The following is a 57,671-nucleotide window of genomic DNA, read 5'->3' on the forward strand; positions in this document are numbered from 1 at the left end:
TTTTTCCGTCGCAAGGGCTTCCTCTACATCCACACCCCGCTGATCAGCGCCAGCGACTGCGAGGGCGCGGGCGAGCTGTTCCATGTGAGCTCCACCAAGCAGAAAGATTTCTTCGGCCGCCAGGCCTATCTCACCGTGAGCGGCCAGCTCGAGGCGGAGCTTCTGGCCCTGGGCCTGGGCGAGGTCTACACTTTCGGGCCGACTTTCCGGGCCGAGAACTCCAACACCCCGCGCCACCTGAGCGAGTTCTGGATGGTGGAGCCCGAGATGGCGTTCTACGAGCTGGCGGACAACATGGACCTGGCCGAGGAGTTCCTCAAAGAGCTGATCCGCTACATGCTGGAGCACGACCTCGAGGACCTGGAGTTCATGCAGAAATGGTACGAGAAGGACCTTCTGGCCCAGCTCGACTCCATCCTGAGCCGGCCGTTCGTGCGGATGAGCTACACGGATGCCATCGGCGAGCTTAAGAAGAGCGGCCGCAGTTTCGAGTTCCCGGTGGACTGGGGCGTCGACCTCCAGACCGAGCACGAGCGCTGCCTGACCGAACAAGTCGCCGGTGGGCCGGTGATCCTGCACGACTACCCCTCCAGGATCAAGCCTTTTTACATGCGGCTCTCCGACGACGGTGAAACCGTGGGCGCGATGGACGTGCTGTTCCCGCGGATCGGTGAGATCATCGGCGGCAGCCAGCGCGAGGAGCGCCTGGGCGTCCTGGAGCAGCGTATGAAAAAGCTGGGCCTGAGCGAGGAGGCCTACTGGTGGTACCTCGACACCCGGCGTTTCGGCAGCGTGCCGCACAGCGGGTTCGGCCTGGGGCTGGAGCGGGCGCTGCTGTTCCTGTCGGGCATGGCCAACATCCGGGATGTTATCCCGTTCCCGCGCTGCCCCGGCAGCGCCGATTTCTGAGCCGGGCGGATGCGAGCATGAACGGACCCGAGAGCCTGGAAATACGCAATCTCGACCGCGCGGTGAGTATCGAGGAGTACTCCCGCCTGCCGCGCCTGCCGGTCACGGTGATCCTGGACCGCCTGCGCTCCAGTTTCAACGTGGGGGCGGTGTTCCGCACCTGCGAGTGCGCGCGGGTTGAGCGCCTGATCACCACCGGGATCACCTGCCACCCGCCGGATGAGAAAGTGGTGCGCACGGCGATGGGCACGGCGGAGTTCGTCCCGCACCGGCATTTTCAGGACACCCGCGAGGCGATCCTGTTCGCGCGCGAGTGCGGGCTGCCGGTCTACGCGCTCGAGACCACCTCGCACAGCGAATCGATCTACCGGGTGAGTTTCCCGCGCCCTGTCTGCCTGGTGTTCGGCAACGAGGCCCTGGGGCTGGAGCGTGATACTCTATCACTGGCCAACCGGATCGTGGAGATACCGCTGCTGGGTTACAAGAACAGCCTTAACGTCTCCGTGGCCGCCGGGATCACGCTGTTCGAGGTGCTGCGCCAGTGGGGCGAGGTGGGCGAGCCGCCCGTGCTGGGCGTGCCGATGTGAGGCTATTCTGGCATTATTCATCTTTAGAGAAAAAAAGTAGTTTAAGACGCTTATTCTGCTTTCGTTTCGGCGAAAGCAGCAAAGCCAGCGGGGGCCGCGAACTCGTCCCAACCGTGTCTCCCTTACAACCTCAAGTGTCTACGGAGTGCTGATTCCGCTGCCGCGTCGAAGCGGCGGCGCTGTCGCGAATCGCCGCCAAACCGTGGAAAATCTTCAGGCCGGGCCGTTTTACTCGCAACTTCACGCTGCCCATGCTGCAGGCTCAGACATGCGCGGCCCCCATAGGCAACTACGACGGCCTGACGGCCGTGTAATGGTTTACAAAAATCAAATTCGGAGAATACAATGCCGGTCTTTCTCTGGTTGTTTATCGGCTTGGCGCTGGGTGGGGTCATCGGCTGGCTGGCCGCGACCGCGCGCGTGCGCGGAGCATTGGCCTCCCGCATCGATGAGGCCGAGAGCCGCGCCGGTATCGCCGAGAACAACGCCGCTGCCCTGGAGGGAAAGCTCACCGAGTTGCGCGCGCAGACCCTGTCCGCGGCCGCCGATTTCGACCGGCTCCGTCTGAGGATGGAAGGCGAGCAGGCCGCGCGGGTCAAGGCCGAGACCAGCCTGGAGGAGACAGTCAAGCGGCTGGAGGAGGAAAAGAAGCTGCTGGATGAGGCCAAGACCAAGCTTACGGACACGTTCAAGGCCCTGGCCAGCGATACGCTCAAAAGCACACTCAGCAGCAGCAGCGAGGAGTTCCTGAAACTGGCCGGAGAATCTTTCGGCAAGCTGCTCTCCGAGGCCCGGGGCGACCTGGGCCAGCGCCAGGAGGCGATCCAGGGGCTGGTGGCCCCATTGTCGGAAAAATTAAAATCGTTCGATGAGCATGTGCGTGAGATCGAAAAAAACCGGGTGGATGCCTACTCCAGCCTGAGCGAGCAGATAAAGGGACTGTCGCAGGCACAGATGGCGCTGCAGAAAGAGACCGGCAATCTGTCGCAATCGCTCAAGGCGCCCAAAGTTGTCGGCTCCTGGGGCGAAAGCACGCTCGAACGGGTGGTGGAGCTGTCCGGCCTGTCCGAGTACTGCGATTTCAAGCGCGAGGTCTCGGTCAACACCGAGGAGGGCCGTCTGCGTCCGGACCTGGTGGTATACCTTCCAGGCGACAGACAGATCGTGGTGGATGCCAAGGCCACATTCGAAGCCTACCAGGAGGCGGTGTCCGCCGAGACTGAGGAAGAGCGCAGGGCGGCCCTGGAACGCCACTCCTCCCAGGTGCGTGCTCACATGCAGCGCCTGGCCGGTAAAGCCTACTGGAAGCAGTTCGAGAAAGCCCCGGAATTCGTGGTGATGTTTATCCCGCGTGAGTCGTTCTATTCCGCCACACAGGCCATCGACCCCACCCTGTACGAGGATGCGATGGCGAACCGGGTCCTGCTGGCCACCCCCACCAACCTGCTTGCCCTGCTGCGCGCAGTGGCGTTCGGTTGGCGGCAGGAACAGATCGCACGGAACGCCCAGGAGATTAGCACCCAGGGCCGTCAGCTCTACGAGCGCATGAGCACCCTGGCCGACTATATCCTGGACATCGGCAAGGGTCTGGAGCGGGCCACGCAGTCCTACAACAAGGCGGTCGGCTCGATAGAAACCCGCGTGCTGCCCGCGGCGCGGCGGTTCAAGGACCTGGGGGCCACCACGGCCGAGGAGATCGCCCCTCTCACGCCGGTCGAGACCGCCCAGCGTCAGCTATCCCTACCCGAAACCCCGGAAAACCGCTCCTGAGACAAAGAGCAGTATAAACCTGCTTCCAAACACGACGGGGCACGGCATGCCGTGCCCCTACAGCAACCTCCCTAACCCATTAATCCGCCCGCCATCCGGCCTGAAACGTTCCTCAATGCATTTCCTCCGGCGGCAGGGCCTCGATCCGGAAATTGACGTTGTGCACTCCTGACGGGGCCTCCACGGTGTAGACATTCTCCTCGCCGCAGGAAGGAAAATCCCAGGTCACAGTCTGCCTGGAGCTCCCCTGGGCGAACAGGTGGCTCACCCGCAGTCCCACAGCCGGGCCGGGGTTGCGACGCACCCGCCCCGAAGCCGTCACCCGTGCCAGAAGGCCGTTCTCCACCGTCAGCCTGAGCCGAGTGTTGGCCCCGTCCAGGCTGCGCCCCTTGAGCACATGATTGAACCACATCCCGCCCAGATCGTGCTCCGGCTCCGGGCTGAATGCGGCCAGATCCTGCCAGGTGTTGCCGCCGTTCTCTGACAGCGACAGCGTCACTTTCGGGCTGCCACCTTTTTCCAGGCGGCGGGCCTCGATTGCCAGACGCAGCTCGTCGATCAGGCCTTTCTCGCCTGTGCTGAAAATCAGGCTGCCCGGCTTGGACAGGTCAACAGGCCCCAGGATATCGCTCTCCCCTTCCAGGCCCAGGTTCTCCAGGCGCTCATCCGGAAGGTCGCCCTGGCGGCAGGCGTGACGGTCGAGCAGGAACACCTCGTGCGTGCCCGCGCTCAGGTGAAACTCGTTCTGGCCCGGCTCCAGGTGCGGAAGGGCCATGGGTGAAAGCTCGGTCCAGGTCTCCAGGGACAGGCCCTCCAGGCCGGTCTTGCCCTCCCCGGTCCGGTCCAGCCATTCGAATTTCACCCGATAGCCGTAGCCGCCGTCAACCAGCGAGGTCAGGTCCACGGCAAAGGGGACCGCGCCCAGATGGTTGTTCTCCCAGACGGTTTCCCACGTCCGGCCGCAGTCCGTGCTCAACGAAATCCGGTTCTCGTCCTGCTTGCCGCTGCGCCAGAACCAGCCTCGCGCCACCGCCGCCCCGGTGTTGTCCTTGAAATTTATCAGATCGTTCTGGCTCCCGGTGATAACCCAGGGGGTCTTGACCTCGAGCACCAGGCTGGACAGCTTGCCCCTGGCCTGAGAGACCAGCTCGGGCAGGGCCTTGCCGCTCTGCTGAAGCACATTCGTCTGCTCGGGGTTTTCGAGCCGGAACGCCTCGGAGCGCAGGTCGGGAGTGTACTCGAAACAGCCGTTGCCGTAGGCGGCGGGCACCGTGTCGGTCCAGGCCAGCGAACCCAGGCGCACCGGACCGTCCAGCCAGTAATCGCGGTACTGGGTGGTGAGGCTCTCCTCCAGACCCTGGGGATCGAGGTAGTAGAACCCGCGCTCGCGGGGACGGTACCAGCAGGTGACTGCCTCGTGGGTGCGCAGGCTGAGGCCGAAGCTGTGTCCCAAAGAATAGGGATGATAATCGTGCCAGCCCTCGGGCTGGATGAAGGCCTTTTTCATCGCCTCCGGCGGGTCCCAGGGGAAAAACGGCACCGGCCGTCGCGCCCCAGCCCGGGTCCAGAGATCGGGGTCGGCGATCAGCTCATCCACTGAGGCGAGGTGCTGCTTGTCATCCAGATATACGTAGCCGAACATGTCGGTGTCGATGTAGTTCCACTTGCCCTCGAACCAGACCTCGGGGACCACGTGCCCCACCAGGCCGCGGCGTCGGGCCTTGAGCCCGGCCAGGTTGTACAGGGCGCACATGGCCGAGCTGTTGTTGCCGCAGAGGTCGCAGCCGTAGACATTCAGCAGCTTGAGGGCGTCCACCACCAGCTCGCCGTCCTCGAACGGCCCGGCGAAATGTATCTGGTGTTTCATGCCGAACTCGTGCAGGGCCAGGGCTTTCTCACGCTCGGAGGCCAACCCGGCGGTAACCCCGGAGACTATCTCCTCCAGGCTCCAGCACGGTTGCTGGCCCGCCACCCGCAGACGGATGTCGCGCTGGCCGGCCCGGAGCAGGGATGTGGCCAGAAGCGCCGCGGCAAGAAAACAACCGATTCTCGTGACAGATCGCATCAAAATACCTCCGGAACAGGGCGTTACACTGCACTGGTTTAATTTTTCTTTTGCAGGCTGGATCTGGCCGGGCAACCCGCCGCCGCCTTAGGGTTCAAAATACGCTCTGCTTACTTGCCGGAAAAGAAAAAATCCCGCCGCGCCGGATGAACCTTTTTGCGCTCTCCGCGGTATCAGGTTGTATGCAGACAGTCCGGAGCCTGAGGATTCAACTTTTCATCCCCCATCCGCGCAACGCATTATATGGTTTTTGACTTATTTTTTTCTTGAAATTGTTGCGTAAAATAATTAGGTTAGAGCGTTCCAGATCAGACCCAGGAGCATGAAGGCAGTCTCTACAAAGAGATAAAGGAGCGGAAGAATGAAAATCCGCAAGGCCGTGATCCCGGCCGCAGGTTTGGGCACACGTTTTCTGCCTGCCACCAAGGCTCTCCCCAAAGAGATGATCCCGATAGTCGACAAGCCGGCCATTCAGTACATCATCGAGGAGATTGTCGACAGCGGGATCGAGGATATCCTGATCATCACCGGGCGCGGCAAGCGCGCCATCGTGGAGCATTTTGACAAGTCGATCGAGCTGAACGAGACCCTGAAGAACAAGGGCCAGGAATCGGTGCTGCGCACGCTCGAAAAAATCGAGCAACTGGCCGACATCCACTACCTGCAGCAGAAAGAGGCCCTGGGTACCGGGCATGCCGTGCTCAAGGCGGCCAACCATATCTCCGGCGAGCCGTTCGCCGTGCTGTTCGGCGATGACCTGATCCAGGGCAAGGAGCCGGCGCTCAAGGAGCTGATCAACACATTCGAGAAATACAACAGCACGGTGCTGGGCGTGTCGGAGGTCTCGGAGGAGAAAGTCTCGCAGTACGGCATAATCAAGGGCAAGCCGATAAACGGGGAGTACATTGTCGAGGACCTGGTGGAAAAGCCCGACGCCGGCAAGGCTCCCAGCCGCATGGCGCTGCTGGGACGGATGATTTTCACCCCGGACATTTTCGACTACCTGCGCGAGACCAAGGTGGACCCGAAGCACCAGGAGATACTGCTCACGGACGCGATCCTGGCCATGGCCAAGGAGAAAGTGGTCTACGCCCATATCCTCAAGGGTAAGTGGCACACCGTGGGCGACAAGCTCTCGTTCATCAAGACCACAATCGAGTACGCCCTGGCCCATAAAGACTTGCGCCCCGGGATACAGGAATTTCTCAAGGAATTGAAAATACAGTAACCGTCTGTAGCAGTGCGCGGGGGAGAATTGGAGACAGTCTGGCAGACGGTGCTGGAAGCTCTGCGTCACACCTGGGCCGTGGTCCTGCCCGCGCTGCGGGCCACGGCCGGCCAGTCTCTTCCCCTGCTTGTCCCCCTGCTCTGCCTGGGCTGGCTGATCCACCTGGCCGCCTCGCTGATCGAGGTCGACGCCGTGCGCCTTCTGGGCGTGCGCGGGTTCCTCTATGTGCTGGGCTGGCCCGGGACTCTGGTCCACGAGTTGGGCCACGCTCTTTTCTGCCCCCTGTTCGGCCACAAGATCACCAAAATGCAGCTGGTCAGTTTCAACCCCAAGGGTGGCAACGCCGGGTTCGTCTCCCACACCTTCAACCGCCGCAACCCCTGGCACCAGGTAGGCAATTTCTTCATCAGCGTGGGTCCGGTGCTGCTGGGCGCGCTGACTGTCTACCTGCTGCTGCGCTACTTAGCCGGTTTCCCGCTCGAGCTTTCACGTTTCTATTCCTACGGACGGGTGATCCCGGGGCCGGAGGGCGCGATCTATGAGAGCACCACGGGCTGGGTCCGCCTGTTCTGGAAATCGCTGCTCCACCTCTGGGCCGCAGTCTCGGGCAGCCTGGACTGGCACAACTGGCGCCTGTACGTGGCCGCCTGGCTTACCCTGGGCGTGGGCAGCGGCATGGTCCTGAGCGGGGCGGACATCAAGTTGGCCTCGCAGGGCCTGGGCGTGCTGCTGGCAGTGCTGTTCCTGGTCAACGTGGTGCTGGTGCTGATGCACGCCGGCACGCCCTCCTCCCGGCCGATGATGCCGGCGGCTGTGGCGCTGTCGTTCCTGATGCTCGTGGTGCTCTGTATCTGCACGGCCGGGGCGCTGCTGTTCCGCCCCCTGAGGCTGCTTTTCCGTCGCTGAACCCCCTGAACCCCACTCTGCGCGCGACCGCCATGGCCTACCCCAAGGTACGCGACATAACCCTCGGTATATTGGAACACTGCGGGATCATCGCGCCGCCAGTGGAAATCCCGCCCCTGCTGGGCTATTTCCGGGCACGGGTGCAGGAGTCGCGTGGCCTGGCCGGCAGCGCACTTCTGCGGCGGGAGGACGGTTGGATCATCAAGGTGGGTAGCGAGTTGCGCGATGAGCGGCGCGCTTTCCGGATCGCCCACGAGCTGGGCCATATCTGGTGGTCCGACCCGGCGCACCACCTGGGCGACCCCGACCTGGGCGGCCAGATCGAGCATTATTGCTCCAAGTTCGCCTCGCTGCTGCTCTGCCCGCACCAGTGGTTCGTGCAGGACGCCCCGGAGGCGGACTTCGACCTGTTCCGGCTGAAAAAAATCTACGCCAGCCTGAGCCACGAAGGCCTGGCGATCCGGGCCAGCCACCTCACCGCCCTGGTAGTGACTATCCTCGACAACGGCAAGCTCTACCGACGCTTTGGCACGCCGGGGCTGGCTTTCCCGGCCAAGGAGCTGAAAATCGAGCGGGAGGTCTACGAGGAGTCCGACCTGTACGGCGCTTTCCGCGAATCATGCGGCGAGGTGAGCTGGGGCGGCCTGCGGCGAAAGCTCCGCGTGCGGGCTTATCCTGTATTCAGCCCCGGGTTCCGGCGAATAATCCTGCTCTCCTCGCCCTCCGGGGTGTCGCGGCACGGCGAGGCGGAGGATTTCGAGAGCGATATGCCCTACCCGTTCCCGGAGTATTGAAAAGGAAAAAGGCGAAAATCGGATTTATCCACGAAGGGACACGAAGCAAAGCATTTTTTCTTTGTACCCCTTCGTGTCCTTCGTGGATAACTATTTGTTCCTGACGGTGATTAATCTCACAGTCTCAGGAGATGCTGAGCACCGCGTGGTGAATGTTCAGGCTCTGGCCCACTTTCACTCCACCGTCCTCCGGAATGGAGGGGTTCCAGCTGCGGATGGCCTGGGTGCTGACGCCGAAACGGTTGGCGATGGAGATCAGGGTGTCGCCGCGCTGCACGGTGTACTTTTCTTTTTCGATCTGCACCTTGACCTTGGCGTTCTTGCCCGCTGGCACCGGCACGTTGATCCGCTGGCCGACCCGCAGGCCCCGGCGCTGGAGCTGGTTGTTGTTCATCGATTCCAGTTTATCCGGAGTCACCCCCAGAGCCGTGGCGATGCCGAAAATCGTATCTCCCCGTCGCACCTGGTAGACCCCCACCTCGGGCGCCATCACTGGCATCGGCTTGGGTTTGGGCTTGGGCGGCTCGGCTTTCTTGACCGGCTCGCTCTTGGCGGACGCCGGGGCCGTGCTCTGCGCGACCGTCTTCTCCGGGGCGGTACGCGCCGGGGCCGCGGCCGGGGTCTCCTGCGGCTTCGGCGCAACCGCCGCCCCGGCGACCACCGTGCGCTGGGCAACCACCTTGTAGCCGGTGGGACTCCATTGCAAATCCTTGACCATCGTGTTACCGTCGTACAGACGGCTGGAGACTGTAAGCTCGGGCAGGCTGTCGCCGTTGGCGTCCGAGATTTTCTCCAGCCTGGCCCCCACGAACTCGCGCGGGTTGTCCTGGTCGTTGACCATCGGGGTGATCTGCCAGGCCCCGTCCTGGGTGCGGTAGAACACGTCGAAATCCAGCAGCTCGCGCGGACCGAACACCAGGATCACCTCCCGCGCGCCGTCGTGGTTGAGGTCCTCGATCCGCACGTCGCGCAGGTCTTTCTCGGCCGCCATCCGTCCAGCCAGGGAGGCCAGATCGCCGCGCAGGTCCTCCTCCACTTTCGGGCCACCGCAGGCAACCAGGGACAGGACCGCGCAGGCCACGGATATGGCGGCAACAGTCTGTTTTCCAGCAGGCATGAACTTCATTCAGGCATCTCCCGTTGTGTATTCCAGGCCAGCCCTCGCCCGGCGCTCCACAGGCAAAGACGCAGAAACCTCCGGCACCTCGAGACCGTGAGCCTGTTTCCGGCTTTCAACAAAGATAAGCCGGATGTCCTTGACTGGCAAGGGTGCGCTTAAGAGGAACGAAAGGGAGACTTTCAGGATGGATACGTTTGTCGATCAGACCGTGGAGATCAAGGCCCGCTGCCCGAGTGGGCATGCCGAGTTGCGCCGGAGACTGGAGGCCTTCGCTGTGGCCTGCGCGGGCGAGTTCGAGCAGAGCGACACATTCTACAACGTTCCGCACGGACGGCTCAAGCTGCGCCGCAGCCCGGCCGGCAACCTGCTTATCGCCTACCGCCGAGCGGACCAGGCCGGGCCCAAGAACTGCCTGGTCGAGCTTCACCCCTGCGCCGATCCCGACAGCCTGGACCGCGCCCTCTCCGCCGCGCTGGAGGTGCGTCTGGTGGTGAGAAAGAAACGGACCCTTTTCAGGCAGGACAATGTCAGAATCCACCTGGACCGGGTGGAGGGCCTGGGGGAATTCGTGGAAATAGAGGTTCTGGGCGTGCGGGGACGCGACAGCGTGGAAGCCCTGGAGGCGGTCTGCTCCGTTTGGCTCGAACGCCTGGGAATACAGCGCGACTGTCTTATCGAGCGGGCCTACGCCGACCTGCTGGAGGAGATTCAGTCGGCCTGAGGCTCGCTCCCGCTCTTCGGGCTTGCAGCTTCCGCGCGCACGGAAACTTTCAGGCTGTCACGTTTCTTCCTGGCCCGGTGACGGTGCACCAGCCAGACAATGGAGAACGCGCTCAGGCAGGAATAGTTGAGGATCATAAACCAGCGCTGGCCCCACGAAATGCCGTCCACCGTGAAACGGCTGATCGGGAACAGGAACGGCGTGGGGAAAAACTCACGGCTGTGTGTGGGGATGTCGAACAGGATATGCAGCGGCCAGGCGCTGAACGGCACGGCCAGGTCGCGCTTTTTCAGCCAGAGCAGCCACCAGAGGCCGCCCACCAGGACCAGGCTGTGGGTGAAATCGTAGGAGGTATGCACCCAGGGCGGAATGGTATCCAGACTCGGCTTGCCCGGATGGAACCGCCCCTGCAGGATTCTCAGGGCCATCAGCGCGCCGAACGAGAGCAGATCGGGAGCCGTGCCGAAAAGGAACGCCAGCCCGAAACGGCGTTTCCAGCCGGCGATCATCCCGCCCCACAAACCATGCGCCAGAGTATCCATCGCCTTGCCTCCTGATGTTTACCGAATCTTCCTATCGCAATTATCCGCCGCTTACTCGCGCTGTCCCACGGCGCACATGTAGACCACGGTCTCGCTTTCCCCGTCCACTCCCAGCAGCGTGTTGACCTCCGTGTCGAAAAACGCCCCGATCAGGCAGCAGCCCAGGCCGAGACCCTCGGCAGCCAGGGCCACGTTCTGGGCGATGTGGCCGGCATCCAGGTAGACATAGCGCCAGGCCCGCTGACTGTATTTCCAGCGAGATCGCCCGATGATCGCGGTCCAGATGAACCCGAGCGCCGCATCGTGCAGCACCGGCTGCATCATCCCGGCCTGGGTCAGGCTCTCGCGCAAGTCGCCGCGGCGGATAACCTCCAGGGTGTGCTCCTGCACCCGGTAGTGGCAAAGGCCGGGCTCCTGGGCTGTCACCCGGTTCAGCACAACATAGGTTTCCACCGGGTAGAGCGCTCCGGCCGAGGGCGCGCTGCGCAGCTCGAAATCGTAGAACCGCCCGGTGATCCCCTGGCAGGCCCAGAGGAGCTGGCTCAGCACAGCCAGGTCCACCGGCTGGCCGTTGAAATCCCGGAACGTCCGCCGCGCGGCCACCGTGTCCCAGAGCGGACAGCCCCCCGCGGTGAGCGGAGCCGGCAGTTCCAGCAGCTCGGACGCCTGGTAGCGCTTGTAGGTCGGGGCCTGCTCCTCCCAGACCGGGGAGCGTGTGTGCATGGACTCGCGCTCGTACCGGGTGAGATTCTGGAAATCTTCGCCTGCCCGTTCGGTCCGATCGTTGCCGACAGTCATCGGGTCCTCCGTGGTTTGACGGTGTCAGGGCCTCATCTGCGTCGGTGCTGACGGTTATAGCCTTTCGCTAATTTTAACCTTTGAGGTCCCGGTTGTCCAGTCGGCCGCGCACAAACCGCAGGAAACGCCGGATGGGCCTCCCGTGGGCCGGCGGTCTTGCGCCGGGCCGGGCTGAAATGTATCTTTCCAGCGTACAATCCAACGACCGGAGACCAAGGCATGAATGGAAGAGAAAGAGTCCTGACCGCAGCGGCGCACCGCACTCCCGACCGGGTGCCGATCACTTTCGATGCCCAGTCCGAGGTGTACGACCTTCTTTACCGCCATTTCGGGATCAACTCGCGGGCGGCGCTCTGGGATGCCCTGCACGTGGACACCTGGCTGGAGGGCCCCGAAATCCGCGACCCACGCGACCGCGACCTGGGCAATGGCCTGCATCAGAACCGCTGGGGCTATCACACCCGCATGCAGCCGTACACGGTGGATGGCCGCACGGCGCATTACGAGGAAATGGTCTACCACCCGCTGGCCAAGCTGCAGGATGTATCCGAGCTGGACAGGCACGACTGGCCCGACCCCGACCGGCTCGAATTCGGCCATTTGAACGAGTTGCGCCGCACCCAGCCCGACCGTGCGATCATCGCGCATATCACCCACGGGGCCTATTTCAACGCCACGTTCCTGCGCGGGATGGAGCAGTTCCTGGTGGACCTGGTGCTGGATGAGCCCCTGGCCCAGGCCATTATCGAGCGCGCCGCCGACTACCTGTTCCGCTCCCTGGACCGCCTTCTGGCCCAGGCCCCGGACGGGTTCGACATATTCTACCTGGCCGATGACTACTGCATGGCCAGCGGCCCCCTGTTCTCGCCCGAGGTGTTCGACCGCCTGGTGAAGCCCTACCTGCGGCGGATCGCCGACACGCTCCACGCCCACGACAAGAAATTCCTGCTGCATGTCTGCGGCTCGGTGCGCCTTCTGCTGCCGGGGATAATCGAGTCCGGCGTGGACATGCTGGAGCCGATCCAGCGCCGGGCGGCCGGGATGGACCTCAAGGAGCTCAAGCGCGAGTTCGGCAACGACCTTTGTTTCTACGGCTCGGTGGACCTGATCGAGACCCTGAACAAGGGCACGGTCAAGGATGTGCGCAAGGAAGTGCGCCAGAACATGAAAATCCTGGGCCAGGACGGCGGCCTGGTGATCGGCCCCGGCCACACCTACATCCAGGTGGATGCCCCCCTGGAGAACATCCTGGCCATGTACGAGACCGCGTTCCAGGACGGCGGCTACTGAGGGCCGGACTGTCCGCGCGGCGTGTTATCCTTAAAGATTGGAGAGACGATGAGCCTGCTCAAGACCCGCGAGGAGTTGCGCGCCTGTGTGCTCAACGCTGCACAGACCACCCCGATCCTCGACCTTCACACCCACATCTACAGCGCCCCGTTCGGTGGTCTTCTGCTCTGGGGCGTGGATGAGTTGGTGACCTACCACTATCTGGTGGCCGAGTTCTTCCGCTACAACTACATGCGCAAAACCGAGTTTTTCGCCCTGCCCAAGCCCCGTCAGGCCGAGCTGATCTGGGAGGAGCTGTTCATCAGGCACTCCCCGGTCTCGGAGTCGAACCGCGGGGTTCTAACCAGCCTCAGCCGTCTGGGTCTGGACCTGAGCGGACGCTCCCTGGACAGCCTGCGCCGGTATTTCCGCGACACCACGGTGGATAAGCATATCGACAAGGTATTCGAGCTGGCCGGGATCGAGGCGGTGGTGATGACCAACGACCCGTTCGATGACCTGGAGCGTCCGGTCTGGGAGGCCGGTCAGGGGAGCGCCGACCCGCGGTTCCGGGCCGCCCTGCGTATCGACCCCCTGCTCAACGACTGGGACAACAGCTCGAAGCGCCTGGCCGACTGGGGCTACAAAGTGAGCCGCGCGCTCGACCCGGCCAGCCTGGCCGAGGTGCGCCGTTTCCTCGAGGACTGGATCAAGCGCATGAAACCGCTGTATCTGGCGGTCTCGCTGCCACCCACGTTCCGCTACCCCGAGGAAAGCGCCCGCGGCACTATCATCCGCGAGTGCATCATCCCGGTTACCCGCGCGGCCGGGATACCGTTCGCCATGATGATCGGGGTGAAGAAACTGGTCAACCCGGCCCTGGGCCTGGCCGGCGACAGCCTGGGCCGGGCGGATGTAGCCGCGGTGGAGGCCCTCGCCTGCACGTTCCCGGACAACCGTTTCCTGGTCACATTCCTGAGCCGCGAGAACCAGCACGAGGCCTGCATCGCGGCGCGCAAGTTCGGCAACGTGATGCTGTTCGGCTGCTGGTGGTTCATGAACAACCCCAGCCTCATCCGCGAGATCACAGCCGAGCGCCTGGAGCTTCTTGGTACGAGCATGGTCCCGCAGCATTCGGATGCCCGGGTGCTGGACCAGTTGATCTACAAGTGGAGCCATTCGCGCGAGCTGATCGGCGAGGCGCTGGTTGAAAAATACGAGGACATCCGCCGCGCCGGCTGGCCGGTGAGCACGGAGGATGTCCAGCGGGACGTGGCCAATCTGTACTCGGAGAATTTCAAGCGTTTCGTGGGCTGGAGCTGAGCCTGCGGTAATTAAAGGCTTGATTATCACCCCTGGATCGGGAATATTATCGTAGGGGAGGGTTTGAAACCCTCCCCTACATTTTTTCCGAGACGATTATTTCTCTCCGGAGGCAAGATGCCGCTCGAGCGCTGCGCCTGGCCCAGCACCGATCCGTTGATGATAGAGTACCACGACCGCGAATGGGGCGCGCCGGTGCACGCTGACCGCACGCTTTTCGAGTTCCTGGTCCTGGAGTCGGCCCAGGCGGGCCTGAGCTGGCGCACGATCCTGCACCGCCGCGATGGCTACCGCAAAGCGTTCGCCGGGTTCGACCCGGTGGCGGTGGCGCGTTTCGAGGAAGCCGAGATATCGCGCTGCCTGGCCGACCCGGGGATCATCCGCAACCGGCTCAAGGTGCGGGCCACGGTAGGCAACGCGCAGGCGTTCCTTAAGATACAGACTGAGTTCGGCTCGTTCGACCGCTATATCTGGGGTTTCACGGAGGGCAAACCGATCGTGAACCACTGGACAGAGCTGGGCCAGATACCGGCCCGCACGCCCCTGTCGGATGCCCTGAGCAAGGACATGATAAAGCGCGGGTTCAAGTTCATGGGCTCTACAATAGTGTACGCCCACATGCAGGCCACCGGGATGGTGATAGACCACACGGTGAACTGTTTTCGGCATAAGGAGTTGGCCGGGATGGCCTGACGCGCCTCTCCTGCGATCCCACCCGACAAAAAGCCCGGGAGCCTTGCGGCCCCCGGGCTGTCGGACAATCTGCGGACCATCCGAAAAAAGCTTGTTCCTGCGAGCAATGCTTACTTCTTCTTCTTGCCGGGCTTCTTGGCGGCTTTCTCGGCCGCGGCAGCCTTGAGCTGCTCCAGCTGGGCGTTGCAAGCCTGAACGGCGTTGCTCAGGTCGGCGGCCACGGAGGAGCTGTTGTACACGTCCATCACGTTGCCACTGTCCATCGAGCTCTGCATGGCAGCCACTTTGCCTTCCAGGTCGGTGCACTGCTGCTGGTACTTGGCGGCTTCCTCACCCAACAACTTGATGTTTTCCTCGGTCAGAATGCCCTTGAGAGCGGTGAGCTGCTCATTGGCGCTGGCCAGAACCTGAGCGGCGGCCTGCTTGCCGTTGGTCTCGATCGCGGCCTTGAGGGCTTCCATCTCGGTGTTGATGGAATCGGCCAGCTGGGCGGCCTTCCCGTACTTCTTCCCCTCCATCAGGGTATTGAGCTCAGCCATTTTCTGGGTCACGTTTTGATGCTCAGAGGGAGCGAAAACCTCGGCGCCCTTGCTCTCACATTCTGACAGCGCGTTCTGCAGTGCGGTTACTTTTTCGGTAGGCGGCTGAGCACATCCGGAAAGCAGGACCAGTACGGCGATAGAGAGCGCAGTGGTAACCCCGAATAGATAGCCTTTGGCATGCATAGCCTGACTCCTTTTTGTGAAAATTCAACAGCGGTCCGCAGGATTTACGATGATACAATATACTGGATTGTCGAATAAAAATCCAATATAACCTGCATACAACGCTGTTTTACGTACAAAGAGCGGCTTTTGGGGGCGTTTTTCTGTCAAGATAAAAATGCAGGAAATAAACATTTCGCTGCTGCAAATGGCCGGCCGATCCTGCCCGGCGGCCATGCGGCAGGCCTCCGCAGCTCTAACGGCAGCGCGGCTCGCCGAAACACTCGGCCTGGAAAGTCTCGGCGAAAGGGAAAGCCCGGGTCCAGGGGGAATCTATCCTCCGGCTCAGCTCATCCCAGGCGCCGCGGTTGACCTGCAGCACCCGCTCGTCGAACCCATAGCCGCGCACCTCCAGGTTGCGCTCGTGCTGCGAACGGTGTGTCTTGAGCAGCTCGGTCTTCCACTGCGAGGCGGCGATATCGAACGGCACGGCCAGGTGTTCCTCAATCCGCACCGTCTTGGCATCCCGGTTGTAGAGGCCCAGCAGCGGACGCCCCCGCCGCACGGACAGGTGCGCGGCGGCCCGGCGGAAAAAGCGGTGCACGTTGACATGCGCCACGTTCGTGTCCTCGCCGTGCGGCATGAGGACAATATCCGGGTCATGCTCGGACAGGGTCTCCGCGATTGTCAGGGCATTGGTCTCGGAGGCGGTCAGGTTGCCGCGCTCATCCTCCTCCACGGCCAGGAACTCGGGCGGCCCCTCCACGAACGCGGCCAGGCGGGCGCTCTCCAGTTGTTCGCAGCGCCGGATTTCGCTTTTATAGCTTGCCAGGTCAAGCGTGGTGAGGTCGCGCCCGTGCTGACGGGCGTGCTCCAGGGCGAAATGGTCGGTCACCCCGCCGTGGGAGGAACAGACCACCAGGTAGCGCACCGCGCAGCCGTGGTCCGCGAAATGACGCAGGGTCACGGCTACGGCGTCCGGATCATCCATGTGCGGGGCCAGCACCAGGACATTCCCGCCAGCGGGTGGATCGATCCATCGTTCGCCCGCCTCTTTCACCCCCAGCACCAGGGGCGACTGCCGCGCCGAGCGCTGGATCAGATCACGGATAAAAGGCCTCATTTCCATGCCGCACCACCTCGTGTAGTACTTTAAGATATATATTCAATATCCCTTAAAAACAAGGCTTGAATTTGTCCGATTCATCCAGCATCGCAAGGAAATTCTCCACCGGGGTCTCGGGCATGATCGCGTTCGAGGCTCCGAAAATGTGTCCCACCCCGCCTGTCTCCTCCAGGTTCTCCCGTGTGGCCTGACGGATGCCCTCTACTCCGCCGCTCAGGATCACCCCGCCGCAGTCGATGTTCCCGAACAGGGTCAATTTCGGGAACCGCCTGCGCAACTCGGCCAGGCGCATCCCGGCGCCGAAATCGACCTCTCCGGCCGCGTGCACCCCGGAGCGTCCCCAGAGCGAATCCGCCACCGGCCAGGTGACCCCGTCCGTGCGGAACACGTACTTGAGCCCCACCTGATCGCACCTGGCCGTGAGGCGCTGAAGGCGCGGCAGCACCAGGCGGTCGAAAGCCAGCGGGCTGTAGACCGGGCCGCTGTTGAGGCAGAAATCACCACCCGCGTGGGCCACATCCACCCCCAGCGTCGCGGCCAGCTCGATATCCGCCAGGCCCTGGAGAGTCTGGCGCTCCAGCTCGCCGGCCACCAGGGAGGGAGCGATCTCCAGTGCCATCAGCCAGGCCGGCTCGTACATCGGGATGCCGATCCCGCCCACGGTGGCGGCAACCGCGCGCTCCGGGCCCACCAGCTCACGGAAACGGCGCTGGGTGTCCATGCGGGCCGGGTCCAGGTCCGGGCCGCTCCAGGCGCGCTCATCATTCTCCAGGTGCACGATCAGACGGTCCACATCTCCGCCTGAGAGCCAGCCCTCCACTGGGTGCCAGTCCTGGCTTTCCGGGCTGTAGCGCCAGATCTCCCACGGCGCCTTGCGCTCGCTGTCGCCGAACAGGAAAGTAGACTCATTCAGGCGCGCGGTGGCGCGGCGGGTGTCGCGCCAGGGGACACGGGCCATGTCGTAGTCCAGCTCACGGTAGAAATCGGCCACGTCCAGCAGCATGCGCGCCTCGAACTCCTGCGCCGCCTGCGGGCCCTCCCAGTGCGCGACCACATCCTGGAAGCGAAGGCCCGCCCCTCCCACCAGCACCTCGCGCGCGAGGGCAGCCGAGGCCACGCATGAATAGATTGTCTGGTCGAAACGCGGCACCCGGTCCACTGCCGCATGCTCGAAAGCCGCGCGGATTCTCTGTCTGCCGTTCATCCTCTCTCCCTGCTCAGGATGTTCATTCAAACGCCGCCGTCCGGCCGCCGGACAGGCGGCTTGTCTTTCCGCCGGGAATCGATATATTTTGTGACAGCCTCGGTTTCAGACCCGACCGCTCCGGCCCATCCCCGCGCCGGAGCCGAGGGTTCGGCTCGTTGGACGCACATGGACCGGGAGTATGAGGACCGATGAAGCAGATCGACTGGAACAGACTGCCCCGCGGATACCGGCGCTGGCCGGTTCTGGCCGGAGTGGCCGCCGGGCTTTGGCTGCTGGTTTTTGTCTATCTGGGACGGGCGGTGTTCTATTTCTTCCAGGATGACCACCGTCTGGCCGGGTTCAGTGTCATGTGGAGCATCATCTGCCTGGGCCTGGGACAGATACTGTACATCTGGGCCAAGAACACTCCCGCCGACTGACCGCCAGTCCTCAGCGCTCCCCGATCTGCAAATTCATACGGGTGCAATGGTTGCGGTGGAACTGGAACGCCTGCAGCAGCAACTCTTTCCCGTAGCGCTGATCCGGCTGCCAGAAGTAGCAGTACGACTCGTTTTTCAGCGCCAGCTCGACCGTACTTCCCAATGCTGTGGACGGCGAAATCAGAAGGCGCGAAGTGTGGTCCTGCACGCTGGTCCACTCCAACTCCTTGGGCTCGGCGATATCGCCGCAGACCGTGACCGCGCCGTCCGGGCAGAACACTTTCGCGCGGTGCCAGGTGCCCTTGTCCAGCGGGTCGAGGCCCTGCGGCGTGCGGACCCAGATTGTCACCTCCTCGCCCGGCTCGGCGATCCCGTTGCCGTTGCCGCGCCCCTCCTCCACGGTCCGCTGATAGACCGAGCCGCCGCCCTGGTTGCCGCGCTGGCGGAACACCGGCAGGCTCAGCCCGCGGCCGTCGAACACCAGAGCCGAGTCCGGCGCGGCCAGCGGACTGGGCAGCACCCGCACATCCACACGGTAGTCCTGGCCGTACCAGCCCTTCCAAGTGACATGCACGTTAAGACGGCAGTGGGCCATGTCCCCGTCGGTGGAGACAAAGCTCTGGCTGAACCGGTCGCTCAGGTCCACAATCTGCCCCGGGGCCAGGGAATCGACCTCCACCTCAGCCCCCTCGAGGCTCACGGTCGGGTACTCGCTCGACAGGCTGAAACGCAGGCCGTGCACCGTGACCCCGCAGGTGTTGATAAAGCGCAGAGGAAGGTGCAGCGTGCGGTCGGGGAACACCACCGGCTCCTCATCCTGGCCCAGCGGCAGCAACACCGGGGCGCGCGCCTCCTGGCCGTTGAGCACGGCGATATCGTGGCCTGCCCCGTCCAACACGAAACTCAGGCGTCCCTCGCGGCTGGAGCGGACCTCGTAGAAATTCACGCTCCGGTCGCGGTGGCTGTAGTCCATGACCCGGTAGGCCTTGGCGTTGCCGTAGCTGTCGGGAGTGGCTATATGCAGGCTCTGGCCCTCCACGGCCGGGCCATCCGGGGCCCAGGCGCGGGTGAACACCCGCAGGTAGCCGAACTGGGCGTCGCGCAGGCAGACATAGCCCGGTTTCTTGCCCCCCACCTCCACATTCCAGCCCCAGAGAGAGAAGCGCGGCCAGGCGTTGTCGTGGTCGAAACTGCGCGGCAAGTCGGCCAGAGATTTGTCCGCAAAGGCCTGCATATGGAAATCCAGGGTCTCGGCCAGGCCGTTTACCCAGTGACGGTGGTACTCCTCCTGTCGGAAACAATAGTCCACCTCGGGCGTGCGGGAATAGACCTCGTTCAGCCCCAGGTGGTACTGGCTGATGTAGTCGCCGCTGTTGCGGATGAGGCGGATTTTCTGGTGGTAATTGTTCCGCACGTGGTCTTTCAGGTAATAGAGCACCCGCGACCCCGGCGCGCCGACCCAGAACTCATGGCCCGGGTTGTAGCTGCTGGCGCTGCCGACAATGTCCGGGTAGCGCCCGGCCAGGTAGAGCGACATGAACCCGCCCATCGACAGCCCACAGGTGGCGCGGTGCTGACGGTCGGCGACAGTGCGGAAAGTGCTGTCGATGTGGGCGACCAGCTCCAGGAAATAGGGGCCGAAATCCATCTCGCCGTCTTCGGGCTGGATATCGTAGGGGCTGCCGCTATAGAACGAGGAGTAGTTCTTCTCCACGTACCCGTCCCAGCGCACCGCGATCACGTCGTGGCTCTTCACGTAATCGATCATCGCCGGCAGCGACACCTGCTGCCCGTCACCGTAAGGCTCACCGCAATAGCGTGAGCTGTGGCCGTGGAAATAATAGACCACCGGGTAGCGCTTGCCGCTGGTCTCATAGCCGGCGGGCAGAATAATCCGGTAGTGGCGCCACTGCTGGAAAGTGTTGCTCCAGTGGGTCAGGTCCTGGAAATCAGCGCTCACGGCCTGAAGACGAGAGCCAGCCATAAAAAATGACAGGCAGGTCAGCCAGAGAATCAGGTTTTTTCCATGCATTCCGCTGCTCCTCAGAACTGGAAGTAGAGGAAGGGGCTTTCTTTATCCAACCAAAGCACGCACAAGACAAGCGCGAGCGCAGGTATGAAAGCGGGAATCCGGATTTTCTTGAACTCGATCTCCCAGGTGTTAGGCGCCCGCCAGACCCAGACCAGCATGAATCCCAGCATGGCGATCAGCCTAAGGCCCAACTGGTGGCGTACAAGATCGAGCGGTTCGAAACCGTTGAGCCCGGTCATGCTTTTCAGCACCTGCCAGGCCATCCCGAAACTGACCGAACGGAAAAACACCCAGCCCACAAGGACACAGACAAAGGTGAATACCCGGTTGAATGCGCGGCTACGGCTGGTCAGGCCGGCGGCGCGCATCAGATTGTGGCAGATCAGGAGCAAGCCGTGGTAAAGGCCCCATATTACGAAAGTCCAGGCTGCACCGTGCCACAGCCCGCCCAGGAACATCGTGATGGACAGGTTCCGCAGAGTTGCCAGACGCCCATGTCGGTTGCCACCCAGGGGGATGTAGAGATAATCCCGCAGCCAGTGGCTCAGGGTGATATGCCAGCGGTTCCAGAAATCGGATATGTTCTCGGCCTTGTAAGGTGAGTTGAAATTCATCGGGAAACGGAAACCCAGCATGTAGCCCAGGCCCACCGCCATATCGCTGTAGCCGGAAAAGTCGAAATAAATCTGGAAGGCGTAGCCGAGCATGGCCGACCAGGAGCCGAAAAAGCCCAGGTTCCAGTACTGGGCAAGCAGAGGATCGATCTTTTCCGCCACCATGTCGGCGAAGAATATTTTCTTGACCAGCCCACAGGCGAAAAAGTACAGCCCCAGCTTGGCGTAATCCCGGTCGAGACGTTTGGGGATGCTGCGCAACTGGGCCTCGATCTCGGAAAAGCGCACGATCGGTCCGGCAACCAGTTGCGGAAACATCGAGACAAAGCAGGCGAAAGTGAGGAAATCATCGACCGGATCGATTTCACCCCGGTAAATGTCGATTGTGTAGCTCATCGACTGGAACGTGTAGAACGAAATTCCCACCGGCAGGATGATGTTCATCAGAGAAAGAAGCGGCTCCCCCCCGGACATCACGCTGAGCGAGTTAAGGCTGCGCACCGCGAAATCGTAATATTTGAAAAAACCGAGCAGCGACAGGTTGGCGCACATCGCCGCCACAAACCAGAAGCGCCGGACCACCAGCCTGTCCCGTGCAGCGAATATCTGCCTCCCGGCGACATAGTCGATCATCGAGCTGAACAGCATCAGGAACGTGAAACGCCAGTCCCAGTAGCCATAAAATATGAAGCTGCCAACAGTCAGCAGCAGAAGACGCAGGCGGGTCTTCTCGATTGACCACCAGAAAAGCAGCACCAGAGGCAGAAAGACGAAGATGAATATGTAGCTGTTAAAAAGAATGATGCACCTCCTGCTCCATCTGCTTCAGGACATAATCGGCCATCCGGTTCGAATTCTCCGCAAACATGTGAATTTCATCATAAAATTTGTCCGGGTCGCCGCCGAAAGAGTCGATATTCTGGGCATCCACCAGAACGACTCCCTCGCTCGCCGCCAGACGGTGCATAAGGGTGTTCCACTCGGCGTTGAGACGCTCGAAATCGCTCCCCTTTAGGCTTTTGAGCAACTGGGGATGGTAAGGCAGCATGACCGCCACCAGATGGATGCCTCGCTTGCGGCACAGTGCTGCCAGTTTCCTGAAACACTCGGTCCTGAACTCTGAAATCCCGCCGAAAGATGCGAAATCATTCCGGTAGGTCCTCTCGGCCTGAACGAGTGCCACCCGAAGTTTTTCGGGTCCGGTTCTGTCGGCGGCGCTCTCCTCGGAGGCGTTATAGACCAGTGTCCCCAGGCTGTCGAACTTGTAGCTGCTTTCCCACTTCCCCCTCTCCAAATACTGTCGCACGGCTCGGACGCTCATCGCGGTCTGATGGTAAGAAAGTCCTTTGGTGAATTTGATCCAGCCTACATTCATGGAAAACAACAGCGGGTTAATCTGCTCACTTTCTATGTAATAGGACAGCTCGGGGTAATATTTGAGCAGGTTGTCGCTCTGGTAGTACCCCCGGAACGCGTGGATATCCAGTCCCACTATGACCGTACGGGGTTGAATATCGAGCTTGAGGACACAATAGCGCAGAAGGGACAGGAAATCCTCAGTCCGGGCATGGTTCACCGCGAGATTGAATCCACGCTGCCCGGTAAGGGCCTGTATTGTCTCCGGGGCCACCCGCATCATGCGAGACGATCCCAGGATTATCAGTTCAGGCTTTTCGGCACGAGAGGCCAGCAGGTCGATTTTCTCGCGCCGGTCAACCCAGATCACCGGTTTGAGAACCCTGAACGGATAGATGCCATATGGATTTATCACCATGTTCACGGTCAGGACTGCCCCGCACAGGATGACAAACCAGAGGATTATCCAGCGTACATGCTTTCCCGCGGATGCCGACTGTTCCACGTCCCCGGCACCGAGATTGTTCCCCGCCTCTGACATTGGCTCGCTCTTGTTCGTTCAGATGCCCAGTTTATGTTCAATCCGGTCGAGCTCGCGGCTCTGTTCCGGGGAAAGTTCCGGCACTCGTGTCCGTCCGATGATCGCCTCGGCCTCCAGCGCGGCCTTGTCCTGCAGGGCCAGGCCACCTTTCGACTCCCAGGTCTCGCGGCGGTCGCGGCAGAAAAGGACTGTCTCGTAGAACTCGGCCTGGAAATGCTCGAACGTGTGCTCGCTGGCCAGGTAGCTGCCGCAGGGGCCGATCCGGTCGATCAGCTCCAGGGCCAGGCTGTCCGGGTTGACCTCGATCCCGCGTACGAAACGCCGGGCCTGCCCGATTATCTCGTTGTCGATCACGGTCTGGGCGTAGCTGATGCAGAGCTCGCTCTCCAGGGTGCCCGCGCCCCAGACCAGCCCCACTCCGGCCAGGGAGTGGGTCAGAATGGACATGCATTTTTCCACCGCGCTCTGGCTGTCGGCCAGCATGCTGTCCGAGCTGGCCCAGGAGGCGGAGGGCAGGTTGTAGAAAGCGGCGAGCTGAGCCCCGGCCGCGGCGAGAAGGCAGTTCTCGGGCCCGCCGGTGACAGCGGTGCCGGTGCGCATGTCCATGATATGGGCGAACCCCAGGTTGTGGATACAGGGACGGCCCGGCTCCAGCACCTGGTTGAGCACGATTCCGGCCAGGATCTCGGCGTTGCCCACCGTGACCGCGCCGGCCAGGGTGACCGGAGCGGTGCCTCCGGCCATCGGCTCGCCGTTTATCATCACCGGGATACCGTGCCCGGCGCTGCGGTAGAACACATCCAGGGCCAGGTTGGTCCAGCGCAGCGGCCCGTGCGCGGTGAACCCCAGGCTGAACAGCGGCCGTTTTGCCAGGCTCTCACCACCCAGCAGAACCGCCGCCATCTCGACAATCGCCGCGGTGCCCTCCGGCGAAAACGAGAGGACTCGCACATGCTTGAGCGTGTTCTCGACCATGGTGCGGAACCCGGCCACATCACGGAAGCGCGGGGGGGCGTCTTTCACGCTCACCCCCACCACTCCGTCCAGGTTCGGCAGGCCCTCGACCAGACGGCTCAGGCGGGCCAGCTCGGCGCGGTCGAACTCATGCTTGCCCCGGCTGTCAAACAGGTTCATCGCCGCGGCGGTCCAGAAAGTAGAGCCCTTGCCCGGGCCGATCTCCCAGGACTTGTCGCCCCGGCCGCAGAACCGGACCGTGGAGGGGGCCAGACCCAGGCATTCCTCGACCAGGGCTCGCGGCAGGCGGACTGTCTCGCTGTCCTGTCCCGGCTGTGCCCCACGGGCCAGAAGCGCCGCGCGGATTGGCTCGTGCTCCAGCTTGACACCTGTTGTTTCGAGCACTGCCAGGGTGGCCTCGTGAATCTGTCTCAGACCGTCTTCGCTAAAAACCGTGCTTCGGATCACGCAAGCCCTCCTGAATAACAAATGCTCTTTGGGAAAATGCTGTCACCAGAGGCCGACAGCGCTCAGTATTCCAGCCAGGAACTCCTTGATCGCACCACCCCAGACCAGTGCTGCGACACTGCTCAACAGCATTAGCACGGGCAACCCCAGCCAGAGAAGATGACGGCTGAGTGTCTGCTCCAGCCGGAGCCAGCCGGCCGCAGCCAGCGGCATCAGCATCGGCTCCACCGGAAGGCGCAGACGAGGCGAGCCGTAGGTTGCCAGGCTGATCAGAAAAAAATAAAGCGTCACCCCAAGCGGAACCAGATAATCCTTCCAGCCCCGGGGACTGAACAGCCAGGGCAGGGTCAGAAGAATCAGCCAGACATACCAGGGATTGACAATCCCCTCGCCGTGGCCGAGAATTTCCCAGTCCACCGGGACCCAGAAAAAGAGCGCCTTCCTGAGCGCAATGCAAACCGATCCGGCCGGGTCCTGGCGCAACCTTTGGATGGCTATCCGACGCATCGCCCGGTCGAATTCGAGCTCCGGTAGGTCGAAAACGTACCTGTCCTCGGGCGGCAGATCCTGCGACCGCAGGTTCATCCCGAACCCGTGCCCGCCGGGCGGGAAATTGCCGATGTAAAGCACCATTCCGCTGTTGGTGCCCCCGGGCAGAAAAGCGTGGAACACTCTCCAGTTGCGTGCTGTCCAGGGGGCGAGCGCCGTGCCGAACGCGGCGCAGAAAAGGAGTGCGCTCCACAGCCGACGGCTGTCTCTTTCCCTCCAGGCCAGGACCGTGAGCCAGAGCACGACAAGCGGCGCCAGGTACAGGGTGACCGCGCGGGTCAGGCACGAAAGCCCCAGCAGCAGACCGGCCAGGGCGGCCCAGGATATTTTCCTCGTGCGCAGGTGCAGGACAAGACTGTAGCAGGCGGCCACCAGGAAGAAAACAAAGAGCGTCTCGGTCAGGATGCGGCTGGCGACCAGGGCGAGCGGCCAGTAGAGCGCCAGGATCACTCCGGCGGCCAGCCCGGCCCGCTCCCCGGCCAGACAGCGGGTCATCACGGCCAGCAGCACCGCGGTCAGGGCGCTGAGCACTATCTGTATCAGGAGAACGGCGACAACGCTGCCGTCGCAGAGCGTGTACACCGCAGCCAGAAAAAGCGGGTACAACGGCTGGACCACCGCCGTGGGATGGCCCTCGTTGAGCAGGCCCGCACCGGCGCGAAGGCCCTCGGCCATGAGCTGGTAAAGAAAGGAATCCTTGATCAGCGGCGTGCCCAGCTCCGGCAGCCTGAACCCCAGGGCGGCGAGCCGCACGAGCAGCGCCAGCAGGAACACGCTCAGCCGCGGGTGTGACAGGATTGTCTTTTTCACTGTCTGCACTGTCGGCTCGACTCCGCTCTCAAAGGTTTACAGGAAGGCCCGTGGCCCTAAGGGGAAGACTGTCGGCAGGCGCTTTCCCCTCAGCCGGAGCGCCGCTGGAGCGAAGCAGACGCACCCGGGAGGGCTGTCCCGCCACCCCGCGCTCGTTCACCGCCTGCACGCGGATCAGGTTCTCTCTCTCATGCAGCTTCCAGACAAAGGAGCCCGCCTCGCAACGGACCGGCGGCAGGCTGTCCACTCCGACCGCGAAATGCGAAAAGCCGGGGCAGAAAGTTTCCAGCGTGACAAGCAACCGGGTTGCGTCCAAAGGGTACAGGCTCAGCCTGACCTGGTCCAGCGGCCAGTAGAGGTCCTCCACGCTTTCGGTGGATTGCCGGAACGCCAGGTTGTCCCGGCTTAACTGATCGGTCCATTCCACGGCGTTCATCACGGAGTTGGACAATGGGTGCCAGTGCGGGAATCGGTTGGTGAACCAGTCGTTGCGCATGCGCACGGCGAAATCGCGGTAGAGTGAGAAGTAGAACTCCCGCTCCCTGTCGTCCATCTGACCACCGTCCACCCGCTCGATCACCGCCCGCTGACGGGCCGCCGTGTCGCGCAGGAGACGGTGTATCTCCAGCACGTTCAGCGCCTGTCCATCCAGCCACACCCGCAGACCGAAAAACGGGTCGAGCATGACCCACTTGCCCTGGCTGTCGCACCAGGCCTCCACCGTGACATGCCCGCCGGTGTCCGAGTTGAGCATCACATAGCGCCCGGTGTAACCAATGGCGGCCAGGGCCTGCACAAGAGTGGTGCTGTACTCGCTGCACCAGAATTTCTCGCCGTTCAGGGTGCGGCTGAGGATATCCAGGGCGTTGAAATTGAAATCCACCTCCGGGATCACCTGCGACACACTGTGCGGCCCGTGGAACACCCGGTATATCCACCGGTTGACCCGCCAGGGGACAGCGCAGTCCGGCGCCTCACCGCTCCGGGCCAGACTGTCCAGACCGTACAGCGTGCGCAGCGAATCCAGAAGCGGCTCGGCAGGAGGCTGGTAGCTGAAACCGAAACGGCCCTGCGGCAGGGCGCCGTTGTCGAAACCGGCCTCCAGCACGGAATCCCCGGGCAGGGTGCGGTTCAGAAAGGCGCGGAGGGAATCGGCCGAGCGAATGGGGGCAGCGCCGGGAAGGCCGGCCGGGCAGAGGCAGGGGCCTGAGGCCGCGACAACCTGACGGCCGGCGTAGGGGTCCCAGATTTTCAGGGCCAGGGCCGCGCTCTCGGCCGCCACGCGCTTGGATAGCCAGATCGCCTGCCGCTGCCAGCTCCAGGGATTGAAAGTGTCGCCGCGCAGAAACAGAAGCGCCACAGCCAGAAAAAGCGAGAGCAGCGCAGCGGCCAGCACTGAAAGCAGGACTGAGAAGCGAAGTAGCCTGTTCATCGCGGGCGCGGTTCTCCGTTGGTGTGGCAGTGTCGCGGCACGGGGTTGATTGTGTTGCTGCTGTGGGTGGTAATTTAGCCCAAGGGAGCCATAAATACAACACCGGCGCACGGAAAATGTCTGTTGCGCCGGTGACTGGCCTGTACGGGACGATCAGGCAGGGTATTTATCCGTCAGGTAGTCGCGCAGGTAATGGTTCTCGGCTGCGGCGGCCTGGTGCAGCGCCTTGACCACGTCCCCGATCGAGAGCATCCCGAGCAGGCGCTCGCCCTGGATCACCGGGATATGGCGGATACGGTTGCCGGTCATCACCTGGAGCGTATACTCCAGCCTGTCCTCGACCAGGCAGACAATCAGACGGTCCCGCCCGGTCATCACCTCGCGCACCCGCATCGCGAGGAAATCCGGGCCGTGAGTGTAGCTGCGGCGCAGAAGGTCGCGCTCGGTCATGATCCCGGCGATCCGGTGCCCGGCGTCCTGCACCACCAGCGACCCGATATTGTGCTCCACCAGGGTGGCGATCGCCTCCCCGACAGTCTTTTCCTGATAGATCGTGTACACCTGCGTGCCTTTCGATTTCAGCAGGTCCCCGACTGTCTCCACCGTTCCTCCTGGGTTTAGGTGGCACGAACATGGAAATGATTTTATATACCATTCTAATTGTTAAAGCGTGGATAGTCAACAACGGCAGGCATTTGAAAAATGTGAGGTTGACTCGAATCCGAAAAAAGCATAACTTGATTATGAAAACCGGAGTCAAAAGCCGGCCATTTCACAGGATCGAGCCTATCCCCAGCAAAAACAACAAGATGGCGCAACCCGAGGCCTCAACAATGTCGGATATTTCCAGCCGCACTCTCCGTCTGGCCCTGGAGAACGCGGCCACCGGTATTTTCGTGGTCGACCCGGACTGTCGTATCCGGTTCTGGAACCGGGCCGCCGAGGCCATCACCGGCCGCACAGCCGAGCAGATGAGCGGGCGGCGCTGCTGTGACCTCGAAAATTCGGACTGCGGGATGGGCCGCCCCGAGGAAAACGGTCACTGCTCGTTGTTCAAGGATCGGAGCGACGTGTCCCAGGAATGCCGGATCGAGCGGCCGGATGGCCGCAACGTGCGGGTGCTGCGCACCGCCAGCCCGCTCTACGACCCCGAGGGCAGGCTGCTGGGCGCGGTGGAAACGTTGACCGAGCTTTCGGCCCCGGAACACAGCCTTCCCCCGGTCCCGGAGCTGCCGCGGATCCTGGATGAGGGCTCGCCTGTGCCCGGGATGCTGGGCGGCTCCGAGGTGATGAATCAGGCCTACCGTCTGATGCGTTTCGCCGCGGACAGCGAATCCAGCGTGCTGCTGACCGGCGAGAGCGGCACCGGCAAGGAGCTGGCCGCCCGGGCCATCCACCGCCTGAGTAAGCGCTCCGCGGGCCCTTTCGTGGCTGTCAACTGCTCGGCCCTGCCCGAGTCCCTGCTGGAGAGCGAGCTTTTCGGCCACGTGCGGGGAGCTTTCACCGGGGCGGTGGCCAACAAGGTCGGCCGGATCGAGCTGGCCTCGGGCGGGGTGATTTTCCTGGACGAGATCGGTGACATCTCGCCGCTCATCCAGCTCAAGCTGCTGCGTTTCCTGCAGGAACACGAGTACCAGCGCGTGGGTGAAAGCGCCACCCGCAAGGCGGAGGTCCGGGTTATCACCGCCACTCACCGCGACCTGTACCAGCTTGTACGCCAGGGTGAGTTCCGTGAGGACCTGTTTTTCCGGCTCAAGGTCTTTCCGATCAACCTTCCTCCGCTGCGCGAGCGCAAGGGCGACATCCCGTCCCTGCTGGAGCATTTCATCCAGACTTTCAACCGCAAGACCGGCAAGCGCGTGCGGCGCGTGCACCCCGAGGCCCTGCGCCTTCTGCTCGACTACTGCTGGCCGGGCAACGTGCGCGAGCTGGAGCACGCGGTGGAATACGCGTTCGTGCTCTGCCAGGGCGAGGAGATCGGCACGTTCGAGCTGCCGCAGGAGCTCCTGCGGGCCGAATTCCGGCGCCAGTTCTGTCCGCCCGGACAGACCGGCGTGCGGCCCCCGGGCTGGCCCGCGGCCAGCAGCGCTGCGCAGGCCGTTCCCGGCGGCCCGGACCAGCGCCAGGCCTTGCTGGACGCTCTGAACCGGACCGGCTGGAACCGCAACGAGGCCGCCCGTCTGCTGGGCGTGAGCCGGGTCACACTCTGGAAACGCATGAAAAAGCTGGGACTGACCGCAGCCGGCGAGACCGGTCAGGGAGATTAGTACGCCTACGCTGCGTTAATACGGTTAACAATATTAACATAAAATTAACACAGAAACATCCTGGTTAACACGCTCCCGCAATTTCCGCAACACGGACCAAGCCTTCAAACGCTTATTATTTATAGATATAGCCGACACAGTAGCTTTCTTTGTCTCCGTGGCACTGTTCTTGTAATGCCTGACAGTCAAACTCAGGCTGCGGTTTCTTTCAATGAACAGTATTCATAAGGAGAATAAGGATGAGCGCCTTGAAGCATTACAACGACAGCAATTTTTCCACCGAGGTCGAGTCCGGTTCCGATGTTGTGCTGGTGGATTTCTACGCCGACTGGTGCGCCCCCTGCCGCATCCTGGGGCCCAGCGTGGAGGAGTTGGCCGAGGAGTACAAGGGACGGGTGAGCGTGGGCAAGCTGAACGTGGACGAAAGCCCCGGCGTGCCGATGCGCTTGGGCATCATGGGCATCCCGACCCTGCTGTTCTTCAAGCAGGGCAAGCTGGTGGACCGGGTGGTGGGACTGGTGCGCAAGACCGAGTTGAACCGCCGCCTCGACTCGCTGCTGGGTCAGGCCGGCTGAAATTTCTTGCGAATCAACAAATGATCCCCCCACAAGGAGGAAGCCATGGAAATGGAACGGATCATTCGCGCCATCGCCGGAATTTTCATCCTGGGCAGCCTGGCGCTGGGCTGGTGGGTCAGCCACTGGTGGTTTCTGCTCACCGCCTTTGTCGGGGCGAACCTTTTCCAGTCGGCTTTCACCCGCTGGTGCCTGATGGAGGACATCCTGGCCAAGCTGGGAGTGGCCGGGAAAACGGCAACCCGATGAACCTGACCTTTTCAAATCATCCAGGAGCTGGCATGAAACTCAAAGCAGGAGCCTCCCCGAGCGTGAAAGCCGCGCTGGCGGCGCTGTTTGCAGCCGCCGCCCTGCTTGCGGCGCTGCCGGGAGCGGCCGCGGCCCAGACCGACACTCTGCGGGTGACACTGGCCGAGATGCTCCAGAGCGCCGGGCAGGCGAACCCCATGCTGCGCGCGGCCCGCAACGCGGCCGAGGCTGCCGAGGGGCAGCGTCTGGCCTCGCTGGCCGGATTTCTGCCCCACCTGAGCATGTCGGAGATGTTCAGCCGGAGCAACGACCCGGTCTACGCTTTCGGCACCAAGCTGCGGCAGTCGATCTTCTCGGAGCGGGATTTCGCCATGAGCGCGCTCAATTTCCCCGCTCCGATCAGCAACTACTCCACCCGTTTCGTGCTCCAGCAGCCGATTTTCAACGGCGGCCGGGCCTGGAACGGGCGGCGCATGGCCGATTCATACAGTCAGGCGGCGCAGAAAGCCGCCGGCTATACGGCCGAGGAAACCGCTTTCCAGGTGCGCAAGGCCTACTATTCCGCGCTCCTGGCCCGCGAGAGCGTGGTCGTGCTGGATGCCGCCCTGACCGCCGCCCGCAGCCACAAGCATCAGGCCGAGCGCATGAGCGCCGAGGGCCTGGCCACCCGCGCCGATGAACTCAAAGCCTCGGTCCGCGTGGCCGAGCTGGAGCAGAAACGTATCGCCGCGGCCAACTCGGTGACAGTGGCCGGGGAATACCTCAAGCTGGCTTCCGGGGTGCATGACAACCGCCCGGTGCTGCCGCTGGACAGTCTGGATGCAGCCGCTTTCAATGCCCCGCTGGACAGCCTGATCGCGTTCGCCCTGGCCTCGCACGGCCAGCTCGCCGCCGCGGACCAGGCGGCCCAGGCCGCAGGATACGGCGCCAAAGCCGCGTTGGGCTCTCTGATCCCCAGCCTCAACGGGTTCGCCCAGTACGAGCGCGACTCGCAGGACGCTTTCGGTAAGGACGGTGACAACTGGATGGTGGGCGTGTCCCTGGACTGGAACTTCTTCGACGGTCTGGGCAGCGTGGGCAATGTCAAAAGCGCCCGCGCCATGCGCGAGAAAGCCCTGAACGAGGCCGCCATGCTCCGTCACAAGGTGGAGGTGGACGTGCGCGAGGCCTGGCTCAACCTCCAGGCCGCTGGCAAGCAGATCGAGGTGGCCCGCGGCGCGCGGGACGAGGCCGGCGAGAGCCTGCGCATCGTGGAAAACCAGTACCGCGAGGGACTCGCCTCGATCACCGACCTTCTGGACACCGAGGCCGCCGCCACCGGGGCCGGGCTCAACTATTCCGCCGCCCTCTACGAGTACAACCTCTCGCTGGCCGGCCTCCGTCTGGCCACCGGCGGATACCCGATAAACGACTGATGAACGTTTCCCGCCTCGATGCGGGACTTAAAGCCTGGAGAGACCAGATGGACAATAAGAGGACAGTCATCGCCGTGAGCGGATTATTTCTTTTTCTGCTGAGCCTGAGCCTGGCCTGCGGCTCCCCGAAGGAAGCGGTCGAACAGGGCGCGCGCGGCGAGCTGCAGGCCGCGCTCTACAAGGCCGAGCTGCGCGAGCTTCCGCTCTACACCACCGCCGTGGGCACGCTCGAGCCGTTCAACCGGGCCCAGGTTGCCACCCGGATCATGGGGCATGTCCAGCAGGTGCTGGTCCAGGAGGGCCAGAAAGTGCGGCGCGGCCAGACCTTGCTGCGCCTGGACATGCAGGCGGTCTCGGGCCAGGTGGAGCAGAGCGAGGCCATGCTGGCCGCGGCCAAGGCCCAAAGCGAGAACGCCGAGGCCTACTACAAGCGGATCAAGAACCTCTACGAGGACAAGAGTGCCACACACCAGGCCCTGGACAACGCACAGGCCCAATATCAAGGCGCCCTGGCCCAGGTGCAGGCCGCCGAGGGCGGGATCGCCGCCGCCCGCTCGAACCTGGCCTACTCTGTGCTGGCCGCGCCGTTTGACGGCTTCGTGACCGGTCGCAGCGTCGACCCGGGCGACATGGCCGCCCCGGGCATGCCCCTGGTGACAGTGGAGCAGCAGGACAGCCTGCGCATCCTCACCACACTGAACGAGCAGGACCTGGGTAAAATCTCAGCCGGCGACAGCGCCTGGATCGAGACCGACCTGGCCGGCCAGGGACGGCGCCCGGCGCGGATCGAGGCCGTGGTGCCCTCCGCCGACCCGCGCACGCGCTCGTTCCGGGTGCGGCTGGTGGTGGGCAACCGGGACGGCGCCCTGAAAAGCGGCGTGTTCACCCGGGTCTATTTCGCCACCGGCTCCGGGCAGCTCCTGGCCGTGCCGCAGGAAGCGGTGGTCCATCTGGGCCAGCTCACCGGCCTCTACGTGCTGGACAGCCGCAACCTGACCCGTCTGCGCTGGGTGCGCCTGGGCAAGGCGAGCGGCGATATGGTGGAGGTGCTTTCGGGCCTGAGCGACGGCGAGACCGTGGTCCTGGCCGGTGACCGTCAGCTCGGCGAGGGCCTGGCCGTGCGGGAGGTGAGCCGATGAGCATGCAGCTTGCCGGTAAAATCGGCCAGAGTTTCATCCAGTCCAAGATCACGCCCCTGCTGGTGATCCTGTCGCTGTTCCTGGGCGCGGTGGCCCTTATAAAGACCCCGCGCGAGGAGGAGCCGCAGATAGTGGTCCCGATGGTGGACGTGATGGCGGGGCTGCCCGGGGCCACACCCGCAGAGGTGGAGTCCCGCCTGGCCAAGCCCCTGGAGGAAATGTTCTGGGAAATACCGGGAGTGGAGTATGTCTACTCCATCTCCTCCCCCGGCGGGACGATGGTGGTGGTGCGGTTCTACGTGGGCCAGGACATCGAGCGCTCGCTGGTCAAGCTCTACAACAAGCTTTATTATAACCTGGACCGCATGCCCGCCGGTGCGACCATGCCCCTGGTCAAGAGCCGCTCCATCGACGACGTGCCGGTGCTGGGCCTGACCCTCTGGAGCAACCGCTACGACGGGTTCGAGCTGCGGCGTATCGCCACCGAGCTGGAGGAGCGGGTCAAGAAACTGGACAACGTCTCCGAAACCCAGGTGATCGGCGGCCAGCGCCGTCAACTGAGGGTCACGCTCGACCCGGACAAGCTGGCCTCGGTCAACCTGAGCCTGCTTCAGCTGGTGCCGATGATCCAGGCCGCCAACGTCGACCTGCCGGCCGGCAGTTTCGAGCAGGGCAACCGGATGTTCCTGGTCGAGACCGGCAGCTTTATCACCTCGGCCGAGGACCTGGGCCGCCTGGTGGTGGGCGCCAGCATGGGCAAGCCGGTCTACCTTCAGGATGTAGCCACGATAGAGGACGGCCCGGAGGAGGTGCGCGATCACGTGTTCTTCGGCCTGGGGCCGGCGGCTGCAGCCAAGCACCTCGCCCCGGTCGATAGCTCGCGCTTCGAGTATTCGGCTGTCACTCTGTCCGTGGCCAAGCGCAAGGGCAGCGGGGCCTCGGGTGTGGCAAAGGAAGTGGAGCAGCAGGTAGAGGAGCTCAGGGGCGTGGTCGTGCCGTCGGACGTGCAGGTCACTGTGACCCGCAACTACGGCGAAACAGCAGACGAGAAGTCGAACGAGCTGCTGTTCCACCTGGCCCTGTCGATCATCGCGGTCACGCTGATAATCGCCATGACCCTCAGCCCGCGGGGCGCGGCGATCATCTTCGTCTCCGTGCCGGTCACTTTCGCCCTGACCCTGTTCAGCTACTATGCGTTCGGCTACACGATCAACCGGGTGACCCTGTTCGCCCTGATCTTTGTCACCGGTCTGGTGGTGGATGACTCGATCATCATTGTGGAGAACATCTACCGTCACTACTCGCTGCGCATCCTGCCGCCGCTGCAGGCGGCGGTGGCCGCGATCAACGAGGTGGGCAACCCCACGGTGCTGGCCACCCTGACCGTGATCGTGTCCATTCTGCCCCTGGTCACGGTGGGCGGGCTGATGGGCCCCTACATGTCGCCCATGCCCATCGGGGCCTCGCTGGCGATGACATTCAGCCTGATGGTGGCGCTGATGATCGCCCCCTGGTTCGCCTACCGTCTGCTCAAGGGCAGCTACGGCAAGAGCCACGGCGAGGGCCTGCGCACCGAGGACACCCGCACCTACCGTCTGTACCGGCGCTACATGCTGCCGCTGCTGGAGCGCCCGCGCGTACGCTGGACCTTTGTCCTGATCGTGGTTGCGACGGTTGTGGCCTCCACCGGGCTGTTCTACATGCGCTGGGTGGAAGTGAAAATGCTGCCGTTCGACAACAAGAGCGAGCTGCAGGTGGTGATCGACATGCCCGAGGGCACGCCCCTGGAGCGCACCACCCAGCTGTCGATGGAGATCGGCGACTACCTGCGCACAGTGCCGGAGGTGACTGACTACCAGGTATACAGCGGCACCTCCGGGCCGTACAATTTCAACGGCCTGATCCGGCACTATTTCATGCGCCGGCAGCCCAACCTGGCCGACATCCAGGTGAACATGCTGCCCAAAGGCGAGCGCAAGCGCCAGAGCCACGAGATCGCGGTGGCGATCCGGGGGCCGGTCACCGCGCTGGGTGACAAGTACGGCGCGCGGATCAAGATCGCCGAGATTCCGCCCGGACCGCCGGTGATCTCGACCCTGGTGGCAGAGGTCTACGGACCCAGCTACGAGCAGCAGTTGGATGTGGCGCGGCAGGTGAAAGACGTGTTCACCAACACTCCAGGCGTGGTGGATATGGACTGGATGGTGGAGGACGACCAGGTGCGCTACGTCTACGCCGTGGACAAGGAAAAGGCCGCTCTGAACGGGATCAGCACGGCCGAGGTGGCTCGCACCCTGCGCCTGGCCCTGGCCCAGGATGGTATCGCCCTGGGGCATATGGACAGCGAGCAGGAGCCGGTGGAAATAGTGCTGCGCCTTCCCCGCGAGCGCCGTTCCAGTGTGGAGGACCTTAAAGGTCTATACCTGAGCAGCCCGGCCGGGACCCAGGTCCCGCTGGGTGAGCTGGTCACCGTGGAGCAACTCAGCCTGGACAAGACCATCTACCGCAAGAACCTGCGGCGCGTGGTCTATGTGACCGGCGATGTGGCCGGCTCCATCGAAAGCCCGGTCTATGCGATCCTGGACATGAAAGACCGGATCAGTAAAATCTCGCCTCCGGGCGGCGGGTACGAGATCCAGCAGTACTACGCCGGGCTGCCCAAGCACGACCAGAAAATAACGATGAAGTGGGACGGCGAGTGGGACATCACCCAGGAGGTTTTCCGCGACATGGGGGCCTCGTTCGCGGTGGTGATAGTGCTGATGTATTTCCTGCTCGTGGCCTGGTTCCACAGCTTCTTCACGCCGATCATCATGATGCTGCCGATCCCGCTGACCCTGGCCGGGGTGATCCCGGGCCACTGGATCATGGGGACATTCTTCTCGGCCACCTCGATGATCGGGGTGATCGCCCTGGCCGGGATCATGGTGCGAAACAGCGTCCTGCTGATCGATTTCATCGAGACCCGCCTGCACCAGGGCATGGGCCTGGTGGACGCGGTGATCGAGTCGGGGGCGGTGCGGTTCCGCCCCATCGCCCTCACCTCGGGCGCGATTATCGTGGGCGCGATCGTGATCCTGTTCGATCCGATTTTTGCCGGACTGGCGGTGTCACTGTTCTTCGGCGCGCTGGTCAGCACGGTGTTGACCCTGTTCGTGGTGCCGCTGTTCTACTACCTGTACAAGCAGCGCTGGGGCGCCGAAACACAGTCGCAGGACTGACCCGGAAAGGATGGAGGTGATGCGGATGAAAATGCTGACCATCATAGTCAGCCGGGACCTCAGCCACGAGGTCGAGGACATAATCGCCGGCCAGCATGTGGACTGCTACGCACAGTTCCCGGATGCCCTGGGGATCAGCCACAGTTGCAAGGGTATGCTGGGCGACAACCTGCCCTGGGAGGCCTCGGTGATGCTGGTCTCGGGGGAGGACGACGCGTTGGAGGCCCTGGCCGAGGCCATCCAGGCGCATGTGGCGTCCAAGCCTTTCAAGCCCTGCCTGCGGATGATGCTCAGCGCGGTGGACAAGGCCTGGGTCTGAGCATAATGCAGGACTTGTTTTTGGAACGGCCGGGTATTCACAGGAATACCCGGCCGTTTTTCTTCAGCTTTCTTACAAAACCTCAGGGAACATAATGCAGTATTACTGACCAGATCACCTCAGCCGCATAGCACTTGCCAGCCTCGCTGAAAAGAGTCCATATGATTGACCCGGCTTGCCGGAAGATACCTTCAGAACCCGCCAAGAACCTAATTATAAAGTCGTTTCCTTCCACCGGAATCCTTTCTTTTTAGACGGACTATAGCGATATTGTTTGACGTTTTCGAGCAGACAAGCCGGCAAACCCGCAAGACCGGACCGGGCCATAAATATTGGAATTGTAGTTTCAGCATTCTCCCGTTCTGTCCCTGCATCGATGCGTTGCTTTCATTTCCAGGAGGAGCCTGATCTGATGCGTAAACCAAACCTGTTTCACGTCTTTGGAGGACTCGTTGTCAGCGCAATTCTGATTAACATGCTGGCCTGCTCCGATGCCGGACAGAAAATGCGTTTCAGGGACACCAGTCTTTCGTTCGAGGAGCGGGCTACCGACCTTGTCTCCCGGATGACCCTGGATGAAAAAATCTCCCAGATGGGCCATATGGCGCCGGCGATCGAGCGCCTGGGCGTACCGTCCTACTGCTGGTGGAGCGAGGCCCTGCACGGAGTGGCCTACCTCAAGGCCGCCACGGTGTTCCCGCAGGCGATCGGGCTGGCGGCGACCTGGGACCAGCCGCTGATGCTGCGCGTGGCGACCGTTATCTCGGACGAGGGGCGGGCCAAGTACCACGAGGACCTCCGCCACGACGACCGGCGTATCTTTCACGGCATCACTTTCTGGTCCCCCAATATCAACATCTTCCGCGACCCGCGCTGGGGCCGCGGAATGGAAACCTACGGCGAGGACCCTTTCCTCACCGCCCGACTCGGCGTGCAGTTCGTGCGCGGCATGCAGGGCGATGATCCCAAATACCTGAAAACTGTGGCCACGCCCAAGCACTACGCCGTGCACAGCGGTCCGGAACCCGAGCGTCACAGGTTCAACGCTGTGGTGGGCCAGCGCGATTTCCTCGAAACCTACCTGCCGGCTTTCCGCGCCACAGTGGTCGAGGCCGGGGCTTTCAGTGTCATGGGCGCCTACAACAGTTTCCGCGACCAGCCCTGCTGCGCCAACCCTACCCTGCTCACCGACATCCTGCGAAACGAATGGGGTTTCCAGGGCTATGTGGTCTCGGACTGCGGTGCAATCCAGGATATCTACGAGGGCCATGCCAAGGTCAAGACCGGGCCCGAGGCCGCAGCTCTGGCGGTCGCGGCCGGCTGCGACCTCAACTGCGGCCTGGTGTTCCAGAACGATCTCCGTAAAGCCGTGGATACGGGTCTGCTCGGAGCGGACCAGATCGACACTGCGGTGCGTCGCCTGTTCCTGGCGCGGATGAAACTCGGCATGTTCGACCCGGACTCCCTGGTTCCCTTCGCCTCCATACCGTTCTCGGACAACGACTCCCCGGAGCATCGTGAGCTGGCTCTGGAGGCCGCGCGCAAGTCGATAGTCCTGCTCAAGAACGAGGGCGGGCTGCTCCCGCTCGACCGCACCCGCTACCGGAACGTGCTCGTGCTCGGCCCCCAGGCTTTCTCGCTCGACTGCCTGCTGGGCAACTATTACGGCATGCCCTCGGCTTACTCCACGGTGCTCGATGGCATCCGCGGCAAGCTGCCGGAGGGCGCACAGGTGACCTACCGGACCGGCTGCGCGATTGCGGAGGATTTTCCAAATTTCGAGTGCGTGCCGCCCAAGGCGTTGTTTGCCCCCGGGGGCGAAAGCGCGGGGCTGAAAGTCGAGTATTTCGCCTCTGCCGATCTGTCCGGCCAGCCAGTCAGAACCGGCTCGGAAGAGCTGATCGGTTATGAGCGCCACCATCGCCCCTGGCCGCTTATCCCGGAGCTTCAGAACACCGTGTACTCCGCGCGCTGGACCGGCCGCCTGCTCGCCCCGCAGGAGGGGACATACGGGCTGAGGGTCAATTCAAAGCAAGTGTACAGACTCTTTATCGATGGGCAGCCGGTGCTGAGTTCCGATTCTGCCGAAGTATATACGGTGAACAGCACGAGCCTGGATTTCGCGGCCGGGAGCACGCATGAACTGCGGCTCGAGATGCTCGCGGCCGAGGGCAACGACCCCTATCTCTCCCTCTACTGGAGCCTGCCTGTCCAGAGCGATGTTGATGCGCTGCTGAAAAATTCCGACCTGGTGGTGCTCTGCCTGGGGCTTTCGCCCAAGCTGGAGGGCGAGGAGATGGATGTCAAGGTGCCCGGGTTCCTGGGCGGCGACCGCACCAGCATCGACCTTCCCGCGCCCCAGGAGGCGCTGCTCGAAAAGGCCGCGGCCAGCCGCAAGCCCGTGGTCCTGGTGCTGCTGAACGGCAGCGCCCTGGCGGTCAACCGGGCGGACAAGCTTCTGCCCGCTATCGTGGAGGCCTGGTACCCGGGTGAGGAGGGCGGCCGGGCGGTGGCGGATGTGCTGTTCGGCGACTGCAACCCCGGCGGCCGTCTGCCGGTGACCTTCTTCAAGTCGACCGACCAGCTCCCGCCGTTCGAGGATTACGACATGCAGGGACGCACCTACCGCTATTTCAAAGGCGACCCGCTCTACCCGTTCGGGCACGGCCTGAGCTACACGACTTTCGCCTATTCGGGCCTGGAGGCCCCGGCCGAGATTAAGGCCGGCGATACGGTGACAGTCAGCGTGGAAGTCAAGAACACCGGTTCTCGCGCCGGGGATGAGGTGGTCCAGCTCTACCTGACCGACCTGGTGGCCTCGGCGCCGGCGCCGGTGCGCGCTCTGGTCGGGTTCCAGAGGGTGAGCCTCGCCCCGGGCGAAAGCTGCCGGGTCAAGCTGGACGTGGCTCCGGAGGCTTTCGGGATTATCAGCGACAACGGAGAGCGAGCCTACGAGCCGGGTGAGTTCGAAATCACGGCCGGGGGCAAGCAGCCTGGGTTCAAGGGCTCGGCGGACGCCGCTACCACGTCCACGCTCAGCGCGCGCCTGAAACTGCTCTGAGAGCATTGACTTGTACTGATTTGCTTGGAATCGGGCTTCCCTCCGTTTTTTATTCAGGTCTGCTGAAAAAACGCCGGCTCCCGGAGAATTCTCCGGGAGCCGGTTCGTTTGGCGGCCCATCCGACCTTCAGGCCTTTATTCTGAACGCAAAAGAGGTTATATTATCTGAGTTTGACTATCAGGCTTAATGTTGTGTTGTCGGAGGCAATGTGCTCTGGAATATTTTCAGCACTACCTGGGCTTTCAGCCGCGAGGCCGCGCCCTTTCTTCTGCTGGGTTTCGGCCTGGCCGGGCTTCTGCACGCCTTTGTCAACGAGCGCACTGTCGCCGCGCACCTGGGCGGCCCCGGGCTGGGTCCGGTGTTCAAGGCCGCCCTGATCGGCGCCCCCCTGCCGCTCTGCTCCTGCGGGGTGCTGCCCGCCGCCGCCGCGCTGCGCAAGGGCGGGGCCTCGCGCGGGGCGACCACGGCCTTTCTCATCTCCACCCCCGAGACAGGCGTGGACTCGGTGGCGGTCTCCTGGGCCATGCTCGATCCGCTGATGACAGTGGCCCGCCCGCTGGCCGCCCTGGCGACCGCCCTTGTCACCGGCGCCGCCGAGGTGCTGCTCGGCCCAAAGGAGGAGGCCCCATCCTCCCCCACTTTCAGCGCAGCGCTCCCTGAAAAGCGCGGCCTGGCCGGAAGGTTGCGCGAGGGGGGGCGCTACGGTTATTTTGTGCTGATGGCCGACCTGGGCTGGTACCTGCTCTGGGGTTTTATCCTGGCAGGGGCGATCTCGGCCTTTCTGCCGAAAGGCTTTCTGGCTGAATTACCCGGCGGGCAGTGGTCGACACTGGGGCTTATAATAGCGCTCGGGGTGCCGCTCTATATCTGCGCCACCAGCAGCACCCCCCTGGCCGCGGCCCTTATCGCCAAGGGGATCAGCCCGGGGGCGGCGCTGTTGCTGCTCCTGGTGGGCCCGGCCACCAACCTGGCCGCGCTCAGCCTGATCTGGCGCATCCAGGGTCCGCGCTCCACGCTGATCTACCTGTCCGGCGTGGTCGTGGTCGGCCTTCTCTGCGCGTTCGGCCTGGACTGGGTTTACTCGGCGTTCGGGATAACGCCCTCCGTGGCCGCCTCCGGCCTGGAGGCGGGAGCGGCCGGGGCCTGGGGCGCCGTAACCGGTGTAATCCTCTGGCTACTGATCGGCTACGGGGTGTACAAGGAGAAAATCCGCCCGCGCCTTCGACGCGCCCGGGCGGGACGATAAACCACCGGCGGGCCACCCGACAGGTGTTTGCTGTAGGAGCAGGCCCCTGTGCCTGCCCGTATTCTCTGCGGGCGGCCACTGGGGGCCGCCCCTACGGAAGGCTTACCCAAAGAGGAATTCTATCCGGAATACAACAGGATTCTTCCCGGACAGCATTGAATCCAAATCAAAAGAAGGGAGTGTGCAGATGGACGGAAAAAGCGTGCTCTACATGGGGGATGACAGCCTCAAAGGCGCCGCGGCCTACCTGGGCGGTGTGATGACCCACGCAGGGATTGCATTCGATTACGTACCGAGTTCGGTGCAGGCCCCGCTGGAGGCCTACCAGCGCGAGTCCGGCCTGTTCATAATCAGCGACTACCCGGCCTCGAACCTGGACATGGCGCGCCAGAAAGCCCTGGCCGAGAGTGTCGGCCGCGGTGCCTCGCTGCTCATGATCGGGGGCTGGGAGTCGTTCCACGGCCTGGCCGGCGAGTACAACCAGGGCCCGGTCTGCGATATCCTGCCCGTGATCCCGCTGCAGTCGGATGACCGGGTCAACTACTGCCAGGGCGCGGTGCCGGTGCTCAAGGGGGATCAGAAATGCCTGGCCGGCCTGCCCTGGGACCGCCCGCCCATTTTCTGCGGTTATAATAAGGTCACACTGAAGGACAGCCGTGGCCAGGGCCTGGCCCTGCGCCGGCTGGTGATCCGCGATGGCGCGGTGACGCTGGAGGACAAGGAGTTCCCGCTCCTGGTGTTCGGCACGCAGGGCAAGGGCCGCACCGCGGCGCTCACCACCGACCTGGCCCCGCACTGGGTCGGCGGCTGGGTCGACTGGGGCGAGCCGCGGGTCAAGGCCCAGGCCGCGGAGGGCAATGAGGTGGAGGTGGGCTGCCACTACGCCAAGTTCATCGAGCAGCTGGTGCGCTCACTGCTCTGATCCGGCCCCTCCGCGCTCCAACAGGCGTTTGAAGAAAGTGGTGGAATTGAGCACCAGGGGTAACACCCCGAACGGCATGTGCGCCCTCTTCCGGGCGTAGGAGTCTATCGCCCGGAAGAGGTCCACCGCCACGCTGATCGCGCCCACGCTGTAGAGCAGCAGCGAGGTCAGGTCGAATGTCCCGCTGAACAGCCCCGACATCCCGCCCATCCAGTGCGCCAGGTTCCCGGACGAGAAAAAGAACACCCCGGCCCAGAGGCCGAAGATGATCGAGTTGTAGCGGCTGAGCTTGTAGTCCTCGATCCGGCAGATCAGGCCGAACGTGCGCTGCTCGGCCGCGGTGAGCGAGCCGCCGATGTAGATCGCGCTCAGACGTTCCAGTAGGCGCAGCGGCCAGTAGGAAAACATCTCGAATCTTTTCAGCTTGCGCCGGTTCATGCGCTGGATGTGGAGCCACCAGCGGTCCAGCCCGCGCACATCCACCGCCAGGTAGAGCCGCATGATCACCCGGTTGATCAGCCCCGAGCGCGCGATCAGCGCGTCCAGGAACTCACGCTCCTCCGGACTAAGACGGGCCAGTGCGCGCTCGCTGCGCGCGGCCAGGGTCTGGGGCGGCGAGTTCCGGCGGCCGTTTCCGTTGCCTTCTTCTAATCGGTCAGCGCGAGGTCCGCGAACAGTTCCCTTATCCATTCCCTGTCTTCCGTGGTGAGCGGCTGTCCCGCCGCCGAGAGGTCCATCTCCACCTGGGCGCAGTTGCGGAACCCCGGTATCACGCAGCTTACGGATGGGTAGGCCAGCACGTACTGCAGGCTGGCGCGCACCAGCTCGGCCGTGGAGCCGCCGAAACGCTTTTTCAGCTCAGCCAGACGCGGCTGCATCCGCTCCAGGAAATCGGCCTTGAACCAGCGGCTGCCGGCGCGCTGGTCGCCCGGCTCGAACTGCGGCGGGTGCTTCGGGTCGTACTTGTCCAGCAGAAGACCCTGGGCCATCGGGCTGAACCCCACCAGGCCCAGGTCGCGCTGGGCGATCAGGGCCGGGATACGGGAAGCCGGGCCGATCATTTTGAGGTTCAGCATGTGCGTGCTCGACTGCAGCACATCCGGGTCCACCCGCGGGATCAGCTTCTCGAAATCAGCTTGCGTGTAGGCGCTCTGGCCGATGAAACGCACCTTGCCCTCTTCCTTGAGCCGCCGCATCACCTCGATCGCGCCGTCCAGCCAGAGGTCGCTCTCGCCGAAATCGCCGTGATGGAAATAGTATATGTCCACATGGTCCGTGCGAAGGTTGGCCAGGCTCTGTTCGAGCTGGTGGCGGATATGCAGGGGCTGGTAGGCGTGCCCGGCCGTGCCCCGGAACCAGCCGACCTTGGTCGCCAGAACCACCTCCTTACGCCGGGCCCCCAGCACGCGACCCAGAAGCTGCTCCGAGCGGCCCGCGCCGTATACATCCGCCGTGTCCAGGTGGTTGCAACCCAGGTCCAGGGCGTGCAGCACCGCGCGTTCGGCCTCGCTCACATCCAGCGCGCCCCAGCCGTTGGGGCTACCCTCGTTGAAACTCACCCCACCCAGGGTCCAGGTGCCCAGGCTCACTTCACTGACCATCAGACCGGTCCGCCCGAGGCGGCGCCGGACAAAGCCCATCCGGCCCTTATCCGACATGGCCGTATTCTCCTTTCCACAAAATGAACGCGCCGGTTTTCCCCGGCGCATCGTCAGGCCCGCACCATCCCTGCAGCACGGGCATCAGGCTTTACTGGCAATATAAGCCCGCCCGGCCCGTCCGACAAGTCGAAACCCCGGACCGGGTCTTCGGGGGAATACCCCAAATGGGGTATCCAATCTCATCCGCGTCACCATCCCGGGGGACAGACTTCGCATATCCGGGCAAACCAGTCTACTGACCAAAACCGGACAAACATGTATTCGACTGCATATACATCAGTTATGCAATTATCCAGAAAATGGTGCGGATGTGGTTCGCAATTTGCATTTACTGCGAATCGTTCCTACTGTTAAGTGGGAGCGCCCAAAGGGGCGACGGCTAATCGAAAACACAGATTGCGTTCCTGGATTTTCACTCTTAGAGGAGGTGTGCGTTGAGACAGTCCAGATTTTCCAACCGGATCACCCGGATGCTGTTCATGCTGACCCTGGTCCTGGCCTTTTCGGCCTGCGGACGTTCGGTCTCCGAGCTGGTGGCTGCCCGGACCAGCCTGGGGGCGGACAATCCGCCCCTGACCCCTATCGAGCAGCGCTACCCGGGGTTCAAGCAGGTGTATGCGGACGTGGCGGACAAGGTGATTCCCTGCGTGGTGTCGGTGCACAGCGCCAAGGTGGTGCAGGTGCCGCAGTTCGACCCGTTCGAATGGTTCTTCGGCCAGCAGCAGCAGCGTGGCCGTCAACAGCAGCCGCAGCAGCCCAGCCAGCAGGAGCGCATCGAGGGTGTGGGCAGCGGGTTCATCGTCTCGGCGGATGGCTACATCCTGACCAACAACCACGTGGTCGAGGGTGCGGATGACCTCACCGTGACCCTTTCGGACAACCGCGAGTTCACGGCCAAGGTGATCGGCACGGACCCGCCCACGGATGTGGCGGTGATCAAGATCGAGGGGGCGTCGAACCTCCCGGTGGCCTACCTGGGCGACAGCGACAAGCTGCGGATCGGTGAGATGGTGCTGGCGGTCGGCAGCCCGTTCGGCCTGAGCGAGACCATGACCCAGGGCATCATCTCGGCCAAGGGACGCTCCAACGTGATGGACCCCTCCAGTTATGAGAATTTCCTGCAGACCGACGCCGCGATCAACCCCGGCAACTCTGGCGGCCCGCTGGTCGATCTGAACGGCGCGGTGGTGGGGATCAACTCGGCCATCTACAGCCGCTCGGGCGGCAACCAGGGCGTGGGTTTCGCCATCCCGGTCAACATGGCCCGCGACATTGCGCGCACTCTGATCGATGAGGGCAAGGTCACCCGCGGCTATCTGGGAGTGTTCATCCGCGACATCACCGGGGACATGGCCAAGGCTCTGAACGTGCAGCCCAGCTCCGGCGTACTGGTGGACAACGTGATCGACAAGAGCCCGGCCCAGAAAGCCGGAATCAAGGACGGTGACATAATCACCGCGATCAACGGCGGCAAGGTGACCTCCTCCAACGACCTGCGCAACCGCGTGGCTGCGATCAAACCCGGCACCCCCACCGATTTCGTGGTGCTGCGTGACGGCAAGAGCATGGATTTCAAGGTGACCCTGGAGGAGCGGACCGAGGACGTGGCCCAGAGCAGCAACCCCAGCGAGGCCGCCCGCGGCCGGACCGGCCTGACCCTGCAGAACCTCTCCCCGGACATCCGGAGCCAGTTCAACCTGCCGGAGGATGTCAAGGGCGTGATAATAACGGACATCGACGCGGCCAGCCCGGCGGCGCGCACCTCGCTGCAGCCGGGGGATGTGATCCTGGAGGTCAACCGCAAGCCCGTGACCACTGTGGCCGAGTTCAAAAAAGCCATCGACGGAGAGACCAAGGACGCCACGGTGCTGCTGCGGGTGCAGCGTGGAGACACGCGCTCGTTCGTGCCGCTGCGGCTGCAGGACAGCAGCAAGAAAGGCAAGTGAGGCCCGGGCCGGCTAATGCGCGAAGGTACATTTTAAGGCAGCAAATGATTGTAGGGGCATGGCGCGCCATGCCCCTACGGGAAATGCAGATGTTTACGGCACATCGCGTATCCAGGTCTGCGGGGCGGCCTGACTCTGCCTCTTGAAAGTTCCTTTTTCGGGCCTTGCTACCCAAGCGCCACGCAGGCCCGTCCGGGGCCATATGTCTGAAGCCTGGTTTGGGGGAGCGCAGTAGAAGAACCGTGCACAGCGCAGGCGGAAAAAACCCACGAAGTCAGGCGGGCAATCAGCGTCAGCGTGGCCCCGCAACACAGGCAGCGTGCAAAAACTCCGCACACACCGCGGGTGAAAGAACAACCAGGGCCAATGCGAGTTTACGGCCACGAAGCGTCTTTTTGTCCTTTTCCACAAGCCGGAAAAGGACAAGATAATAGTGGCCTTTCGATTCCGTGATGCAATTTCCTAAGCCGGACATTACTACCTCGATCCCCCGTTGTCCAAGGGGGAGGCTTGGCCGGTCTCCCGGAATTCACCTCAAACGTAAAGGGCTATCCTCGATCCGAGGACAGCCCTTTCGCTCATCTGGTGCCGGGAACGGGGCTCGAACCCGTACGGAGCTAAGCTCCAAGGGATTTTAAGTCCCTTTATTTAACTTTCACATAAAATCACAATTCACAATCTACCTCTTGACATTCAAGGCATTAAGCAATATATTTCATCAGAAACCATCATTCAAAAACAGTCTGTTTCATCCTTTTTTGTGGGACAATAGTGGGACAAACTATCAGGAGGCCGGAATATGAAATGGCACAACACACAATATCCCGGTGTCCGTTACCGGACGCACCCTACAAGAAAGAACGGGGTGAAATTCGATCAGTATTTCTCGATCCGGTATCATCTAAACGGACGGCTGAAAGAAGAAGGACTCGGCTGGGCCTCTAAGGGAATGTCTGCGCAGAAGGCGTCATTACAGCTTGGGGAATTAAAAGAGGCGCAGCGGCTCGGCAAAGGCGCACAGACATTAGCCGAACAGAGGGCTCAAGCGAAACGTGACGCGGAAACGAGGGAATCTCTGACCTTCTCCAGTTTCTTCAACGAGACTTATCTGCCACTGGCCGAAGCCGATAAAACGAAAGGAACGATGGTCCGGGAGCGCTCACTGTTCAAACAGTGGCTTGAGCCAAATCTCGGCGGCATAACGCTATCGAGACTCTCCCCTCTGGACCTTGAACGGCTCAAGAAAAAAATGACCGATGCAGAACAATCCCCCCGCTCAATCACATACGCACTGGCGCTTGTGAGGCAGGTTATCAACCGGGCCAAAGGTATGAACCTGTTCGAGGGCGACAATCCGGTCAACAAAGTCCGCAAACCCTCGAAAGACAACAGGCGTATGCGTTTCCTGTCGCACTCTGAGGCCGCGAGACTGTTGAACGAGCTTCTGGCCGGGGGATATTACGATATTCACGACATGACCTTGCTTTCCCTGTATTGCGGATTACGGGCGGGTGAGATTTTTTCTCTGCCCTGGGACTGCATCGACTTCGATCGGGGGCAAATACTAATCCGGGATACCAAAAGCGGGCGTAACAGGATTGCTTACATGACCGGGCCGGTCAGGGAAATGCTTCTCCGGCGGCAGGCAACGGCCAGTGAAGGACTCTTGTTCCAGAAACCGGACGGCGGGAGGATCGGCCAGATTCCGCATACCTTCATCTGGACCGTTGACAAGCTTGGACTGAACAAGGGTGTTGCGGACCGCCGGGACAAGGTTGTTTTTCACACCCTGCGGCACACGTTCGCAAGCTGGCTTGTGGAGAGTGGCGTTGACCTTTACACGGTCAAAACGCTCCTGGGGCATCAAACCCTTGCCATGACTGAAAGATATTCCCATCTGAGTCAAGGCACGCTCCAACAGGCAGTTGCAAAACTAAGCCAGTCGAAAGAAGGCAAATCAGCTAAAGAAATAGTCGCTTAGGGACACTGTGACTATCGCGCAAACCGGTATGGAGGTTGTCAACCTTATGGACAGCGGTGAAACGAATGAATCACTTTGTTTGACAGAGAAGCTGAAGCAGGAATTTCGGGAAAAACTTATCAGTAGTAAATATAACAAGCCCAAGTATACTTCTTTTGAATATGTTGTCGATAAGTTTATTTCTGAACTCGATTCCTACCTTCCAGCCGCAAAATGGAGACTGAGTACAGAACCAGTAGATATAACTCGTGGTCGGAAAAAACAAAAAGAGGGAATAAATGCATTAAACCGAGCTATCAGACATTTTGAAGAAGCGCTAATGATAATGTACCCTGGTACGAAATCTGAGGATGTGACAACTTATCTGTCAAATTTTTCTCTATACGCTGACCTTTATAAGTTACGGGACAAGTTTGTTGAAGCGCTTAAACTTAAATCCAATGGACGGCCAAATTGTATCAAGACCTATTTCCCGGAAACTCCGGGAGATGTTAATAACATGGTACTTCCCGACATGATGCAAGAAGTCATTCAAAATATAGTCTATATTTTCTGGATGAATATTGGAAAACCAACTGTCTATCGAGATGGTCCGATGTTTGAAATTGTTAGAAAAACCCTCGAAATACTCAATAGGCATCAATCTGAACTTTACAACCGGATTAAAACCGCCATAGATACTTTGGCCGCTTTGCATCCCCACGTATTGACCCACAAATAATTAGCTCTTTTCCCTATCCTCCCCTTGATAGTTGGGAGAACTGGACGAAAAATCGTCCAGTTCTTCGACTTTAATTTAGCCTTTCTAAAGAACATTTTAAACAGACGCAAACAACCATTCATATCATGGAGGTGGCAATTGCACAATTCTGCGCTTGAGCGATTGAAAGAGACCTGGCCAAGTTCTGTTGTGGCCAGGACGGAAGTAAAGCGATTTTCAGGGGGTGTTTTGAATGGTCGCACACTCGCAAACCTTGATTCACAAGGAATTGGTCCCACTGGGAGATTTAAGATCGGCAGGAAAACCGTCTACCCGGTTGAGGAACTAATTGCCTGGATGCGTTCGAGGATCACCGAACCGAGCGGGCGTTAACCGGATCGGGGGCGAGACGTGGAACCGATCAGACCGGATACGATTTATCAACCTATCGGGCGGTTTTTGCAGGTGGAGCACGACTTGTTATTCTCCCGCGCATACTTATCGCTTTCCGGTAGGTCGAAAGACCTGTTTCACCTTCTCTTTTCAAAACTCCGCTGGGAGCGCGGCGGCAACAGCGACCGGCGGGGCAAAACGAAAACCGGGAGGCGGCGCTGCGCAATCAACAACGGTGAAATTGTGGCAACTTATGAGGAAATCATGGAGGCGCTGGGGATCGGTTCTCGCGCGACAGTCTCGCGGTCGATCCAGGAACTTCTTGAGAGGGGCTTCATCGACTTGACCCGGCCCGGCTGCGGCAAGTTAAAGATTTCAAGCCTTTTTGCAATCTCGAACCGCTGGAGGTTGTACGGCGAGGACGGGTTCATTTTGGCCCCTGAAAACAGACGGAAGAACGAGGCGGTGAAAGCACGGTCGAAACGTTCAGGAGAGAAGCTTTTCAGTCCCACAGATAGGGACAGAACAAATGCAGCAGCAGCACGGCAGGAAAGAAAGAACGGGGGCAACGGCAAGGCCACAAAAACAGCGCTACGCTGAATACTGTAACAATGCGTACCACTCATGCGCACTTGAGGGACTGAAATGAGGGCAATCGCGGTAAGACCTTTAAAGACAAGAAATAAAAAGATAAAAACAACATTCCACAAGTACACATGGCAGGCACTTGAGAGAAAATACAAATTCCATCAACAAGTGCGCATGGATAGCACTTGACAAGTACACATGGCAGGCACTTGAAAAACTCAGGTTCTGCGATCCACGGCGCGGAGCCTGAAAGGGCCGGTGCGGGCGGTGAACTCGCCCTCATCGCCCCCGGCCCGCTAACTCGAACCGGAAAGGAATTGCGCGATGCCGATTGAATGCGTCTTATGCGGGCAGCCTGAGGAAGCTTACAATTTTTTCAGAGGCCGCCAGGAGCAGGTCAAGCCTGGGCTGGATGTCAGATATATCGTCTGTTCACGGTGCATTCACCGGCTGATTGAAGCCGATCAGGTTAGTCTGCAACGGCTTTATAGGAAAGCCAAAGAGAAAGGCAAACCATTGCAGGTGGAAGTCATTTCCAAGTATCTCAACAAAGGAGGAGAACGTGTCCCAGAAGCCAAGCGGATTAAACCAGGTATGGCCGGAGCGCGAGCTGTGCGCGCAGCTCGGTCTACCTTTCACAGATGCCACAGGGCGGTCGCGGGTGCTCGGTAACTGGATTCGCGGTGGGCTGGCATATGCCGAAAAAGGCGGACGGCGATTCTTTTTCGAGGATGACGTTGTGTCGTATCTCTACAACCGCCGGAAAGTAGTCCGTGCCGCCGAGATAACTGAAAACGAGGAATAGGGTTCATGGGGGGTTCGAGGCGGGTTCAAGGGGCGTTCGAGGGGGTCTTTTTTCTACCCTTATCCCGATATAGGCCGGTGATTTGTGAAGTATTGTCAACGAAAGGCTAATATACCGCCAATCAATGAGATAAGAACAGTGAATCCCTTCAAGTCCTTCAACCGAAAAAAACTCAACTTTCCTTAACCTCGCGCGCACGTGCGCGCGTTTTTTATGGCGTCTGAAAACGCCTCACACGTTGGGATGAATCGCCCGGATGTCAACTCCTGTCAACATTCTGAAAATCTCAACTATTATCAACAGTCTTTCGGTACTCTCGTTCTCGCTACGGTAACGGGTTGGAAAAGGAGAGGCCAGAAGAGAGAGTTAGGCTTGTGGCAAGATCGTTTTATCAGGGCCGCTTGAGCGCTTCCTGGGATACTCTCTCGCGCGCACGCGCGCGCGATTAGGAGTCCCGAAACTCCGGAAAGTATCTTTGCAAAATGACTTCTTTGCCAAAGTTTATCGCCTCGAATCCCCGACGTCGTTTACCGAAAAAATCATAAACAATGTTTGTCGGCAACTCATTCTTCTGGCAGCATTTCGGGATGGTTGGTTTTCAGCCATTCTGTGACTCTGCTTTTCAGCTCCAGGGCCAGCGCCTTCATTTCCTCGGCTTCTTTTTCCGAAACCAGTCCCGCCGAATCATACTGGCTGATATTCCGTTTCTTCCGGAAAGCGTCGAACTTATCAACCAGCGCTTTCTCCGCTCCGATGGTCAATGCCAGACTGCCGATGGTCCGGTAATGGCCGCTCTCGCGGGACGGGCGAAAACCGGAAGCCGCCAGCGCCGCCATAGCCAGCCGAAGGGCCGCGGTGTAGGCCATAATAAGTTGCCACTCTGGATCGACCCCCGGCACGGCGGAATTGTTCAAATCCAAGTCTGCGGCGGAAAGGAGGTCGGCTATTTCTCCGGAACTCGTCCGGTGCTCCACGAGCCAGCCGTTATTCAACCAATCTGTCAAATTCATCAGCCGAGCCGATCAGATAGATTTTTTCAGTGCCCTTGAGCTTGCCCACAAAGTGTTTCCGGGCGGCTTGCCCCTTGAATTCTTCCTCGGAATACACAACCGGGTTGATCTCACGGGCCAGGGTTTCCTGGGCTTCCGACAGGGCGGAAACCACCTCGCCGAACGAGACTGCGCCTATCACCGCGAGGTCTATATCGCTGCGGGCCTGTGCGCTGTTTGTGGCAAAAGAACCGAAGACGAAGGCGATGCGGATGTTATGCCCAAACCCGGCCAGCGCCCGGCGCAGGACATCCGCCACGCCGCCGGTTTTGACCAACAGGGACTTGAGTTCGCCGAAAAACGGACAATCCCGGTTGGCCTGGTAGAACACCTGCCGGCCTTTTCTTGTTCTCAGCAGGATGCCGCAGGCGGCCAAGCGCGCAAGCTCGCGCTGGACCGCTCCCTGACCGGTTTTGACCGTTCCGCTCACCTGACGCAGGTAGAATTCCCGCTCCGGGTGGGTGAAAAACAGGGCCAGCACGGCCAGGCGGGTCTTGCCGAAAAGGGCCTCAGCCCCGCCTTTAGAAATCATTGTTCTCATATTGGGTGCTATTGAACTCATTTTGGGTGCAAAGAATGTGTGCTTTTGACGTCCGGGCATAAAACAAAGGCCGGAAGGACGAGATGAGTTAAAAAGCAATTTACACGCTCAATAACTGATTTTCAAGAAAACGTTTTTCGCCGCGCGGTATCAGCCTGGACCCCTTTTACAAGAGACAAAAATCAAGTTGCAAGTGCTCAACTGCGCTGAAGTTCTCTGGGAAATCAACGCCGCACCACCCGGAAGCCTATTGAAGATTGTTTCCAGTTCAGATCACCCCAGAATTCGCGGAGGAATGAAGTTAGCTCTTGGCTTTCTCTTTCAGCGCCTTTATAACTCCCCCCCCGCAAGGTTCGACCATGACCATCATCGGTCGATGGGCCTTGCGGATTATTCGCATAGGCGCTGCCGTAGTCTCCGTACCAGTCGTTACACCACTCCGCGACATTGCCAAGCATGTCAAATAGTCTGAAGGTATTTGGTTCCTTTAAACCCACCGTTTGTGTCATATCACCGCTGTTAAATTGATGCCATGCCGCCCGGTTCAGGTCGTCCCCGCTGTCCCCGGTATAATATTTCGTGGTGGTCCCGGCCCGGCAGGCGTATTCCCACTCCGCTTCCGTCGGCAAGCGGAAACCATTCTTTGAAAAGTCACAAGCCCAAGTCGCAAGATTGTAGCAGGGCTGCAATCCCGCCTTCTCGCTGAGTTTATTGCAGAAAGTCACCGCATCGTACCAGCTTACCTGCTCCACCGGGCGCTCCGAATCGCCGGGTAAGCCGGAGAAATAAGAGGGATTCGAACCAACCACCGCCTGGTACTGCGCCTGCGTGATTTCATAGCAGCCCATCTGGAAGGCGCTCAATGTCACAATGCGCGTCAGCCCCATCTGGAACAACCCGCTGGGGATGGAAATCAGTGTAAGGCCCTGTACTTTCGTGCTGTCACCAGGTAACTCGCTGTCGGCGGTCGCGGTTATTTTGCTTGCCGTAACGTCCGAACCGCTCACCGTCACCTCAAGACACGCCGGGCTGAAAGTATAACCAGACTTGCCGGGGATAACTGTATACTCGCCATCGGGGAGTCCGATTAAATAATCGCCTGTTACGCCGGTGGCGGTGAGCCTGTCGATCCCGCCGCCGGTTACATACACGTTCACGTCCGAAAGCCCCGCACCGGATTCCAATATCTTCCCCTTTAAAATCTGACGTCGCACAACCCGGAAGCCTAATCCGTCGCCCGGCCAGTCCCAAGTCCAGGTGTCAACACCGCCGTCCGGTTTGCTGCTGAAACGAGAACCAGACCGCAAGTAATCGGGGTCGCGGACGTTGCCCCAGCTGCCGCCCCGAACAACACGGTTGGAGCCGCTGGAAGGCCCTGTCGGGTCAGTTTGGCTCTGATTATTGTATGCTCCATACCAGTCGTTGCACCACTCCGCGACATTTCCACTCAGGTCATGCAGGCCGAAAGGATTAGCCGAGTAACTGCCGACTTTAGTTGGATATCCAACGTTACGGTTATAATTAGCTTTCTCAGGACTGATAGTCCCATCATCCGTCCCGTACTCATACTGCCTGCCACCTCGGGCGGCGTACTCCCACTCCGCCTCGGTCGGCAGGTCAAAACCGTATTTCATGGCAAACGCCTTAGCTCCATACCAGGTAATATATACCACCGGCATATTTTCCTTACCCGGCTCTACGCTGAAACTCGTCCCATTGTAACTGATCCAACACTTGTTGTTGTTGTCAAGAACATAAAGAAAATAACTCATCCCACACAGGTAAATGTACTCTTGGCCGATGTAAGCCCCTTTCGTCCCGGTCACGCTACTCGTTGTTGCTGTTATTTCCCCGTCCGCCAGAGCTACATTCAAAAAAGCCGCATACTGTGCGTTCGTCACCTCGTAGCGGCCCATCTGGAAAGCGCTCAGTGTTGCCAGGTTTCCCCCCATCGAAACTCGCCCGCTGGGTAAAGAAACCAGTGACATGATGGGAGTAAGATGCCCGGCGCTGAAATGGTAATTCTGGGTAACTTTTCCCGGAGCTAAAAACAGGTCCACGTAGAAAGGGTCCTTGTCCACTTCGGCCAGGTTCTTGAAAACGTTGCCCGCCACCGAATGGAGCAAGGTTACGCAATTGCGCATGTTGTCGGTCGCCGCATCCCGCCAGAAAAAGCTCAGGACTATATCCTTGTTGCTTTCAATAAAACCAAGAACCGCCCTTAGCATCGCCGGGGCAGTCCCCGCCTGGAAACCTTCCTTTAATATCGTGGCCCCCCCGGCGTCTTTCAGGATATCCGTCAGGGATTCAAGCTTTTCCTCCGGGCCGGGAACCTTGTTTACCAGGTCGATTACGTCTATCACCATCTTGCCGCTGTTGTAGAGCGTCCCCCGTCCCTCGGGCCAGGCCGGGTCCCACCAGTGCGGGCTGCTGGAATCGAACCCCTTGCACATTACCGCACTCAGGGAATCACCCGAATCCATGCCCTGCAATGTCCGGCCTAACTCACCGGTATACGGGATCAAACTCCATTTCCAGGGTCTCGGCTTTTGCATGAAAGATTTTTTCGGACTTGCCGCTCTGAAATCAAACAGCGCAGTCCCGTAATGGACATAGTAAGGGTTGCTGAATTCGAGTTGTCCATTCTCTCCCAGCCGGACATCGGGATCGGAACGGTCGGGAATGGTTGAATCTTGCGGGATGCCCTGCTCCTCCATGCCGTCGTAAACGTCCCTGGCGATCTCGTCGGCCAGGCGGAATATCTCCGGGTGGCTGTCATCCACTAAGTAACCGGGATTAAGGCCGGAGTTCAGGATTGCGCCGATCTGTGTTACAAGCTCCTGAAACCTCGTATGCTGCGCGGCCCGCTCAGCGAATGCCTTTCTTTCCTGGGCGCTCGTGCCAAAAACCGCCGGGTTCAGCATGACAAGACTCAAGGCGGTGCTCTGCACACCCAGCGAGATGTTGTCGGAAGCGGAAAGCTTTGTGAAGCCTTCCTTCCCCTTTACTCCGGAAAGGCCCGTGCCGGGAACATTGGTCATAAAGCTCAACAGCACTGGCGCGCCAGAGGCGTTGGTCGCCACGATAAAAGTCGCTTCCGTGCTGTCGGTCAACCGGGCGTTGAAGGAACCGTCGCTCCCCACTCTGTTTTCGTCCTGGATGGAAAATACGGTCAACTCCGACAAGTTGAGTCCTGATGCCACTTCCACTTTTCCGGCAACCTTCACCAGAAGCTTGACATGGATGCTTTTGGTAGTGTCCGCCCCAAGAATGAGGGATAGCTCACCGCCGGTGAAACTTTCCGGCATGACGATCAACGTGCTGTCTGGATTGAAAGCGGCCACCAGGTATTCAGCGCCATTGACCAGAACCTTGATATCCTGAATCGACAGGCCGCCGTCCGCGTTCTCCGTGTAAAGAACGAGGCTGTCACCCGGTGCGGCTCCAGCACGATCCGAACCGGTAATAACCGGCCCCCAATAGATTACTCCCGGCTGTTCTGCACCTGCCAGCACCTTGAGCATTCCCAGCAGGTCGAAAACATCCACCCCTCCGCTGGCGTTCATGTCCGCGATCTGGCGTTTGCGCTCGGTCTGTCCCTGCCCAGCCAGGGACTTGAGCATTTCAAGCAGGTCGAATACATCAACTTTGCCGTCCTCGTTAATGTCCCCGCGCTGGGTACTGCTTACGGCGGAGAGGGCCTGGGAATATGTGTTTGTGCTGAAGGTAATCAAGAGAAGAAGAATGACAGCGAGAAGGGGCAGGAGTTTGCGCATTCCGGACCTCTACGGGGTGGGCTATTCTATCCGCGATTGTGATTTTACATAAGAAGACAGTAAGTTTCCTTCATGTTAGCCGCATCTTTATGCAGTGTCAATAGGGAAACGCCAATTTACGTTTCACAAGCCTGGTGCACAAACGAGAGTGGAATCCCACGTGCTGCGCACAAGATGGAGAGCTTGTTTTCCGGTAGAATGCGAGACTGGAGGGTAGGTTTTTTCACTCGCAAAGGAGCAATAGAAATTGATAACGCGGGACAGGAGTGGGACAAATGGCGAGTATCAAAATAAAAGGGCCTGGGCCTGCATCGCCCAAACCCTTGTAATTACTGGTGCCGGGGAGGGGAATCGAACCCCCACGGAGCTAAGCTCCAAGGGATTTTAAGTCCCTTGTGTCTGCCAGTTCCACCACCCCGGCGCGTGGGAGAATAATACTGTTTTCGGCCCGCCCAGTCAACGCAATTGGCGCGGCGGCAGAGCTTGCCTGTTGTCAAAACCGGCTGCCGGCTGTATCTTTGCACTGTTATTCCATAACCCGAACTTATCCCGAACCGGAGAGTCGATGCTGGAGGAGCTGAAAGAGCGGGTCTGCCGGGCCAACCTCGACCTGGTACGCCACGGCCTGGTGCTTTTCACCTGGGGGAATGTTAGCGGCCTGGACCCGGAGCGACGCCTTGTGGTGATCAAGCCCAGCGGCGTGAGCTACGACAAACTCACCCCCGCCGACATGGTGGTGCTGGAGCTGGACGGCCACCGGGTGGAGGGCGCGCTCAGCCCCAGCACCGACACCCCCACCCATCTGGAGCTGTACCGCCGTTTCGAGGGTATCGGAGCTGTGGCGCACACACATTCCAGCCACGCCACGGCCTGGTGCCAGGCCGGGCAGTCCCTGCCCTGTTTCGGCACCACCCACGCCGACTATTTCTACGGCCCGGTCCCGGTGACACGCTACCTGACCCGCGAGGAGATCGCAGAGGACTACGAGATGAACACCGGACGGGTGATCGTGGAGTGTTTCGAAGGCCTCGACCCGCGCAACATGCCGGCCGTGCTGGTGGCCTCGCATGCCCCGTTCACCTGGGGTGACAGCCCCGAGAAAGCGGTGGAGAACATGGTGGTGCTGGAGGAAAGCGCCCGCATCGCCCTTTTCACCCTGGCCCTGAACGGCACGGCCGAGGCGATTGCCCGTCCGCTGCTGGACAAGCATTTCCTGCGCAAGCACGGGCCGGGAAGCTATTACGGACAGAAAAAAGATCAGAACGCATAACCTTGGGAAGGCGACGATGATTGACAGGAAAGAACTGAGGCGCTGGTGCTCGATCCCGGTGGACCGGCTCGCTGAGAACGGGCCACGGGTGCCGTTCGCGGTGGTCCAGACGCGCGAGCAGATGGGCCTGGCCATGGCGCTGGAGCTGGTGGAGGAGGTGGAACGCCACAACGCGCGCGGCGAGCTCACCCGGGCGATCGTGCCCTGCGGGCCGATGGCGTGGTACGAACCGTTCTGCCGCCTGGTCAACGAACGCGGGCTGAGCCTCAGGCGCCTGGTGGTGTTCCATATGGATGAGTGCCTGACCTGGCAGGGCGAGCTGCTGCCCAAGGGCCACCCCTACAATTTCCGCAGCACCATGGAAGATGTGTTCTACGGACCGGTGGACCCCGCTCTGGCCGTGCCGGAGGAGAACCGCAACTGGCTGACCCCGCAGTCACTGCCCACGGTACGGGCCGCAATCGCCGCCGCGCCGATCGATATCACCCTGGGCGGCTGGGGGCAGGACGGGCACGTGGCCTACAACCAGGCCCGCCGCGACCCGTTCAGCCAGGTGAGCCTGGAGGAGATGGCCGAGAGCACAGCCCGTATCCAGTATAACAACTGGGACACGATCATCGCCCTGGCCCAGCGCACGTTCGGCTCGGCCTGGCAGTTCGTGCCGCCGATGTCGGTCACCCTGGGAGTGAAAGAATGCCTCTCGGCGCGCAAGGTGCGCATATACAGCGACACCGGGGCCTGGAAACAGACCGCTTTCCGGGTGGCCCTGTTCTCGGAGCCCACCCCCGAGTACCCGCTGACCCTGCTGCAGCGCCACCCGGACGCCCGTGTCACCGCCACGCGCGAGACCGCCGACCACCCGCTGGTGCACCACCCGGAGTGGGAGCTGTTCTGAGATAAGCAAACCGGTCACGGCGCGCCGTGACCCTACTCCAGTTCTACTGGATTTCCGGGGACAAAAAAACAGCCGGACCGGCGCTCCCCCGCACCGGCCCGGCTGTACCCCCACCCCACACACATCCCCTATTACAGTCAGAACCCCACTTTAATCGTGAAAAAGTTATCCGCGGTCAGACGGCCCTTGTTCTGGTAGGCGTAGTTGAATTCCAGGCTGCGCCCGCCGAACTGCCGCTTGAATCCGCCGCCGAAACTGAACCCGCGCATGGTCGGGTCATCGCCCAGGTACTCGTAGCCGAACTCGTCCTTTGCATCGGTGTTCTCGTCGGTCTGGACTTTCCAGCCCATGCGCAGCGCGCCGGACAGGAACTGGTGGAACTTGTACGACAGCTCGGTCCCGGTGGCGTAGCTGATCGGGATGTTGCTGTTGCGCCAGAGTTCGCCCGCGGCCAGCCAGTTCACTTTTTCATCGCTGTACAGGCTGTAGGACAGGGCCAGCTTCACCGCGGTGGGCAGGCGGTAGGTGTGAGTACGCTTGTACACCTCGCGGTTGGCCCGGCTGGAGATGGCGTAGGCGTCGGAAGAGTAGTTCTCGTAGCCGGAGGGCAGAAGGTCGTCGCGGTCCTCGGGCCCCACCTCGTACAGAAGGTTCGGGCCGCGCATGGTGATGTTCGTGCCGAGGTTCTGGACAGCGAAGGCGAAACGTATCTCG

The 57,671-nt window shown here is 61.4% G+C and carries 49 protein-coding genes and 1 tRNA gene (1 of these 50 running past the window's edge); 28 read left to right on the forward strand and 22 right to left on the reverse strand.

Annotation, left to right across the window (positions count from 1 at the left end):
- The 3 genes from asnS to rmuC form a co-directional block, all read left to right on the forward strand.
- Window positions 1-909, forward strand: a 909-nt coding sequence (asnS, locus tag LLH00_15075; protein ID MCE5272601.1) for an asparagine--tRNA ligase, incomplete at its 5' end; no start/stop codon positions are given.
- Window positions 910-926: 17 nt separating this feature from the next.
- Entirely contained in the window at window positions 927-1,496 is a 570-nt protein-coding gene (locus tag LLH00_15080) for a TrmH family RNA methyltransferase (GenBank protein MCE5272602.1), read from the forward strand.
- 345 nt (window positions 1,497-1,841) lie between these two features.
- On the forward strand, window positions 1,842-3,266 hold the full coding sequence (gene rmuC, locus LLH00_15085; protein MCE5272603.1) for a DNA recombination protein RmuC: 1,425 nt from the start codon (window positions 1,842-1,844) through the stop codon (window positions 3,264-3,266).
- Between the two features lie 112 nt (window positions 3,267-3,378).
- Here rmuC and LLH00_15090 read toward each other — a convergent pair whose 3' ends face one another.
- Complete coding sequence (locus LLH00_15090) at window positions 3,379-5,331, reverse strand: hypothetical protein (GenBank protein MCE5272604.1); 1,953 nt, start codon at window positions 5,329-5,331, stop codon at window positions 3,379-3,381.
- 361 nt (window positions 5,332-5,692) lie between these two features.
- Between LLH00_15090 and LLH00_15095 the strand changes: the two genes are divergently transcribed.
- The 3 genes from LLH00_15095 to LLH00_15105 are packed head-to-tail and all read left to right on the forward strand — an operon-like array spanning window position 5,693 to window position 8,259.
- Window positions 5,693-6,559 carry a UTP--glucose-1-phosphate uridylyltransferase gene (locus tag LLH00_15095; GenBank protein ID MCE5272605.1) on the forward strand — a complete coding sequence of 289 codons (867 nt, stop codon included), beginning with the start codon at window positions 5,693-5,695 and terminating at the stop codon, window positions 6,557-6,559.
- A 27-nt stretch (window positions 6,560-6,586) separates the two neighbouring features.
- Entirely contained in the window at window positions 6,587-7,465 is an 879-nt protein-coding gene (locus tag LLH00_15100; GenBank protein MCE5272606.1) for a hypothetical protein, read from the forward strand.
- A 32-nt stretch (window positions 7,466-7,497) separates the two neighbouring features.
- A complete protein-coding gene (locus LLH00_15105) occupies window positions 7,498-8,259 on the forward strand; it encodes an ImmA/IrrE family metallo-endopeptidase (GenBank protein MCE5272607.1) in 762 nt (253 codons plus the stop codon).
- Between the two features lie 124 nt (window positions 8,260-8,383).
- Here LLH00_15105 and LLH00_15110 read toward each other — a convergent pair whose 3' ends face one another.
- The gene (locus LLH00_15110) at window positions 8,384-9,385 is read right to left on the reverse strand and encodes a LysM peptidoglycan-binding domain-containing protein (GenBank protein ID MCE5272608.1); all 1,002 of its coding nucleotides are present in this window, start codon (window positions 9,383-9,385) and stop codon (window positions 8,384-8,386) included.
- Window positions 9,386-9,563: 178 nt separating this feature from the next.
- Here LLH00_15110 and LLH00_15115 point away from each other — a divergent pair, with 178 nt between their 5' ends.
- A complete protein-coding gene (locus tag LLH00_15115; GenBank protein ID MCE5272609.1) occupies window positions 9,564-10,100 on the forward strand; it encodes a class IV adenylate cyclase in 537 nt (178 codons plus the stop codon).
- Here LLH00_15115 and LLH00_15120 read toward each other — a convergent pair.
- Both LLH00_15120 and LLH00_15125 read right to left on the reverse strand, forming a co-directional pair.
- A complete protein-coding gene (locus LLH00_15120; GenBank protein ID MCE5272610.1) occupies window positions 10,088-10,642 on the reverse strand; it encodes a hypothetical protein in 555 nt (184 codons plus the stop codon). The genes LLH00_15115 and LLH00_15120 overlap by 13 nt on opposite strands.
- Before the next feature lie 51 nt (window positions 10,643-10,693).
- Window positions 10,694-11,440 carry a SagB/ThcOx family dehydrogenase gene (locus LLH00_15125; protein ID MCE5272611.1) on the reverse strand — a complete coding sequence of 249 codons (747 nt, stop codon included), beginning with the start codon at window positions 11,438-11,440 and terminating at the stop codon, window positions 10,694-10,696.
- A 219-nt stretch (window positions 11,441-11,659) separates the two neighbouring features.
- Here LLH00_15125 and LLH00_15130 point away from each other — a divergent pair, with 219 nt between their 5' ends.
- The 3 genes from LLH00_15130 to LLH00_15140 all read left to right on the forward strand — a co-directional run bounded on the left by LLH00_15130 (window position 11,660) and on the right by LLH00_15140 (window position 14,725).
- Window positions 11,660-12,730: a hypothetical protein gene (locus tag LLH00_15130; protein MCE5272612.1), complete on the forward strand. Its 1,071-nt coding sequence runs from the start codon at window positions 11,660-11,662 to the stop codon at window positions 12,728-12,730.
- A gap of 48 nt (window positions 12,731-12,778) precedes the next feature.
- Window positions 12,779-14,032, forward strand: a complete 1,254-nt coding sequence (locus LLH00_15135; GenBank protein MCE5272613.1) for a glucuronate isomerase — start codon at window positions 12,779-12,781, stop codon at window positions 14,030-14,032.
- 117 nt (window positions 14,033-14,149) lie between these two features.
- Complete coding sequence (locus tag LLH00_15140; GenBank protein ID MCE5272614.1) at window positions 14,150-14,725, forward strand: DNA-3-methyladenine glycosylase I; 576 nt, start codon at window positions 14,150-14,152, stop codon at window positions 14,723-14,725.
- 110 nt (window positions 14,726-14,835) lie between these two features.
- Here the strand turns inward: LLH00_15140 and LLH00_15145 are convergent, their stop codons facing one another.
- From LLH00_15145 to LLH00_15160, 4 genes are all read right to left on the reverse strand, one after another.
- A complete protein-coding gene (locus LLH00_15145; GenBank protein ID MCE5272615.1) occupies window positions 14,836-15,264 on the reverse strand; it encodes a hypothetical protein in 429 nt (142 codons plus the stop codon).
- A gap of 210 nt (window positions 15,265-15,474) precedes the next feature.
- Window positions 15,475-15,666 carry a hypothetical protein gene (locus LLH00_15150; GenBank protein MCE5272616.1) on the reverse strand — a complete coding sequence of 64 codons (192 nt, stop codon included), beginning with the start codon at window positions 15,664-15,666 and terminating at the stop codon, window positions 15,475-15,477.
- A gap of 19 nt (window positions 15,667-15,685) precedes the next feature.
- Window positions 15,686-16,558 (reverse strand): hypothetical protein, encoded by an 873-nt coding sequence (locus tag LLH00_15155; protein ID MCE5272617.1) that lies wholly within the window; start codon window positions 16,556-16,558, stop codon window positions 15,686-15,688.
- Between the two features lie 46 nt (window positions 16,559-16,604).
- Window positions 16,605-17,759, reverse strand: coding sequence for a uroporphyrinogen decarboxylase family protein (locus tag LLH00_15160; GenBank protein MCE5272618.1), 1,155 nt, complete (start codon window positions 17,757-17,759; stop codon window positions 16,605-16,607).
- Window positions 17,760-17,950: 191 nt separating this feature from the next.
- Between LLH00_15160 and LLH00_15165 the strand changes: the two genes are divergently transcribed.
- Window positions 17,951-18,181, forward strand: a complete 231-nt coding sequence (locus LLH00_15165) for a hypothetical protein (protein MCE5272619.1) — start codon at window positions 17,951-17,953, stop codon at window positions 18,179-18,181.
- 10 nt (window positions 18,182-18,191) lie between these two features.
- On the opposite strand, the gene LLH00_15170 is transcribed toward LLH00_15165, so the two are convergent.
- The 7 genes from LLH00_15170 to LLH00_15200 form a co-directional block, all read right to left on the reverse strand.
- Window positions 18,192-20,213, reverse strand: a complete 2,022-nt coding sequence (locus LLH00_15170) for an esterase family protein (protein ID MCE5272620.1) — start codon at window positions 20,211-20,213, stop codon at window positions 18,192-18,194.
- 11 nt (window positions 20,214-20,224) lie between these two features.
- A complete protein-coding gene (locus LLH00_15175; protein MCE5272621.1) occupies window positions 20,225-21,583 on the reverse strand; it encodes an MBOAT family protein in 1,359 nt (452 codons plus the stop codon).
- A 34-nt stretch (window positions 21,584-21,617) separates the two neighbouring features.
- Window positions 21,618-22,688, reverse strand: a complete 1,071-nt coding sequence (locus tag LLH00_15180) for a hypothetical protein (protein ID MCE5272622.1) — start codon at window positions 22,686-22,688, stop codon at window positions 21,618-21,620.
- Between the two features lie 54 nt (window positions 22,689-22,742).
- Window positions 22,743-24,146: a trimethylamine methyltransferase family protein gene (locus LLH00_15185; GenBank protein MCE5272623.1), complete on the reverse strand. Its 1,404-nt coding sequence runs from the start codon at window positions 24,144-24,146 to the stop codon at window positions 22,743-22,745.
- A gap of 42 nt (window positions 24,147-24,188) precedes the next feature.
- Entirely contained in the window at window positions 24,189-25,514 is a 1,326-nt protein-coding gene (locus tag LLH00_15190) for a glycosyltransferase family 39 protein (protein MCE5272624.1), read from the reverse strand.
- A 19-nt stretch (window positions 25,515-25,533) separates the two neighbouring features.
- Window positions 25,534-26,937, reverse strand: a complete 1,404-nt coding sequence (locus LLH00_15195) for a hypothetical protein (protein ID MCE5272625.1) — start codon at window positions 26,935-26,937, stop codon at window positions 25,534-25,536.
- Between the two features lie 153 nt (window positions 26,938-27,090).
- Window positions 27,091-27,540, reverse strand: a complete 450-nt coding sequence (locus LLH00_15200; protein MCE5272626.1) for a CBS domain-containing protein — start codon at window positions 27,538-27,540, stop codon at window positions 27,091-27,093.
- Between the two features lie 230 nt (window positions 27,541-27,770).
- Between LLH00_15200 and LLH00_15205 the strand changes: the two genes are divergently transcribed.
- The 10 genes from LLH00_15205 (at window position 27,771) to LLH00_15250 (ending at window position 41,352) form a co-directional block, all read left to right on the forward strand.
- Entirely contained in the window at window positions 27,771-29,204 is a 1,434-nt protein-coding gene (locus LLH00_15205) for a sigma 54-interacting transcriptional regulator (GenBank protein MCE5272627.1), read from the forward strand.
- 239 nt (window positions 29,205-29,443) lie between these two features.
- The gene (gene trxA / locus LLH00_15210; protein ID MCE5272628.1) at window positions 29,444-29,779 is read left to right on the forward strand and encodes a thioredoxin; all 336 of its coding nucleotides are present in this window, start codon (window positions 29,444-29,446) and stop codon (window positions 29,777-29,779) included.
- Window positions 29,780-29,824: 45 nt separating this feature from the next.
- Entirely contained in the window at window positions 29,825-30,028 is a 204-nt protein-coding gene (locus LLH00_15215) for a DUF2892 domain-containing protein (GenBank protein MCE5272629.1), read from the forward strand.
- Window positions 30,029-30,060: 32 nt separating this feature from the next.
- A complete protein-coding gene (locus tag LLH00_15220; protein ID MCE5272630.1) occupies window positions 30,061-31,443 on the forward strand; it encodes a TolC family protein in 1,383 nt (460 codons plus the stop codon).
- A 47-nt stretch (window positions 31,444-31,490) separates the two neighbouring features.
- Window positions 31,491-32,582, forward strand: a complete 1,092-nt coding sequence (locus LLH00_15225) for an efflux RND transporter periplasmic adaptor subunit (protein ID MCE5272631.1) — start codon at window positions 31,491-31,493, stop codon at window positions 32,580-32,582.
- A complete protein-coding gene (locus LLH00_15230) occupies window positions 32,579-35,803 on the forward strand; it encodes an efflux RND transporter permease subunit (GenBank protein ID MCE5272632.1) in 3,225 nt (1,074 codons plus the stop codon). The genes LLH00_15225 and LLH00_15230 overlap by 4 nt, the downstream gene beginning before the upstream one ends.
- 25 nt (window positions 35,804-35,828) lie before the next feature.
- Window positions 35,829-36,122, forward strand: coding sequence for a hypothetical protein (locus tag LLH00_15235; GenBank protein MCE5272633.1), 294 nt, complete (start codon window positions 35,829-35,831; stop codon window positions 36,120-36,122).
- 505 nt (window positions 36,123-36,627) lie between these two features.
- Window positions 36,628-39,183 carry a glycoside hydrolase family 3 C-terminal domain-containing protein gene (locus LLH00_15240; protein MCE5272634.1) on the forward strand — a complete coding sequence of 852 codons (2,556 nt, stop codon included), beginning with the start codon at window positions 36,628-36,630 and terminating at the stop codon, window positions 39,181-39,183.
- 209 nt (window positions 39,184-39,392) lie between these two features.
- Window positions 39,393-40,430, forward strand: a complete 1,038-nt coding sequence (locus LLH00_15245; protein MCE5272635.1) for a permease — start codon at window positions 39,393-39,395, stop codon at window positions 40,428-40,430.
- A gap of 187 nt (window positions 40,431-40,617) precedes the next feature.
- The gene (locus LLH00_15250; GenBank protein ID MCE5272636.1) at window positions 40,618-41,352 is read left to right on the forward strand and encodes a glutamine amidotransferase; all 735 of its coding nucleotides are present in this window, start codon (window positions 40,618-40,620) and stop codon (window positions 41,350-41,352) included.
- Here the strand turns inward: LLH00_15250 and LLH00_15255 are convergent.
- Together LLH00_15255 and LLH00_15260 are read right to left on the reverse strand one after the other, a co-directional pair.
- Window positions 41,341-42,042, reverse strand: a complete 702-nt coding sequence (locus tag LLH00_15255) for a hypothetical protein (protein ID MCE5272637.1) — start codon at window positions 42,040-42,042, stop codon at window positions 41,341-41,343. The two genes, LLH00_15250 and LLH00_15255, sit on opposite strands and share 12 nt — an antisense overlap.
- A complete protein-coding gene (locus LLH00_15260; GenBank protein MCE5272638.1) occupies window positions 42,000-43,010 on the reverse strand; it encodes an aldo/keto reductase in 1,011 nt (336 codons plus the stop codon). Before LLH00_15260 ends, LLH00_15255 begins: the two co-directional genes overlap by 43 nt.
- 437 nt (window positions 43,011-43,447) lie before the next feature.
- Here LLH00_15260 and LLH00_15265 point away from each other — a divergent pair, with 437 nt between their 5' ends.
- The 5 genes from LLH00_15265 (at window position 43,448) to LLH00_15285 (ending at window position 49,426) form a co-directional block, all read left to right on the forward strand.
- Entirely contained in the window at window positions 43,448-44,959 is a 1,512-nt protein-coding gene (locus LLH00_15265; GenBank protein ID MCE5272639.1) for a DegQ family serine endoprotease, read from the forward strand.
- Window positions 44,960-45,758: 799 nt separating this feature from the next.
- The gene (locus LLH00_15270; GenBank protein ID MCE5272640.1) at window positions 45,759-46,940 is read left to right on the forward strand and encodes a site-specific integrase; all 1,182 of its coding nucleotides are present in this window, start codon (window positions 45,759-45,761) and stop codon (window positions 46,938-46,940) included.
- 46 nt (window positions 46,941-46,986) lie between these two features.
- Window positions 46,987-47,661 (forward strand): hypothetical protein, encoded by a 675-nt coding sequence (locus LLH00_15275; GenBank protein ID MCE5272641.1) that lies wholly within the window; start codon window positions 46,987-46,989, stop codon window positions 47,659-47,661.
- Between the two features lie 390 nt (window positions 47,662-48,051).
- Window positions 48,052-48,633, forward strand: a complete 582-nt coding sequence (locus tag LLH00_15280) for a helix-turn-helix domain-containing protein (protein MCE5272642.1) — start codon at window positions 48,052-48,054, stop codon at window positions 48,631-48,633.
- 550 nt (window positions 48,634-49,183) lie between these two features.
- Complete coding sequence (locus LLH00_15285) at window positions 49,184-49,426, forward strand: hypothetical protein (protein MCE5272643.1); 243 nt, start codon at window positions 49,184-49,186, stop codon at window positions 49,424-49,426.
- A gap of 563 nt (window positions 49,427-49,989) precedes the next feature.
- Here the strand turns inward: LLH00_15285 and LLH00_15290 are convergent.
- From LLH00_15290 to LLH00_15305, 4 genes are all read right to left on the reverse strand, one after another.
- On the reverse strand, window positions 49,990-50,436 hold the full coding sequence (locus tag LLH00_15290) for a HEPN domain-containing protein (protein ID MCE5272644.1): 447 nt from the start codon (window positions 50,434-50,436) through the stop codon (window positions 49,990-49,992).
- The gene (locus LLH00_15295) at window positions 50,411-51,007 is read right to left on the reverse strand and encodes a nucleotidyltransferase domain-containing protein (GenBank protein MCE5272645.1); all 597 of its coding nucleotides are present in this window, start codon (window positions 51,005-51,007) and stop codon (window positions 50,411-50,413) included. Before LLH00_15295 ends, LLH00_15290 begins: the two co-directional genes overlap by 26 nt.
- Before the next feature lie 233 nt (window positions 51,008-51,240).
- The gene (locus LLH00_15300) at window positions 51,241-54,792 is read right to left on the reverse strand and encodes an SUMF1/EgtB/PvdO family nonheme iron enzyme (protein MCE5272646.1); all 3,552 of its coding nucleotides are present in this window, start codon (window positions 54,790-54,792) and stop codon (window positions 51,241-51,243) included.
- 333 nt (window positions 54,793-55,125) lie between these two features.
- Window positions 55,126-55,213: transfer RNA gene (locus tag LLH00_15305), tRNA-Leu, on the reverse strand.
- A gap of 147 nt (window positions 55,214-55,360) precedes the next feature.
- Here LLH00_15305 and LLH00_15310 point away from each other — a divergent pair.
- A complete protein-coding gene (locus tag LLH00_15310) occupies window positions 55,361-56,062 on the forward strand; it encodes an L-ribulose-5-phosphate 4-epimerase (GenBank protein ID MCE5272647.1) in 702 nt (233 codons plus the stop codon).
- Between the two features lie 16 nt (window positions 56,063-56,078).
- A complete protein-coding gene (locus LLH00_15315) occupies window positions 56,079-56,957 on the forward strand; it encodes a hypothetical protein (GenBank protein ID MCE5272648.1) in 879 nt (292 codons plus the stop codon).
- Between the two features lie 137 nt (window positions 56,958-57,094).
- On the opposite strand, the gene LLH00_15320 is transcribed toward LLH00_15315, so the two are convergent.
- Window positions 57,095-57,671, reverse strand: part of the annotated coding region (locus LLH00_15320) for a PorV/PorQ family protein (GenBank protein MCE5272649.1) (this coding region is incomplete at its 5' end). The annotated region continues 627 nt past the right edge of the window; 577 of its 1,204 annotated nt are in view.

The sequence above is a fragment of the bacterium genome, from assembly GCA_021372515.1.
In the GTDB taxonomy this organism is placed as follows: Bacteria; Gemmatimonadota; Glassbacteria; order GWA2-58-10; family GWA2-58-10; genus JAJFUG01.

What these genes read in the sequence shown, in the direction of transcription:
- LLH00_15080 (MCE5272602.1), top strand. Translation starts at nt 927, where the DNA reads ATGAACGGACCCGAGAGCCTGGAAATACGCAATCTCGACCGCGCGGTG.
- rmuC (MCE5272603.1), top strand. Translation starts at nt 1,842, where the DNA reads ATGCCGGTCTTTCTCTGGTTGTTTATCGGCTTGGCGCTGGGTGGGGTC.
- LLH00_15090 (MCE5272604.1), bottom strand. Translation starts at nt 5,331, where the DNA reads ATGCGATCTGTCACGAGAATCGGTTGTTTTCTTGCCGCGGCGCTTCTG.
- LLH00_15095 (MCE5272605.1), top strand. Translation starts at nt 5,693, where the DNA reads ATGAAAATCCGCAAGGCCGTGATCCCGGCCGCAGGTTTGGGCACACGT.
- LLH00_15105 (MCE5272607.1), top strand. Translation starts at nt 7,498, where the DNA reads ATGGCCTACCCCAAGGTACGCGACATAACCCTCGGTATATTGGAACAC.
- LLH00_15110 (MCE5272608.1), bottom strand. Translation starts at nt 9,385, where the DNA reads ATGAAGTTCATGCCTGCTGGAAAACAGACTGTTGCCGCCATATCCGTG.
- LLH00_15115 (MCE5272609.1), top strand. Translation starts at nt 9,564, where the DNA reads ATGGATACGTTTGTCGATCAGACCGTGGAGATCAAGGCCCGCTGCCCG.
- LLH00_15120 (MCE5272610.1), bottom strand. Translation starts at nt 10,642, where the DNA reads ATGGATACTCTGGCGCATGGTTTGTGGGGCGGGATGATCGCCGGCTGG.
- LLH00_15125 (MCE5272611.1), bottom strand. Translation starts at nt 11,440, where the DNA reads ATGACTGTCGGCAACGATCGGACCGAACGGGCAGGCGAAGATTTCCAG.
- LLH00_15130 (MCE5272612.1), top strand. Translation starts at nt 11,660, where the DNA reads ATGAATGGAAGAGAAAGAGTCCTGACCGCAGCGGCGCACCGCACTCCC.
- LLH00_15135 (MCE5272613.1), top strand. Translation starts at nt 12,779, where the DNA reads ATGAGCCTGCTCAAGACCCGCGAGGAGTTGCGCGCCTGTGTGCTCAAC.
- LLH00_15140 (MCE5272614.1), top strand. Translation starts at nt 14,150, where the DNA reads ATGCCGCTCGAGCGCTGCGCCTGGCCCAGCACCGATCCGTTGATGATA.
- LLH00_15145 (MCE5272615.1), bottom strand. Translation starts at nt 15,264, where the DNA reads ATGGCTGAGCTCAATACCCTGATGGAGGGGAAGAAGTACGGGAAGGCC.
- LLH00_15150 (MCE5272616.1), bottom strand. Translation starts at nt 15,666, where the DNA reads ATGGCCGCCGGGCAGGATCGGCCGGCCATTTGCAGCAGCGAAATGTTT.
- LLH00_15155 (MCE5272617.1), bottom strand. Translation starts at nt 16,558, where the DNA reads ATGGAAATGAGGCCTTTTATCCGTGATCTGATCCAGCGCTCGGCGCGG.
- LLH00_15160 (MCE5272618.1), bottom strand. Translation starts at nt 17,759, where the DNA reads ATGAACGGCAGACAGAGAATCCGCGCGGCTTTCGAGCATGCGGCAGTG.
- LLH00_15165 (MCE5272619.1), top strand. Translation starts at nt 17,951, where the DNA reads ATGAAGCAGATCGACTGGAACAGACTGCCCCGCGGATACCGGCGCTGG.
- LLH00_15170 (MCE5272620.1), bottom strand. Translation starts at nt 20,213, where the DNA reads ATGCATGGAAAAAACCTGATTCTCTGGCTGACCTGCCTGTCATTTTTT.
- LLH00_15195 (MCE5272625.1), bottom strand. Translation starts at nt 26,937, where the DNA reads ATGAACAGGCTACTTCGCTTCTCAGTCCTGCTTTCAGTGCTGGCCGCT.
- LLH00_15205 (MCE5272627.1), top strand. Translation starts at nt 27,771, where the DNA reads ATGTCGGATATTTCCAGCCGCACTCTCCGTCTGGCCCTGGAGAACGCG.
- trxA (MCE5272628.1), top strand. Translation starts at nt 29,444, where the DNA reads ATGAGCGCCTTGAAGCATTACAACGACAGCAATTTTTCCACCGAGGTC.
- LLH00_15215 (MCE5272629.1), top strand. Translation starts at nt 29,825, where the DNA reads ATGGAAATGGAACGGATCATTCGCGCCATCGCCGGAATTTTCATCCTG.
- LLH00_15220 (MCE5272630.1), top strand. Translation starts at nt 30,061, where the DNA reads ATGAAACTCAAAGCAGGAGCCTCCCCGAGCGTGAAAGCCGCGCTGGCG.
- LLH00_15225 (MCE5272631.1), top strand. Translation starts at nt 31,491, where the DNA reads ATGGACAATAAGAGGACAGTCATCGCCGTGAGCGGATTATTTCTTTTT.
- LLH00_15230 (MCE5272632.1), top strand. Translation starts at nt 32,579, where the DNA reads ATGAGCATGCAGCTTGCCGGTAAAATCGGCCAGAGTTTCATCCAGTCC.
- LLH00_15235 (MCE5272633.1), top strand. Translation starts at nt 35,829, where the DNA reads ATGAAAATGCTGACCATCATAGTCAGCCGGGACCTCAGCCACGAGGTC.
- LLH00_15240 (MCE5272634.1), top strand. Translation starts at nt 36,628, where the DNA reads ATGCGTTTCAGGGACACCAGTCTTTCGTTCGAGGAGCGGGCTACCGAC.
- LLH00_15250 (MCE5272636.1), top strand. Translation starts at nt 40,618, where the DNA reads ATGGACGGAAAAAGCGTGCTCTACATGGGGGATGACAGCCTCAAAGGC.
- LLH00_15255 (MCE5272637.1), bottom strand. Translation starts at nt 42,042, where the DNA reads ATGGATAAGGGAACTGTTCGCGGACCTCGCGCTGACCGATTAGAAGAA.
- LLH00_15260 (MCE5272638.1), bottom strand. Translation starts at nt 43,010, where the DNA reads ATGTCGGATAAGGGCCGGATGGGCTTTGTCCGGCGCCGCCTCGGGCGG.
- LLH00_15270 (MCE5272640.1), top strand. Translation starts at nt 45,759, where the DNA reads ATGAAATGGCACAACACACAATATCCCGGTGTCCGTTACCGGACGCAC.
- LLH00_15275 (MCE5272641.1), top strand. Translation starts at nt 46,987, where the DNA reads ATGGACAGCGGTGAAACGAATGAATCACTTTGTTTGACAGAGAAGCTG.
- LLH00_15290 (MCE5272644.1), bottom strand. Translation starts at nt 50,436, where the DNA reads ATGAATTTGACAGATTGGTTGAATAACGGCTGGCTCGTGGAGCACCGG.
- LLH00_15295 (MCE5272645.1), bottom strand. Translation starts at nt 51,007, where the DNA reads ATGATTTCTAAAGGCGGGGCTGAGGCCCTTTTCGGCAAGACCCGCCTG.
- LLH00_15300 (MCE5272646.1), bottom strand. Translation starts at nt 54,792, where the DNA reads ATGCGCAAACTCCTGCCCCTTCTCGCTGTCATTCTTCTTCTCTTGATT.
- LLH00_15315 (MCE5272648.1), top strand. Translation starts at nt 56,079, where the DNA reads ATGATTGACAGGAAAGAACTGAGGCGCTGGTGCTCGATCCCGGTGGAC.